Here is a 56,628-nt window from a genome sequence, read left to right as displayed (position 1 = left end):
TCGCTGCTCGGTTCGGCCACGCGTCCAGGATAGGAGCTTGATCGCGGCGCGTCCCGTTCATCCACCACGAGCGCGCCGGTGCGGCGGAAATTCCATGACAGGCAGGGACTTCCGGCGCGCTGTGCCGTTACCGAACTGTGTGCCTCATCCGGCGCGCGCATCGGCGCCCGGCGGAGTTACAGTGAGGGAGCCCGGTGTCCAACCGGGCCGGTTCAGTCCGACCCCCCGGGGCTGAACCCACGGCGGCCCCCGTCCCTCCCCCCTGGCGGGGGCCGCCCTCTTACCTCCCGCTTGCCTGCGCAATTCCCGTTGTCCTGGTGATTTGCGTTTTTGCGACTTGCAGTTCTTGCCGTGCGTTTACTTTTCCCGGGTTTCCGGATGCGGCGATTCGCGCCGGTTTCGGCGCGCGATCCTCCCACAGCCCACCGACAGAACCGGCTCGCGAGCCGTTCCCCGGACCGCGGTTGTCCACAACACCCCAGTTGTCCACAGGCGGGCTCCCGGCCCGTTGTGCCGCCCCGCCGCCGCCCGCGACCGTGGAAGCCGGGCCACCCGGGGCCCGCACCGACGACGGGGAGGACGCATGACGGGGGAACGGCCGCTGGTGATCGCGGCGGACGAGACGGTGCTCGACGAGATACTGCGCGTGGCGGCGGTCGCGGGCTGCGAGCTCGACCGGGCACCGGACCTGACCGCGGCAGGCGACCACTGGGCGGACGCGCCACTGGTGGTCCTCGACGAAGAGACGGCGCGGCTGCCACCGGCGCTGCCACGGCGCAGCGGGATCCTGCTGGTCTGCAAGGGCAGCCCGGGCCCGAAGACGTGGGAGCGCGCGTTCCGCGGCGGCATCGAGCGCGTGATCTCGCTGCCGGACGAGGAGACGCAGCTGGCCGGAGTGTTCGCCGACGTCGTCGAGAAACCGGCGAAGCAGGCGGGCCTGGTGTTCGCGGTGGTCGGCGGCCGCGGCGGCGCGGGAGCATCGGTGTTCGCGGCGGCGCTGGCCCTCGCGGCCGACCACGAGCCGGGCGGCGCCCTGCTGGTCGACTGCGACCCGCTCGGCGGTGGTCTGGACATGTTGCTCGGCTTGGAGAAGGTGCCCGGCCCACGCTGGCCGGAGGTCCAGGCAAGCGGCCGCGTCTCGGCCCAGTCGTTGTCGGCGGCCCTACCCCAGCGAAGACACCCGGGAGGCAGCCTCCCGGTGCTGTCGTGCGGCCCGCAGGGCGAAGGCCCGGACGCGGCATCGCTGTCGGCAATCCTGTCCGCAAGCCGCCGCGCGGGCCGCACGGTGGTGTGCGACCTCCCCCGAACCCTGGGCGAGGCGGCAACGGAAGCAGTCAAGGCAGCCGACACGGTGGCCCTCCTGGTCCCGGTGGAGTTCCGGGCATGCAACGCGGCCAAGCGAGTGCTGCGCGGTCTGTCCCCGCTGACGTCCCGCACGGGAGTGGTCGCATGTGGACCCTGCCGCTCCCCGGAATCGGGACACCACACGGCCAAGCTCCTGAACCTGCCCCTGCTGACATCGATGCCCCCGGACCGAACGGTGCTGAATGCACTGGAAAGGGGCGAGCTGGCAGAAACCCGCCCACGCTACCTGACAGAGGCGGCAGCAGAGGTCCTGGTGGCGACCCACCGCAGAGCCCGCGAGACAGCCCGATGAGGAGCGGCCCGGTCAGGGTCGGAGACCTCTTGCTGCCCACGGTGGTGACGCTGGCGGGCAGGGGAGCGGTGAGCGCGAAGAACTTCCTGACGCTGCTGACGTTTCCAGCGTCCGGCCAACTGGATTCGCCACCCGCAGGCGATGCGTCCACGCTCCAGCCCGGCACCCGAGTCACGGCTGAAGCTGTTCCCGATTCACCCGCCCAGCCCGGCACCCCCACCGATCCCACCCCACCAACCCAGGCGGTGAACCCATGACCATCGACTTCGTGGACCGAGTCCGCAACCGCCTCGCCGGCGACCGCCGCCAGGCCGACCCGGTGGCCGTCGCGACCGCGGTCCGCGCCGAGGCAGGCGGCGCCCTCGGCCACGACGCGGTCCTCGACGCCGCGCGCCGCGCCCGCGACGAGTTCGTCGGCGCCGGCCCGCTCGCCCCGCTCCTCGACGACCCGGCCACCACCGACGTGCTCGTCACCGGCCCCCAAGAGGTCTGGACCGACGGTCCCGAAGGCCTCGCGCGCACCGGCGTCCGCTTCACCGGCGAAGAGTCCGTCCGCCGCCTGGCCCAGCGCCTCGCCCTGGCGGCGGGCCGCCGCCTCGACGACGCACAGCCCTTTGTGGACGGCTGGCTCCCCGGCGCCGGACCCCACGGCCGCGTCCGCATGCACGCGGTCCTGCCCCCGATTGCGGCCGGCGGCACCTGCCTGTCCTTGCGCGTCCTGCGCCCGGCAACCCACGACCTCGGCGCGCTCGGCGACCTCGGTGTCTTCGACGCGGGCGGCGCGAACCTCCTGCGGACCGTCGTGTCACGGCGGATGGCGTTCCTCGTCACCGGCGGCACGGGCGCGGGCAAGACCACGCTTCTGGCCGCCCTGCTCGGCGCGGTCGATCCGGCCGAGCGCATCGTCTGCGTCGAGGACGCCGGCGAACTGCAACCGGCGCACCCGCAGTTCGTCAGCCTCGTCGCCCGTCCGGCCAATGTGGAGGGTGCGGGCGCGGTCGAGCTGCCCGAGCTGGTGCGCCAGGCACTGCGGATGCGCCCTGACCGCCTGGTGGTCGGCGAGGTCCGCGGCGCCGAGGTCTGCGCACTGCTCGCAGCCCTCAACACCGGACACGACGGCGGCGCCTGCACCGTCCACGCCAACTCCCCGGCCGAGGTACCGGCGCGCATCGAGGCACTCGCCGCGCTCGGCGGTCTCGGACGGGACGCGGTGCACAGCCAGCTCGTCGCCGCCGTCCGCGTGGTGCTGCACATGCGCCGCGAACCGGGCGGCCGTCGGCGCCTGGCCGAGGTCGGCGTGCTCCGCGCCGAACACGGCCGCGCCCGCGTCGTGCCGGTGTGGCGCAGTGGCCGCTGGACGATCGATCGCCACCTCTTCGTGACGTCGGGGGCGATCGCGTGCTGAACGTCTTTTCGCGACGGCGAAGGAGAATCCGGTGATCACCCCGTGGTTCCCGCTGTGCCTGGGTGCCGCGCTCGTGTGCTGGCCCCCGGCGCGCACCCGGCTGCAGGCCGCGGCGGAGCGTCCGGCGAGATTCCGGATTCCCCAGGCGTGGCGCGCCGTCCGATGGCTGCTCCCGGCCGCGCTGGCCGGAGCGTTCGCCGGCGCAGGAGGCGCGATCGCCGCCGGCGTCCTGACGCTGGCGTGGCGTCAGGAACGGCGAGCGCACCAACGCGCCACAACCGAACTCGCGATGGCCACGCACACCGCGACCGCGTTGCGGACGATGGTGGCCGAGCTGCGCTCCGGCGCCCATCCGGTCTCCGCGGCGGAAGCGGCGGCGGAAGCGGCCCCGGCCGTGGCGGCGGACCTCCATGCCCTGGCAACGGCGGCCCGCCTCGACACGGACCTGCACGCACCGGCCATTCCGGAGCTGGCTGCGGCCTGGACCCTGGGCAGGCGCCACGGCTTGCCGATGGCCGACGTCCTCGACGCGGTCCGCCGCGACGCCGAAGCCGGTCTCGCGTTCGCCCGCCGGATGCGAGCGAAGCTGGCGGGGCCACGAGCGAGCGCGGCCGTGCTCACCGGACTCCCGGCGCTGTGCGTGCTGCTCGGGCAGGCCATGGGCGCGGCCCCGCTGCGCCTGCTGGCCGGGAGCACGCCGGGCCAGCTGCTGCTGGTGACGGGCAGCGTCCTGCTCTGGGCGGGAACGGCCTGGTGCCGCGCTCTGACCGGACGGGTGCGGATCCGATGACCGCGGTGGCGATCCTGCTGACCGGGGTGGCGCTGTTCGTCTGGCCGGACGAAACAGCGGCGCGTCGCTTCAGGAGCCTGGCCGACGGCCCGCTGCGCGTGCCGGGCCGCCAGTGGTATCGAACGATGCCGTACTTCGCGACGGTCTTGGCCGGCGCTTCGACAGCGGTGCTGGCCGGCGGAGCCGCCGGTGTGGCGGCGGGCGTGATCGTGACGTCGACCGGCTGGTGGGCGATCCGCCGCACCCGGCGCCCGCGCGCACCGGCCGTGGACATCGCCACCAGGCTGCGCCTCGCGGGAACACTCGATCTTCTCGCGGCCTGCCTGCGCGCTGGTCTGCCGGTGCCTTCGGCGCTGGAGGCCGTGGCAGGCACGGCGCCTGCCGAAGCGGGGACGGCGCTGCGCTCGACCGCGGGACTGCTCGCGCTCGGTTCCGGCCCGCACGAGGCCTGGGCGCGGGTACAGGCCATCCCGGGCCTCGGCGAACTGGCGAGCGCGGCGATCCGGACGTCCCGTTCGGGCGCGGCGTTCGCCACGGCGGCGGCCGACCTGGCCGGGCGCTTCCGCGACGAGCTGGCGACCGACGCGGAGGAGCGCGCCGAACGGGCCGGGGTGGCGCTCGCGCTGCCGGTCGGCCTGTGTTTCCTGCCCGCCTTCTTCTGTCTGGGCGTGCTGCCGGTCGTGCTCGGCCTGGCCGGACGTCTCGGCCCGCTCTTCTGAACCCAGCACCCGAAGGGAAATCCCATGCGCGCGTTCCATCGCCGCCGTCCCCGCTCGGACGACGGCTCGACGACCGTCGAGTACGCCATCGTCACCCTCGCGGTGGCGGCGTTCGCGGCGGTCCTCTATTCCTTGCTGACCGGCGACTCGGTGGTTTCGTGGCTGACGAAGCTGGTCATGAAGGCCCTGTCGGTGCCGTCATGAGAGGCCGCGACAGGGGATCGGTGACGGTCGAGGCAGCGCTCGCCATGGCCGGGCTGACGGTGGTGACGGCGCTGGTGCTCGCGGGCCTGGCGGTCGTGACGAGCCAGCTGCGCTGCACGGACGCGGCCCGCGAGGCAGCCCGCCTGGTGGCAAGAGGCCAACCCCAGGCGGCGGAGGCAGCGGTCCGCGCGATCGCGCCACCGGGCGCGGGCCTGAGCGTGCACCACATCGGCGACGCCATAACGGTGAAGGTCACGGCCCAGCCGGTGACCGGCCTCCTCCCGGCGATTCACCTGGACGCCGAGGCCTACGCGGTCGCGGAACCGGGAACGGAGGTCCCGGATGCACCGCACTGAGCCACGGGACACCGGAGCGGCAACGATCTGGACGGCATTGGCGGTAGCGGCACTGACAACGGTGGCAACACTGTCAATCTGGCTGGCGGCGGCAACAATCACCCGCCACCGAGCCGAGGCGGCAGCAGACCTGGCAGCCCTGGCAGCGGCCTCCCACGCAGCGGAAGGCCCCGTCCGGGCATGCGAACACGCAAAGTGGATCGCGGACCGGATGGGAGTGACGCTCCTGACCTGCCGCTGGCAGCAACTCGACGCACTGGTCGAGGTCCGTGCCCCCAGGGAGGGCATGGCGGGCTTGGTGGAAGTCGCCGCCCACGCAAGAGCGGGACCAACCAACCAGCCGCCCTAACCGACGTCGGCGACCACCCGGGCGCGAGCGAAGCCCAGCCAGCCACGGCAACCGGCGGCGGCGTGCCCGGCACTCGCCGAGCCCCGACCAGCTCGCACCCCGTTCATCCACCCGCCGCCGCGTCCACCATGGCGGCATCCGCCCGCGCGACCCGGCCAACGGCAGCCAAGCCCGCCACCCATTCACCGAAACCAGCCGAACCGACCGGTCGCCGGACGCCGACCGGTCGGTATGCGGCGACGACCGGCTGATCCGCCGGGCCGGGCGACGAGCGGCCGGTGGTCACGGGCAGCGGTCGCTGATACACGGCGAGCGGTCGAACCCGCCGCTCACCTGGGCCGAACCGCCGGAACCAGCCCACTTCGCGAGCCGTCGAGGGAACATCTGTCCTGGGCTTTCGCGCGACGAACGGTCCGTTCGCGGGTGCCGTTCACCGTCCGTCGGTGCCGGGGGATTCGGTCGGGCCGTATGGATCACTGGGCGTTCATCGCCTCGTAACCACCGGTTGTCGCGTGGGGGTTCCGGGCAATGTGCAACTTGCCGTTAAGTGAGATGTGCGACACCACGACAGGGTCTAGCGGGTCGCGGAGAACCGGAACGTGAAGGCAGGAAAGACAATGTTGGACGCGAATTGGCCGGACAGCTGGCGGGGCGCCTTCCGCATCGAACTGCGGGCGGAGGCGATCGGTCTCGCCTGGCGCGGCTGGCCGGTGCTCCCGGGCGTCGACCCCGCTCCGCTCACCGACGGCGACGACCTCACCTGGCGCCGTCCCGTCCCGGCCAGTGACACCTGGCGCGAGCAGATCGGCACCCACGCCCACGAGGTCGCCACCTGGTTCTCCGACCGCACCCACAGCCTGCTCGTCGCCACCGGCACCGTCCTCGACGCCATCGAGGTCGACGACGAACTCGGCAAGCGCGCCTGCCGCCTGCTCCGCGCCATCGGCCACCCCGCGCCCATCATCGCGCTGCCGAACGGCCGCTGGCTGTTCCTCACCACCGTCGCCGACCGCATCCCGGCCGAGCTGGCCGAGCGCGCCTCGATCCAGTGGCACGGCAAGGAAAGCTACATCCCGCTGCCGCCGTCGCCGTTCCAGCACGGTGTCGTGCACTGGCGCGTCAAGCCCGAGGTGTGCGGCTGGCAGCTGCCGGACGCCGCCGAGGTGCACGACGTGCTCGTCCGCGCACTGGCCGGTGCCGAAGCTCCGCAGCTGGTCCAGTCCACCGCGGCCTGACCGCACCGGACCACCGCCGCCGACCGGTCCCAGCCCGGCCGAGGCGGAGCACGACACAACTCCATGAACCACCAGTGGCCGTTCTAGCTCCCGTGTTGACGCAACGCCCCGAGCACGGTTTCCAGAACGGCCACCGCCCCCGCCTTGTCCAGCGGATCGTTGCCGTTCCCGCACTTCGGCGACTGGACGCAGGACGGGCATCCCGTCGGGCACTCGCAGGAGACGATCGCCTCCCGCGTTGCGGCCAGCCACGGGACAATCGCGGCATAACCGCGTTCGGCGAATCCCGCACCCCCGGGATGGCCGTCATGCACGAACACCGTCGCCTCCCCGGTGTCTTCGTGCCACGCGGTACTCACCCCGCCGATGTCCCACCGGTCGCACGTAGCGAACAGCGGTAGCAGGCCGATCGCCGCGTGCTCGGCGGCATGCAGGGCACCGGGGACACGCGCCGGAACCAGTCCGGCGCTCCCCGGTGCCCTGCCACCCTCGTGAACGGGCCCCCGACCGTTCGCCAGGGATTCCTCCCCGGTCCCCACCGGCCCCGCAGATTCGGTCCCCACCCGATGGCCCCCGGTCCCCACCTCGCCATCGGCCGCGGAACCACGGACGACGGCCGAGCGAGCCCCCACCGGCTCGCCGGCCGAGCGGGTCGGAGTGCTCTGGTCGGTCGCTGCCGGGTCCTCGCCAGTCGAGCGGGCTGCCGTGGCAGGGCTGCCCGCCAATTTCTCGCCAGCCGAGTGAGGCCCGGCGTTCGAGCCGGTTGCCGCCGGTTTCTCGTCGGCCGAGTGGGGCCCGGCGTTCGAGCCGGTTGCCGCCGGTTCCTCGCCAACCGAGCGAGCCGCCGTGGCCGAGCGATTACTCGCCCGCCGCCGCGGTTCCTCGAGGCCGAGCAGCTCCGCCGAGATCGTGTACCAGACCGCGCGCGTGTGCAGGCTCTGCTCCGGCAGGTCGAGCGGCGTGTGGTCCAGCACCTCCCCGGACGGCCGACGGCGCAGATAACCCACCACCTGCGACGTCACCGCCACCTCGCCCAGGCAGACGCTCACCCCGCCGAAGTCCTGCTTCTCCTGCGTGCTCAACACCGAAATGTCCACGACCTCGCGCGGCGTCGTCGTCCAGTCCGGGTTCTCTGCGTGCACCAGCGCCAGCCCGGTCTCCAGGTCCAGCTCGTCGACCACGTACGACGAACCCTGGTGCAGATAAACCGCGCCCGGGTGCACGGCGAAGCAGGCCGAGCCCGGGTCGACCGTTCCGAGCATCCGCCCGGAGTCCGCCTCGACCACCGCGATCTGCTCGCCGCCCGTCCCGCGGATGCCGACCTCGGCATGCGGGCGCTCGCGCGAAGTCCAGTACCAGCCGCTCGACCGGCGGCGCAGCATCTTCCGCTCCGCCAGTTCGGCGAGCACCTCCGTGGCCGCCGCGCCGCCGAACATCTCCAGCTCCGGCACGGTCAGCGGCAGCTCGGCCACGGCGCACGCCAGCTGCGGCGCCAGCACATAGGGATTCGCCGGGTCGAGGACCGCCGTCTCCACCGGCCGCTCGAGCAGGGCCGCCGGGTGGTGCACCAGGTACGTGTCGAGCGGGTCGTCCCGCGCGACGAACACCACCAGCGCCGAGTCGCCGGACCGCCCGGCCCGCCCGGCCTGCTGCCAGAACGACGCGAGCGTGCCCGGGTAGCCGGCGAGCACCACCGCGTCCAGCCCCGCGATGTCGACGCCCAGCTCCAGCGCGTTGGTCGTCGCGACACCCAGCAGCCGCCCCGACAGCAACGCCGCTTCCAGCGCGCGACGCTCCTCCGGCAGATACCCGGACCTATACGCCGCAACGGTTTCGGCCAGCGCAGGGTCCACTTCGGACAGGATGCGACGCGCTCCCAGCGCGGCCAGCTCCGCGCCCCGCCGCGACCGGATGAACGCCAGCGACCGCGCACCTTCCAGCACCAGGTCGGCCAGGATCCGCGACGCCTCCGTGCCCGCCGGGCGCCGGACCGGCGCGCCGTTCTCCCCGGTCAGCTCCTCCAACAGCGGTGGCTCCCACAACGCGACCGTCCGCGCGCCGCGCGGCGACGCATCTTCGGTCACGGCAACACATGGCAACCCCGTCAACCGCGAAGCGAACGAAGCAGGCGAAGCCGTCGTCGCCGACGCGAGCACGAACACCGGCGAAGCACCGTAGTGCTCGGCGACGCGCCGAAGTCGGCGAAGCAGCAACGCGACGTGCGAGCCGAAGACGCCGCGATAGCTGTGGCACTCGTCGACCACCACGCAGCTGAGCCGCCGGAAGAACGTCGCCCACCGGCCGTGCGCCGAGAGGATCCCGCGGTGCAGCATGTCCGGGTTCGTGAACACCCAGTTCGCGTGCGCGCGCACCCAGTCGCGCTCGGCCATCGGCGTGTCCCCGTCGAACGCCGCCGCCCGCACCCCCGGAATGTCCAAAGAGGACACCGAACGCAGCTGGTCCGCCCCCAGCGCCTTCGTCGGCGACAGGTACAACGCTGTGACAACCGGGGCTTCGCCCCGGGCCCCCCGACCTGAAGCTTTCGCCTTCCCGCTCGCGGCCAGCCGGGACAGCACCGGCAGCTGGTAGGCCAGCGACTTGCCCGACGCCGTGCCGGTCGAGATCACGACGTGACGGCCTTCGTACGCGTGCGAAGCCGCTTCGGCCTGATGAGCCCAGGGCGCCGCCACGCCGCGGTCACGCAGCGCAGCGACCACCGCCGGATCCGCCCACGACGGCCACTCTGCGTAGCGCGCGGCTCGGCCCGGCAGGTCCGCGACGTGCGTGACCGGGTTCTCGCGCGACGGGATGCCGGCGGTCACCCGCCCCAGCAGCCGCCGCCCACGTGAGTCGTCCACCCGCCGAGCTTGGCACAGGGGTACGACAGTTCCGGCATCCCAGCTGCGCCAACGCATCGGCGAGAGGGTGATCGATCAAGTGAGGAGGCTCACAAGGTAACGGAATGTACCGTCACCGGGACGGCGTGAAGACGCAGGTTGCGATACCAATACACTCCCGCAATCCACACCCTCTGTGGTGAGCGTCATGTGAGACGTGCATTGCTGCCCGGCTAGCGTGTCGCTCGGTACAGGGTCCATGCCAGCGCCGGCCGTGTCGAACCCTCGGCTTGGTGTCGACGCTGGCGCACGGCGACGTCTCCTGGAGGACGAATGTCACGGCAGTTCCTCGCGGAGGGCGGAAAGCTTCCGTTCTCCGGAGGTGACTACACGATTGTCGGTGTAGTCGCCGTGGTCGCGCTTGCCGCACTCGTCATCGGCTACGTCCTGCTCAAGGAGGTGCTGGCCGCAGGCCAGGGCACCGCCAAGATGCAGGACATCGCCAAGGCGGTGCAGGAAGGTGCGGCCGCGTACCTCAAGCGGCAGCGGAACACCCTCGCCATCTTCGGCGTGATCGTGTTCCTCCTGCTCTTCATCCTTCCCGCGGACGACTGGAACGAGAAGATCGGCCGCTCGATCTTCTTCCTGGTCGGTGCGGGTTTCTCGTTCGCGATCGGCTACCTCGGCATGTGGCTGGCGACGCAGGCGAACCTGCGCGTCGCGGCCGCGTCGCGGGAGGAGGGCGGCCGCGAGAAGGCGATGCGCGTCGCGTTCCGCACCGGTGGCGTGGTCGGCATGATCACCGTCGGCCTCGGCCTCTTCGGTGCCGCGGTCGTCGTGCTGGCCTACACCGGCCAGGCGCCCAAGGTGCTGGAGGGCTTCGGCTTCGGCGCCGCGCTGATCGCGATGTTCATGCGTGTCGGCGGCGGCATCTTCACCAAGGCCGCGGACGTCGGCGCGGACCTGGTCGGCAAGGTCGAGCAGGGCATCCCGGAGGACGACCCGCGCAACGCCGCGACCATCGCCGACAACGTCGGTGACAACGTCGGCGACTGCGCCGGCATGGCCGCGGACCTGTTCGAGTCCTACGCCGTCATGCTGGTCGCCGCGCTGATCCTGGGCAGCACCGCCTTCGGCGTGCACGGCCTGCTCTTCCCGCTGATCGTGCCGGCCATCGGCGTGATCACCGCGGTCATCGGCGTCTACATCACCAAGGCCCGCGCGAACGAGGGCGGCCTGGTCACGATCAACCGCTCCTTCTACATCTCCGCGGTGATTTCCGCGGTGCTGTCGGCGATCGCGGCGTTCGTGTACCTGCCGAGCAGCTTCGCCGACTTCGGTGGCGACTTCGCGGGCAACACCGGCAACCCGGCGGTCATCGCGACCGTCGCGGTGATCATCGGCATCGTGCTCGCGGCGGTCATCCTGAAGCTGACCGGGTACTACACCGGCACCGAGTACAAGCCGGTCAAGGACGTCGGCAAGACGTCGGAGACGGGCCCGGCGACGGTCATCCTGTCCGGCATCTCGGTCGGTTTCGAGTCCGCGGTGTACACGGCTCTCGTGATCGGCGCCGCGGTGTTCGGTGCCTACCTGCTGGGCGGCGGCGTCGCGCTGTTCGCCGTGGCGCTGGCCGGCACCGGCCTGCTGACCACCGTCGGCGTCATCGTCGCGATGGACACCTTCGGCCCGGTTTCGGACAACGCGCAGGGCATCGCCGAGATGTCCGGTGACGTCGACGAGAAGGCCGCGCAGATCCTCACCGAGCTCGACGCGGTCGGCAACACCACCAAGGCGATCACCAAGGGCATCGCGATCGCCACGGCGGTCCTCGCGGCGACGGCGCTGTTCGGCTCCTACTCGGACGCGATCCGCAAGGCCGTCGGCGGCACCGGCGAGTTCATCGCCAACATCGTCAGCCCCGCCACGCTGGTCGGCGTGGTCGTCGGCGCGGCCGTGGTGTTCCTCTTCGCCGGTCTCGCGGTGAACGCGGTTTCCCGTGCCGCCGGCGCGGTGGTGTACGAGGTGCGCCGCCAGTTCCGCGACATCCCGGGGATCATGGAGGGCACGACCCGTCCCGAGTACGGCAAGGTCGTCGACATCGTCACGCGTGACTCGCTGCGTGAGCTGGCGACGCCGGGTCTGCTGGCGGTCTTCGCGCCGATCGCGGTCGGTTTCGGCCTGGGCACCGGCGCGCTCGCGGGCTACCTCGCCGGCGCGATCGCCTGCGGCACCCTGATGGCGATCTTCCTCGCCAACTCCGGTGGCGCGTGGGACAACGCGAAGAAGCTGGTCGAGGACGGCAACCACGGCGGCAAGGGCTCCGACGCCCACTCCGCGACCGTCATCGGCGACACCGTCGGCGACCCGTTCAAGGACACCGCGGGCCCGGCGATCAACCCGCTGATCAAGGTGATGAACCTGGTCTCCGTGCTGATCGCGCCCGCCGTCGTCCAGCTGACGGTCGGGGACAGCCAGAACACGGCCGTCCGCATCATCATCTCGCTGGTCGCGGTCGCGGTGATCGTGGCGGCGATCGTGGTGTCGAAGCGGCGGGGGACCGTCATTTCCGACACCCCGGCCGAGATCAAGGCCTGAGTCCCGGCTCCAGGCAGCACCCCGGGCCCGGTACGCGGCGACGCGTGCCGGGCCTGGGCCTTGCCGGTGGACGGCGAGGCCATCCCAGAAAGGCCAGGCGACTTGCGAAGCAGCACCGAATCGGTACCGTCGGGGCTGCCGGGACGTCGTCGGGCAGGAGGTATGCGGGTGCGGCAGCGGTCGACCGTCTTCGCCGCGCTGACCACGACGATCGCCATCGGCCTCGCCGGGTGCGGCCAGCCCGCGGCGCAGTCCCCGGCGCGGGACGAGGGCCTGTCGGTGACGACCGTGGTTCCCCAGGCCGATCCCGCGGCGAGGTGGGCGGACGGCTACTGCGGCGCGGTGACGCACCTGGTGCGCGCGCTCGCGGCGCTCCCGGTCGTCGACCCGAGCACGCCGCAGCAGGCGTCCCGGACCTCCAGTGACCTGCTTTCCTCGGTGGTCGACGGCCTCGACCAGAGCCTGGCCGGGCTGACCGCGCTCGGCGCGCCGCCGGTCCCGTCCGCCGACGCCGGCCGCAAGGACGTCATCGGTCAGTTCACCGAAATCCGCAGCCAGGCGCAGAACGCGCGGGAGCGCATCGACGCCGTCCGCGGCGACGCGTCGGCGACGAAGGACGCCCTCGGCGACGCGAAGGCCACGCTCGACCGGCTCGACGCGGTCGACTACCTCAAGGGCCTCAAGGACGTGCCCGCGCTGGCCGCGGCCGAGCAGCGGGCGCCCGCCTGCCGTCAGCTCGATCAGTCTCCTGGCTGAAGATCTCCGCGAGACCTGCCGCGAATCGAACTTGTGTTCTAGTATGGCGCGGTGGATCGGACGATCTCGCTCTTCTCCGCCGAGGCCAGCGGGCCGGGTCTGGGCGACCTGGCCGGCCTGCTGTGCTGCCACGGCCAGATCACCGGTTTCGGGCGCACCGCCGCCCGGCTGTCGGTGGTCGTCGAGGAGCCGTGGCGGGCGCACGTCCTGGCACGCGAATTCCGCTGCCGGGGCGCCGACGCCCAGGTGTCGAAGGCCGACTGCGGCCGTCCCCAGGTGCGCACGTCGTTCCGCGTCGACCTGCTGCCGCTGGCGCTGCGGTGGCTGCGGGAAGGCTGTTCGGGTCCGGCGGAGGACGACTCGGGCAAGGCGGTGCCGGAGGGCTTCCGCCTGAGCGGCGCGATGCTGCGGATGTGGGCGCTGGCCGGCGGCCGTCCCGGTACGCAGGGTTACCTGCTTGGCGTCGACCCGCTCGCGCCCGGCATGCACGAACGGCTGGTCGAAGCGCTGACACCGCTGGGTGTCCAGGCGAAGCTGACCGGCCCGAAAGCCGAGGTCCCGGCCGTCAAGGTCACCGGGAAACGCCGGTTGGAGGCGCTGCTGGAACTCATCGGGGAGCCGCCGCCCGGCGCCGAAGCGGCGTGGCCGGGCGCGGAACCGCAACCGCACCCGGAGGCCGCGACGAGCACGGCCTGACCGGGTGCGGGTGCCGCGTCAGGGCCGGGGCAGCGTGCAGCCGGCCTGGGTGAGCGCGATTTCGTTGGCCGGGGTCAGGCAGGCGGGAATGCCGTAGGTCTCCTGGCCGTAGTTCGTCTTGTAGTGCACGGTGACGTTGCCGGCCTGGTCGACCTCGCACGGGTTGTTGTCCGTGCAGCGCTCGCCGTCCTCGTTGCCGGTGTTGTTCACGCCGACGACCTTGCCGCCGGAGATGATCGGCGAACCGGACGTCCCGCCGATGGTCTGGCAGGCGGAGGTGTACCGGATCGAGTCCTTCCAGGTCCAGCTGCCCTCCTTCAGCCGGTAGACGAACCCGTCGATGTTGCAGGAGTAGATGCGCTTCCAGTAGCCGGAGACGACGTCGATCGCCGCGCCTGCCGTCGGGTGCACGTTCGACAGCTCCAGCGGCGAGATCCCGTAGCTGGCCTTGATCTGCGCGTAGGTGGTGGTGAGCTGGTAGAGCGACACGTCGGTGTCGGTCATCGTCCCGTAGACGATCTTCCGGGCCCGCAGCGTGCCCGCGTTGCTGCCGCTCGCGTTGAGCAGCGTGAACGTCCGGCTGGACGACCGGTTGGTGATCACCTGGCCCGGCGCGGGGAAGCCGGTCTCGAGGCAGTGGCCGTTGGACATGACGAGCGCGGGTGCGGTGTCGGGCGTGGCGGCCGGCTTGACCACCGAGCCGGAGCAGTTGGAGAGGGCCACCGTGCCGGCGAAGTTCGCCGCGGCCGCGCTCGCCGGAGTGGTCCCCAGTAATACTGTGGCGGTCGCGGCGGTGAGCAGGGCGCCGAGGAGGCGTCGGGTCATGGCGGTTCCTTTCGGCTGGACGGGGAAACCAGTGAAGCGGTGACGTCCCCGCGCCCACCACCGTCGAACGGAGGGTATCCGGACGGTCACGCGCTAGGCTGCGCTGGACGTGTCCGAAATCACGTGGCCGGTAACTTGAGGAAACATCGTCGAGGTCAGCGGCGATGCGCTGGACACAGGACCGGCGGCGTGTTGGGCGACCTCCGCGCCGTGCGGGCCGGGAGAGCGTGCACACTGGCAGGTCGAGACACGGCCCCTCGCGGGGACGTGGTGCAGTCCCGCGGCGGCGGGACGAGATGAGCGGAGAGCAGGACAGCGTGGCAGGAGCACGGACCAAGAAGAACGGAGCCGCGGCGGACAACGGCGCCGGGCACCGGCGGCTGGTGATCGTCGAGTCCCCGACGAAGGCCCGGAAGATCGCCCCCTACCTGGGCGGCGGATACGTCGTCGAGTCCTCCGTCGGGCACATCCGCGACCTGCCGCGCGGCGCTGCCGACGTGCCCGCCCAGTACAAGGGCGAGGCCTGGGCCCGCCTCGGCGTCGACGTCGACAACGGCTTCAAGGCCCTCTACGTGGTCACCCCGGACAAGAAGTCCAAGGTCACCGAGCTGAAGGGCCTGCTGAAGGACGTCGACGAGCTCTACCTCGCCACGGACCCCGACCGCGAGGGCGAAGCCATCGCGTGGCACCTGCTCGAAACGCTGAAGCCGAAGATCCCGGTCCGCCGGATGGTCTTCCACGAGGTCACCGAGCAGGCCATCCGCGCGGCCGCCGACTCGACCCGCGAGCTCGACGCCGACCTCGTCGACGCCCAGGAAACCCGCCGCATCCTCGACCGCCTCTACGGCTACGAGGTCTCGCCGGTGCTGTGGAAGAAGGTCATGCCGAAGCTGTCGGCCGGCCGTGTGCAGTCGGTGGCGACCCGGATCGTCGTCGAGCGCGAGCGCGAGCGGATGCGCTTCAAATCGGCCTCGTACTGGGACATCTCGGCGACGATGGACGCCGGGGAAGAGGCTTCGCCGCGGAACTTCCCCGCGCGCCTGGTCGCCGTCGACGGCGCGCGCCTGGCCACCGGCCGCGACTTCGGCTCGGACGGGCAGCTCAAGGCGTCGAACACCGAGGTCCGCGTGCTGGCCGAGGCCGACGCGCGGCGGCTGGCCGAGGCGCTGAAGCAGCGTGACTTCAAGGTCGCGAGCGTCGAGGAGAAGCCGTACACGCGCAAGCCGTACGCGCCGTTCATGACCTCGACGCTGCAGCAGGAGGCGGGCCGCAAGATGCGGTTCACCTCCGAGCGCACCATGCGGATCGCGCAGAAGCTGTACGAGAACGGCTACATCACCTATATGCGTACCGACTCCACGACGCTGTCGGAGTCGGCGATCGCGGCCGCGCGCAGCCAGGCCACGCAGCTGTACGGCAAGGAGTACGTCTCGCCGACGCCGCGCCAGTACACGCGCAAGGTCAAGAACGCGCAGGAGGCCCACGAGGCGATCCGGCCGTCGGGCGAGGTCTTCCGCACGCCCGGCCAGGTCGCGGGCGAGCTGGACACCGACGAGTTCCGGCTCTACGAGATGATCTGGCAGCGCACGATCGCGTCGCAGATGGCGGACGCCAAGGGCACCACGATGTCCGTGCGCATCGTCGGCAACGCGACTTCGGGCGAGGAGTGCACCTTCGCCGCTTCGGGCCGCACGATCACCTTCGCGGGCTTCCTGAAAGCGTACGTCGAAGCGGTCGACACCGAGACCGGTGGCGAGGCCGACGACAAGCAGAGCCGCCTGCCGGTGCTGGAGAAGGACCAGGCGCTGACCGCGTCCGAGCTGAACCCGGACGGCCACACCACGTCGCCGCCTGCCCGGTACTCCGAGCCGAGCCTGGTCAGCAAGCTGGAAGAGCTGGGCATCGGCCGCCCGTCGACGTACGCGTCGATCATCAAGACCATCCAGGACCGCGGCTACGTCTGGAAGAAGGGCTCCGCGCTGGTTCCGTCGTGGGTCGCGTTCGCCGTGATCGGCCTGATGGAACGGCACTTCGAGCGGCTGGTCGACTACGACTTCACCGCCGGCATGGAGGACGAGCTCGACCGCATCGCGGCCGGTGACGAGCAGCGTGCGCAGTGGCTGTCGAAGTTCTACTTCGGCGGCGACATGGGCGTCGACGGCTCGATCGGCCGCCTGGGCGGGCTGAAGAAGCTGGTCGAGGGCAGCGTCGAGGACATCGACGCGCGCGAGATCAACTCGATCCCGCTGTTCAGCGACGAGAACGGGCACACCGTCGTCGTCCGCGTCGGGCGCTACGGGCCGTACCTGGAGCGCGAGGTCGACGGGAACTCGCAGCGCGCGAACCTGCCCGAGGACCTGCCGCCGGACGAGCTGACGCAGGAGATCGCGGAGAAGCTGTTCGCGACCCCGCAGGAGGGCCGCGTGCTGGGCACCGACCCGGTGAGCGGACACGAGATCGTCGCGAAGGAAGGCCGTTTCGGGCCGTACGTCACCGAGGTGCTGCCGGAGATCGAGATCCCCGAGGACGCCACGGCCGCGCAGAAGAAGGCGTTGAAGGCGAAGGCGCCGAAGCCGCGTACGGGCTCGCTGTTCAAGTCGATGGACATCGAGACGATCACGCTGGACGACGCGCTGAAGCTGCTTTCGCTGCCGCGCGTGGTCGGCAAGGACCCGGAGTCCGGCGACGAGATCACGGCGCAGAACGGGCGCTACGGGCCGTACCTGAAGAAGGGCACGGACTCGCGGTCGCTCTCGACCGAGGACCAGCTGTTCTCGATCACCCTCGAAGAGGCGCTGAAGATCTACTCGGAGCCGAAGCAGCGCGGCCGGTCCGCGACGGCGAAGCCGCCGCTCAAGGAACTCGGCGACGACCCGGTGTCGGGCAAGCCGATGGTGGTCAAGGACGGCCGGTTCGGCCCGTACGTGACCGACGGCGAGTACAACGCGACCCTGCGGAAGGGCGACGACATCGAGACGCTGACCGCGGAACGGGCAGCGGAACTGCTGGCCGAGAAGCGGGCGAAGGGCCCGGCGCCGAAGCGCAAGGCCCCGGCGCGCAAGCCGGCTTCGACGACGGCGAAGACCGTCAAGGCGGGCACGAGCAAGAAGGCCACGGCAGCCAAGGCCACAACGGCCAAGCGCTCCAGCTCCACGGCGACGAAGGCGAAGTAAGTCCTGCTCGAAGGCCTCCCCGTCCGTCGGCGGGGAGGCCTTCGGCGTAACACCTTCGGGTGACACCTCGAACGGATGTTCGGGAAATTGTCGGTGGTCCCGGGTTTCATGAACGCGTGACCACAACACCACGCACCGTGCACACGGTGACCACCAAGATCCTGAAGCCGGTCCGGGCGGCGGCCGCCGGCAGTTCCACCGCCATGGACCTGATGGAGTCGCTGCCCGGCTTCCTCGGCAGCGGCGGCGTCTGCGGCGTCGCCGTCGCGATGGGCGACGAGCCGTGGACGTCGGCGTTCTTCGACGACCGGACGCGGTTCGGCATCGCCGGGGACGGCGTGCGCCTGTCCGGCGAGTCCCCGGGCTCCGTCGTGGAGCTGCTCCGGTCGGCGCTTCCACGCCTTGCTCCGCTCCCGCCGGTGCCCGGCGAGGGGATGTACCTCGACGCCGACGAACGCGGGGTGTTCGAGCCCGAACAGGAGTGCCTCCTCCTCTATCTGATGGAGGACCTGCGAAGACCCCGGCTCGGCACGGTCCAGATCGACTTCGCCCGCGACGGCGAGCGGCGGCCGTGGGAGATGCTGGCGTTCGTCGACGACGAGCGCGGCCGTCACCTGGCGGCACTGGGCAGGCGCCGGGGCGGCGGGCGCCGGTTCTGGTGGCTGCCGGGCAGTGTGGAGCGGCTCGCGGACTTCGTCGAAGGGCGGGTGCCGGAGCATGTCTGAGGCGTTCGCCGACCGCTTGCCGACCGATGTCACTCACTCGAACACATGTGCGAGAAATTGTCGGTGCCAGGGTGTTCAATCAAGGGGTGAGCAACTCAGTCGCCGTCTTCGACGTCATCGACGAGGTCATCGCCCCGCTGTCCGCCGAGGTGCCGGAGCGGCCCTCGGTGATGGAGTTCTACGACCCGGAGTTCGAGATCCCGCCGGTGCTGGCGGACACCTCGCCGCTGCCGGGCCGCCGGTCGTCCCCGCCGTCGACCCTGGCGGACGAGGTCGAGCAGTACACCCGGTTCGTCGCCGGCATGGCCGCGATCGGCCTCGCGCCCGGCGGCGAGGTCACGGCCGAGGCCGTCGGCCTGTACCGGGCACTGCGCGGCGGGTTCATCCGCGGCGTGGTGACCGGGGTCTTCCCGGCCCGTGACGAGCCGTGGGAGGTCCGGTTCTTCGGCGACGAGGACTACACCACGGTGCTGCACAAGCTGGGCAACCGCGCACGGCTGCGGTCGGGCTTCCTCAGCGAGCTGCCGGGCTGGGTGTTCGACGGCCTCCCCGACCGCCCGCCGGGCCCGGGAACCCACCTGCGCATCGAGACCGACGAACGCGGCCTCATCCCGAGCGGCTGTGAGTGGGCGGTCGAGCAGATCCGCGAGTGCGCGGCCCGCCCCCGGCTGGGCACGGTGCTGGTGGACCTGGCGGTGCGCGACGCAATCCTGGCGGAGTACCCGCACGGAGCATTCGGCCTCCTGGACAACGACCTGGGCCGCTACCAGTTCAGCGCGGCGGTGGCCCGCACGGGCCGCTGGACGGTGACGTGGGGCCCAGCCTCCCGAAGGACGGCGGAGCAGTGGATCGTCGAGGCGGTGCAGAGCCATGCCTGAGCGCGAAAGCCACGGGCAGGTCCAGGACCAAGAGGCCGAACCGGCACCGATGGCCCTGACGGTGGGCGAAGCAATCCTCGAGGCAGCGGAGTCGAACAGCGGAGTGCCCGCACAGCGGGCAACCGATGGCAGTCAAGCCGAGCCGGTCTGCCGGGCCGACCACGTCAGCCCGGCGTCGGGCCGGAGCGGAACAGCGGGGGAGGTACAAGGCGATGGCTGAGCGGGTAGCGGCGCGGGAGTTGTTGGTGCTGGCGGCGGTGCCGGGCTGCGTGCTGGTTGAGCGGGTGGGCTTGGTGGAGGGTTCGGTGCGGGCGCCGGATCGTGGGCTGGTCGGCCATGTCGGCTCGGCGTCTGGCCGGAGCGGAACGGTGGGGGAGGTGCAGGGCGATGGCTGAGTGGGTAGCGGCGCGGGAGTTGCTGGAGTTGGCGGCGGTGCCGGGCCGTGTGCTGGTCGAGCGGGTTGGCTTGGTGGAGGGTTCGGTGCGGGCGCCGGATCGTGGGCTGGTCGGCCATGTCGGCTCGGCGTCTGGCCGGAGCGGAACGGTGGGGGAGGTGCAGGGCGATGGCTGAGTGGGTAGCGGCGCGGGAGTTGCTGGAGTTGGCGGCGGTGCCGGGCCGTGTGCTGGTCGAGCGGGTTGGCTTGGTGGAGGGTTCGGTGCGGGCGCCGGATCGTGGGCTGGTCGGCCATGTCGGCTCGGCGTCTGGCCGGAGCGGAACGGTGGGGGAGGTGCAGGGCGATGGCTGAGTGGGTAGCGGCGCGGGAGTTGCGGGTGCTGGCGGTGATGCCGGGCCGTGTGCTGGTCGAGCGGGTCGGCTTGGTGGAGGGTTCGGTGCGGGCGCCGGATCGTGGGCCGGTCGGCTATGTCGGCTCGGCATCCGGCCGGAGCGGAACAGCGGGGGAGGTGCAAGGCGATGGCTGAGCGGACGGCAGCCCGGGAGTTGCTGGAGCTGGCGGCGGGCCCGGTGCTGGCGGCGATGCCGGACCGCGAGCCGGTCGACCGGCTGTACAACCCGGACCTCAGCGACCACGACATCCTGGTCCACGGCCCGGTCTCGGACGACCCGGCGGACCTGGTCGCCGAGGTCGAGCGGCATATGGCGTGGGCGGCCTGGATCGAGGGCACGCCGTTCGGCGAGGAAGGCGAGCTCAACGAGATCGGCTTCGAGGTGGTGTCGCTGATGCTGCGCGGCTCGGTCCGGGCGGCACTGTGCGGCGTCTTCGACGAGGGCCCGCGCACGGCGGACATCCGCTGCTACGCGGACGGCGAGCGGGCGTTCATGATGGGCTCCTTGCCCGGCCGCACGGCGATCCACCTCGCCGACTTCGAACAGCTGCCGGAGATGCTGGTGGCCGAGCTGCCGGAGGTCCCGTTCGGCGCCTCGCCCCGGGCGATCTGGCTGTCGGTCGACGACGACGGCCTCGTCCGCGACGGCCAGGAAGACGACGTGGGAGCCATGCGCGAGCTGCTGGCCCGCCCCCGTTCGGGAACGGCGGTCCTGGACATGCTGGCCTTCGGCGGCCTGTGCGCGGAGTTCCCCGACCACGGCTTCGTCCTGGTCGACACGGACCTGGGCCGCTTCGCGCTGGCCTCCCTCGACCGCGGCAACGGGCACCGCCAGCTGGTCCTGAGCCCCTTCAGCCGCGGCATGCTCCGCGACTGGTGCCGGAAGATGATCGACCTGGGACAGGAGGAGACGCCCTGACACCGAAGACCTGACCCGCAAGGCTGCCGCCCCGGCATCAACCGCCAGGGCGTCTGCCCAGGGGGCCGGTCGCTGGTGCGGCGGGTCCGGTGAGGCGCCCCTGCGGCGGTCAGTCGCTGGGGCGACCCACCGGCAGCCCAGCCAGCGGGCGCCGCCCCGCCCGGCAGCACGCCTATCCGCGGCCGCCGCTGCACCGCCGCAGACGCCTGTCCGCAAGCGGCGACACCGCACCGTCGGTCGCCCACGGCCCACCTGCCCTGCGGTCAGCCCCCACAAGACCGACACGCAGCCAGACCCTCCACCCAGCCCCATCCACACCCCGAGCATCACCCGCCAAACTGGCCACCCCCAGGCCAGGCGCTGGCCATAACCCACCCACCGCCACTGTGACCGGACTCACTACGATCCGTCACCATCGGCGGTCGACCGGGCCACCGGCAGACTGGACACTGCAGGGGGTTCGGGCACGGGCTCGCGCTGCGTGACCGACCCTCCACTGGAGACAGAGCCATTGGGCGGATGCGTTATCCGCCATCGTCGCTACCCTGGAAAGGCGAGGACATTCAGTAGTGAGGTGGTCACCATGAGCGCGAACGGTGAGGCTCCCTTCTTCAATGCCTCCGAGCTCACGCAGCGCGACGGCACTCTGTCCGAAGCACCAGGCGAGATGTTCGCGGACCCGGTCTCCGGGCTGGTCACCGCGGCACCCGAGCCACGCACCGCGATTCCCGTCGGCCAGGAGCCGCCGGCGATTCCGGTGGCTGGGCCCGTGCAGCCCGATCCCGAAGTCGTGCGGCGGATGGTCGAGGAAACCCTCCGGGAGGAGGAGGCCAAGACCCCCGAAGCGATTCCGCCCGCCGGTACCACCGGTGAGGCGCCGCCGCTCGGGCTTCTTCCTCGGCAGCGCAACCGGCAGCGCACCTGGCCGCTGCGGCCCGTGCGACAGGAACTGGCGGACGATGTCGACGACCTCGATGTCGTGCCCGTCAAACGGCGGCGGCTGCCGAAGCTTCCGTCAGTCTCGATGCCTGCCTTCAACCGGCCGTCGTCGAGCATGGCCGGGGTCATGCTGGCCGTGGCACTGCTCGTCGTGTTCGGTTTTGTGGCCATCGAGATGGTGTCGAGCCTGGTCAGCAGCGTCACCGGACTGTTCGACTAGCGTCCCTCCGCTGTTCGGCGCCCACCCCGCAGCACGGGGCCGTGCCGCGCGCCAGGGGCCGATCGGGCTACCCTGGCTTGACGGTCGGGCTCTCCCACGAGGGCGTCCCGGCACCGCGGTGACTAGTGGGGTGGGCGTATCAGCGAGGGCGTGCGTTCGGTACCCGGGACCGGCCCGGGTACGTCGTCGGGCGCCGAGGCGTCCACGATCAACCGGGTCCGGCGGGTGCTGGCGATCAAACCGTTCCGGCGGCTCTGGGGCGTCACCTACCTGTGCAGCGTCGCCGACTGGCTGAACATCCTCGCCCTCACCGGCCTGGCCACGAAGCTCACCGACAACTACTTCGCGCAGAACTTCGCCTTCGTCGGCGTCGTCCTGACCGGCCTCGCGCCGGGCCTGCTGTTCGCGCCCGTCGGCGGGCTGCTCGCCGACCGGTTCGACCGCCGGAAGGTGATGGTCGTCGCCGACCTGCTGCGGTGCGGCTTCCTGCTGTCCATCGCGATCGTCAGCGCGCCGTGGTGGCTGCTCGTCGGCAACTTCCTCGTCGGCAGCGCCGCGAGCATGTGGATCCCCTCGAAAGAGGCCGCGGTCCCCAACCTGCTCCGCCGCCCCGACCAGGTCGAGACGGCCAACCAGCTCGGCATGGTGATGACCTACGGCCTCGCCGTCGTCACCGCGGCCGGTGCGAACGCCATCCTCACCGGCGTCAACACGACCTTCCACTTCTTCCCCAACGACGACGCGAGCCTCAGCATCGCCAAGCTGGTCGTCGTCATCACCGGCCTGCTCTACCTGGCCAGCGCCATCCTCATCGCCACCCGGATTCCCGAGCTGTCCCTGCGCAACGTCCACGCGCTGCCGGAGCAGAAGGTCAAGCAGGCCGTCGAGGAGAAGCTCGGCGTCGGCGCGATGATCGCCGACGGCTTCCGGTTCATCCGCAGCACGCCGCTCGTGCGCGGCCTGCTGGTCGGCGCGTTCGGCGCGTTCGCCGCGGGCGGCGCCGTGATCGGCTCGGCCAAGCCGTACTCCTCGAGCCTGCTGGCCGGTGACTCGGCGTTCAGCCTGCTCGTCCTGGCCGTCTTCGTCGGCCTGGCCACCGGCATGGTGTTCGCGCCCAAGCTCGCCCGGCGGCTGCCGCACGACCGGCTGTTCGGCCTCTCGATCGTCGCGGCCGCGGTCTCGCTGCTGGTGGTGGCGCTGTCACCGCACCTGTCGATCTCGCTGGTCGCCGTGTTCTTCGTCGGCATCTGGGCAGGCACGGCGTTCCTCACCGGCGTCACGATCATCGGCTCGCGGGTCGAAGACGCCATCCGCGGCCGGATCAACGCGATCTACCAGCTGATGATGAAGCTGGTGCTGTTCGGCACCACGGTCACCGTGCCGCTGATCGTCGGCGCGGTGCAACGGCACACGATCACCGTCTGGGGCAACCCGCTCACCATCGACGGCACGCGCCCGGTGATGCTCGGCGGCGCCGCGATCGCGCTGGTCGCGGGCCTGTTCGCCTACCGGCAGATGGACGACAAGCGCACCGAGCCGATCCTGTCCGACCTGCGCAACGCGCTGCGTCGCAGCCCGCGGCGGGTCAACGGCTTCCTCATCGCCGTCGAGGGCACCACCGCGATCAACACCGCGATCCAGGCCGTCAACCTGGCCGACTGGCTGCGTGGCGGCACCCGGCCGGTCGTCGTCGCCGCCGATCCCGCGCTCGACGACCAGCGGCTGACCGCGCTGGTCTCCGGTGCCTCGCTGACCGGCGCGCGTGCCCAGGCGCTGGCCGCCGCCGCGGTGCGGGCCGACATCGTGGAGCGGCACGTCCAGCCGGCGCTCGACGCCGGTTCGATCGTGGTGATGGAACGCTTTGTCGACTCGCCGCTCGCGCACCTGTCCGCTGTCGCCGGGCTCGACAGCGACGAGCTGGAAGGCCTCGCCGACTGGGCGACCGGGCGGCTGCGGCCCGACCTGACCGTCCTGCTGGACGCCGCGCCGAACGGGGCACCGCGGGACAGGTCGGCCGCGATGAACGACCAGTGGCGGGTCCAGCACCTGCTCACCGAGATGGCCGAGGCGGACCCGGACCGGTACGTCGTGGTCGACGCCGACGGTACCGACGCCGAGGTCGCCGAGCGCATCCGCACCGCGTTGCGCGCCGTGTTCGTCGGACGGCTGGCCGGCCTGGCGCCGTCGACGGAGAAGCCGGTCACGCTGCCGCTGGACGTCGACCTCGACGAAACCCTGCCCGTGGAAACCGCCGGCGCCCCGGAGGAGCCTCGCGTGGAGGCGAAGTGACGACGACCGAACGCATCGGTGTCTGGAACCAGCTGGTCGGCCAGGACGCCGCGGTCGAAACGCTGAGCGCGGCCGCGTCGGCCGCCGCGAAGATCGTTGCCGGCGAGCCCGCCCCGGCCGGGGCGATGACGCACGCCTGGCTGCTCACCGGGCCGCCAGGGTCGGGTCGCTCGGTGGCCGCGCGGACGTTCGCCGCGGCCCTGCAGTGCAGCACCGGCACCGGCTGCGACGCCTGCCCGGGCTGCCACACGACGATGGCGGGCACCCACGCCGACGTCCGGCTGGTGGTGCCGGAAGGCCTGTCGATCTCGGTCGCCGAGATGCGGGCGCTGGTCCAGGCGGCCGCGCGCCGCCCGACCACCGGCCACTGGCGGATCGTGATCATCGAGGACGCCGACCGGCTCACCGAAGGCGCGTCGAACGCGCTGCTGAAGGCCGTCGAGGAGCCGCCGGACCGCACGGTCTTCCTGCTCTGCGCGCCCTCGGACCACCCCGAGGACGTCTCCGTGACGATCCGCTCGCGCTGCCGTCTGGTGGCGCTGCGGACGCCGCCGCCGGAGGCGATCGCGGACGTGCTCGTGCGCCGCGACCACGTCGACCCGGAACGTGCCCAGTGGGCCGCTTCGGTGTGCGGCGGCCACGTCGGGCGCGCGCGCCGGCTGGCCACCGACGAGGCCGCGCGGCAGCGCCGTGCCACCGTGCTGCGGATTCCGCTCGGCCTGCGCCGGGCGAGTGACGTCTTCACCTGCGCCGACCAGCTGATCAGCGCCGCCGAGGCGGACGCGGGCGAGGCGAGCAAGGCCCGCGACGAGGACGAGCGCAACGAGCTGCGGACCGCGATGGGCGGGGACGGCACCGGCAAGGGCGTCGCGGGCGCCAAGAGGGCCGCCGAAGCCGCGGTCAAGCAGCTGGAGAAGAAGCAGAAGTCCCGCGCGACCCGGACCCAGCGCGACACGCTCGACCTGGCGCTGGTCGACCTCGCCGGGTTCTACCGCGACGTCCTGGTGACGGCGACGCGGTCCGGCGCGACGCTCAACCACCCCGACCATGCCGACCAGATCCGCGAAGCGGCCTCGGCGTGGACGCCGGAATCGACGCTGCGCCGCCTCGAAGCGGTCCTGGAGTGCCGCGAGGCGATCGACCTGAACGTCAAGCCGCGCATCGCCGTCGAAGCGATGGTCACGACACTTCGCCAGGGCTGAACGCGGGAAACCCGCCGGGAGCCGCAAGCTCCCGGCGGGTTCCTTCACCGCCCCCGGGGCGCTTCACTCACGCGGACGGGGTGACGGCTTGAACGGCTTCTCCTCGACGGCGACGGCCAGCGGGCGCCGCCGTCCCGGGATCGCCGCGACCATGACCACGCCGAGCAGCAGCATCGCGGTCCCGGTCCAGAACATCGGCACGGTGTCGTACGCGCCGCTGGTGTAGGCGAGGTTCTTCACCGGCCCCTTCGGCGCCTGGCCGCCCGCGGGCGGCGGCGTCGACGCGGTCCCGCAGATCACGCCGCCGGTCGGCGCGTACGCCCGCGCGATCTGCTCGCCGAGCGACAGCTGGGCCAGCGACGACGGCAGGTTCTTCGCCTGGTCGTCCGGCAGCAGGCTCTTGAGCTTGGTCGTCGGCAGCAGCTGCAGGTCGAACATCCGCGCCGAGGCACCCAGCTGGTAGCCCTTGAACGGCGTGGTCATGTTCGCGGACTTCTGGTCCAGCCCGGCGATGCTCAGCCGCAGCACGCCGAGGTCGAGCACGGTGCCCGCGGTGTTGCCGACCTGCTGGACGCCCTTGGTGAGCGTCGAGACCAGCCCGCCGACCACGGGAATGTCGTCGACCTGCCCGAACTGGTCGCTCAGCCCCTTCAGCGGCAGCCCGATCGGGATGTCCTTCGTCGGGTGCGCGGCGTCGAGCGTGTACAGCGTCTTCCCGCCCGCCGCGATGGTCACCACGGGCGCGGTGTAGTCCACTTTGGACGTCTTGGCGTCACCGGTGGACGTCACCGTGAGCGTCGGCTGGCTGACCACCTTGAGGCTCAGCGCCAGCGGCGTGCCCTTGAGGATCTCGATGTCCGCGGCCTGCAGCGTCGAGGTCGACTGCACGGCCTTGTTCTTCGAGCCGGGAATGTCGACCAGCTTCACCTGCGACCGCGACGACAGCGTGTTCGGCAGGCTCAGCAGCGAGCCGGTGCCGTTCGCCGCGGTCTGCCCGCCGCCCTGCAGCAGGCCGCCGAGGCTCTGCAGGCCCTTGGTCAGGTCGAAGCCGCTGGCCAGCGAATTGGGGTCCAGCTTCGGCTTCAGCGCGTCCAAGCCGAGGTTCGGCATCGACGGGACGACGTTCAGCAGCGACAGGCTGGCGACGGAAGTACTGGCGTCGGCGATGGTGTCGACGCACGGACCGAGCGTCGGGCTCCACCGCGCGTGCGCGCTCCCGTTGAGCAAACCGATGTTGAGCAGCGGATTCGGCGGCGCGTTGAGCCCGCCGCTGATCGGCTGCGGGTTGTCGGGCAAGGCGGTCTGGACGACGCTGCCCGGTGTCTGCGGCGCGTTCCCGCCGATGGACAGCCCGAACGGCGACGCCTGCGCGATCGCCTTCTCGTAGCTCAGGTAGGCATCCGAGTTCGCCGACGCGCTCGACAGGCCCATCCCGGCTTCGAGCGCCGACTGCTTCGGCAGCGTCTGCCCGAACCCGGGAAGGATCGTGTTCGTCGGCACGGCGTTGGGCAGCAGCCGGATGATCCCGAGCGCGGTCCCGGCATCCCCGACGGCCTGCCCCAGCGGCTGCGGCCCGATCGGCGCGGAGATCGGCGCCTGCCCCGGATGCGCCGGCTGCGGAATCGGCGTCGTCGGGTAGGTGGGGTCGCCGTACGCCGGCGCGGCGCTGAACAGCACCAACGCCGCAGCCGCGGGCAGGGCCACCGAACGGGGCAGTCTTCGCCGCATGTGCCAGAGCCTCCAGACAGGTCGACCGGGGAGTGAGACCGACGTCATAGGGCCCTAACGACGGTCCCCCCGGAAAGTGACGCAGACGGCGTCCGCTACACTGGGACCCGTCGTCGACGCGAGTCGGAGACACGCCGCCTTAGCTCAGTCGGCCAGAGCGATTCACTCGTAATGAATAGGTCGGGGGTTCGATTCCCCCAGGCGGCTCCACAAGTCAGGCCCCATCCGAGACACCTCGGATGGGGCCTGACTCGTCTGGTGGGTGACCCAACCGAGGGTGCACCCAGGTTCACCATGAGACCGGGTACAGGTGTCCTGGCACCGTTTTCCCGCGGTGCCCTAGCGTCGTGCCATGAGGATTCCGGCCGGGCTGGGCCGCACGGTTCTGCGGGTTCGGCGCGACATCGGCTTTCTTGCCGCCGGGGTGCTGCCGCACCTGGCGCTGGTGCCCGTGTGGTCCTGGGCGGCCACGACCGTCGACAGGACGGGGAACTGGCTCCTCGCCGTTTCCGTGTCGGCCGTCCTGGTCCTGTCCGCCACCCCGGTGCTGACGGCTGTTCAGCGGGTTCGGTACCGGGTGCTCATCGGGATGGACGTCCCCCGGCTCGCCTCCGCCGTGCCGGAACGAGGGACCGTCCGGTGGCTTGCGGCGACGCGGCCGTGGCGCAAGATCGGCTACCACCTCCTGCTGGGCCCGCCGCTCGCGCTGCTGGAACTGCTGGTGCTCGCGGTCGCAGCGGCGGGCCTGGCGGGCGTCACCGGCTACGCCTGGTCATGGGCGCTGCCCACCGGAATCCGCCAGGAGTGCCTGACCCAGCTGCCGGTCTACACCGCGGCCGGACTCCTTCTCCTGCTTGCTCTGCCCTGGACCGCGCGGGCGGCAGCCCAGGCCGAGACGCGGCTGGCGCTGGGCCTTCTCGGACCCAGCCGGGCGCAGCGGCTTCAGGAGCGGGTCGATCAGCTGGCCGTGAGCCGGACCGGCCTGATCGAGGCCGTCGACGCCGAACGTCGCCGGATCGAGCGTGATCTGCACGACGGCACCCAGCAGCGGTTGGTGTCTCTCGCCGTCAACCTCGGGCTGGCCATGGCCACCCGCCCGGACCTGCCGGACGACGCCCGCGAGGTGATCGCGAAAGCGCATCTGGAGGCGAAGGAGGCGATCGCCGAACTCGACGACCTGGTGCGGGGGCTGCACCCGGCCGTGCTCGAAGACCGGGGCCTGGACGCGGCGTTGTCCGGGCTGGCGGCCCGCACGCCCCTGCCGGTGCGGCTGCGGGTCGACCTGGCGGAGCGGGCGGCGCCCGACGTGGAGTCGGTCGCCTACTTCGTGATCTCCGAGGCGCTGACCAACGCCACGAAGCACGCCGACGCGCTGCGGGCCGAGGTGATCGTCCGCCGGGTCGGTGACGTGCTGCGAGTCCGCGTCACCGACGACGGGCTGGGCGGTGCCGATGCCGGCGGCACGGGACTGACCGGGCTGGCCAAGCGGGTCGGCTCGCTCGACGGGACCTTCCACGTCAGCAGCCCCGCCGGCGGGCCCACCACCATCACCGCGGAGCTGCCGTGCGTGCGGTGATCGCCGAGGATTCGGTGCTGTTGCGGGTCGGCCTGATCCGGGTGCTGGAGATGGGCGGATTCCAGGTCGCCGCGGAAGCCGGCGACGCGGAGGGGCTGCTGGCGGCCGTGGCCGAGCACCGGCCGGACCTCGCCTTGATCGACGTCCGGATGCCGCCCGGCTTCACCGACGAGGGAGTGCGGGCGGCGCTGGAGATCCGCCGTCGCTGGCCCGGGACGCCGGTGGTGCTCCTTTCGCAGTACGTGGAGGAGCGGTACGCGGCCGACCTGCTGTCCGCGAACACCAGCGGCGTGGGCTACCTGCTCAAGCAGCGGGTTGCCGACGTCGCCGACTTCGTGGCGGCGGTCCGGCGCGTGGCGGACGGCGGCACGGCACTGGACCCGCAGGTCGTCGCCCAGCTGCTGCTGCGGCGCGACAGCGACCCGCTCGCGCGGCTGACTCCCCGCGAACGGGAGGTCCTCGGCCTGATGGCCGAGGGACGCTCCAACGCCGGCATCGCGCAGGCGCTGGTGGTCGGCGAGAGCGCCGTGGCGAAGCACATCAACAACATCTTCACCAAGCTCGACCTGCCCGTTGCCGACGCGGACCACCGCCGCGTCCTGGCCGTGCTGCGGTTCCTCGGAGCGTCCGGCGCCTGACGCGCAAGGTGTACCCACCACCACCATCGATTCGGATCGGAGCGCTACTGCTTCGGGCGCGCGTGGACGACAGGCTGAGGTGGTGCCCGAGGGGCGGGCACGAGAGGGGGATCAGGTGACTCAGCCGACCTGCGTTCACGCGGCCGCTTCGACGTTTCGCCGGGCAGCAACGGTCCTCACCGTGCTCGGGCTGGCGATGATTCCCTGGCTGGTCTTCCTGCACGCCGAGCTGCCTGCCACCGCCGTCGCCTCGCACTGGTCCTTGGCGTGGACGGGGCTGGACGGCTTCGAGGCGCTCGGCCTGCTGTCGACTGGACTGCTTCTGAGGCGCGACGACCGCCGGGCCTGCCTGACCGCCGCCGCGACCTCGGCCCTGCTGCTGGTCGACGCCTGGTTCGACACCATGACGGCCGCCCCGGGCCCGGACTGCCGGCTGGCGGTGCTGATGGCGGCTTTCGCCGAGCTGCCGCTGGCGGTGGCCTGCGCGGTGCTCGCGACCCGCACCGTGGCTCGGCGCTGATTCCACCCGTCCGGGTCAATTTCCGGTCGCGAAAAGGCCCCCTGCCTTGTGAGCGGGGGGCCTTTCGACGTCTTCGCGCGGCGCGGGTTACTTCGGCGGGGTCAGCTTGACCACCGTGGCCTTGGCGTCGCCGCGGGGCGTCCGGTACGTGATCTCGTCGCCCGCCTTCGCGCCGACCAGTGCCAGGCCCAGCGGGCTGTCCGAGGTGATCGCGTCCGCGTCCTCGCCGGGGACCGTCACCACCTGGAAGGTCTCCTCGTCTCCGTCGGGGAAGCGGAGTGACACCACCGTACCGTCCGGGAGCTGGGCGTTGCCGTAGCCGCCGTGTTCCATCTTGGCCGCCAGGTCGGCGATCTGGCGGTCCAGCCGGGCTGCCGTCTCCGCCCGGTCGATCACGTCCGCCTGGTCCGCCGCGTCACCGGTGCGTTCCTGCTCGCCCGGCTTCGGCGCCAGGGCGTCCCGCTGCGCGCGCAAGTTCGCGATTTCCTTCTCCAGCTGGCTGCGCGCAGCCGGGCTGAGCCCCTTGTCCCCTGAGATCACCATGCCGGGCATTGTCCGCTGCCTGGACCGGGGTGGCCAATCCGGTTTTTCACCCGAAGGCCGTCCATCGGACGTCTACCCTAGGATTCAGGGCTGCCGTCCCGGAAGAAGGTAACGAGAATCACCGTGAGCGCAGTCCCCGGTCGCAGCGATCAGCTGTCTCCCAACCAGCTGGCCAAGCAGGAACAGATCGTCGAGGCCGCCCGCGCCGTCCTCGCCCGCCACGGGCTCGCCGGCTGCACCGTCCGGGCCATCGCCGACGCCGGACCGCTCACCAAGAGCGCGATCCACTACTACTTCGCCGACCTCGACGTCCTCATCGACCGGGCCATGGCCGCGCACATCACCGCCTTCGCCGCCGGCCTGCGCGAGGTCGCCGCGAAGCACGACGAACCCCGTGAGCGGCTCTTCGCCGTCCTCGAGGAGTACCTGCGGGTCTTCGCCGCGAACCCCAACGCCGCGTTCCTGTGGTTCGAGTACTGGATCGCCGCCGGGCGGGCACAGCACCCGCAGGCCATCGACGTCATGCTCACCTCGCTCACCGAACTGCTCGCCGAGCTGCTCGCCCCGCTCGACGTCGACGACCCGCGGGCGCGGGCCAGGGCGCTGCTGTCGTACCTGCTGGGCACGGTCGTCCAGCAGCGGGTGCGGCCGCGGCCGTTCGCCACGCTGCGTGCCGACATCGAGGCGCTCTGTTTCGCCAACTACGGCTAGAAACCACCCAATAGATCCGTACTGATACGGATTGTGCGGTACGTCCGGCTCCCGCCAAGGTCGAAGCACCCCCGAGAGCAGGAGACGTCATGCGCCCACGAACGTGCCTGGCGGCAGCCGCGGCCGCCCTCTTGATGCTCACCACCGGCGGTCAGGCCGTCGCCGCCCAGCCCGCCGACGGCCCGCAGGTGTACGAGGTGACCGGCGCCGCCACCGCCCAGCAGCGGACGGCGATCGCCCGGTCCGGCGCCGACATCCTCGACGCCGAGGGCGCGACGACCACCGTCATCGCCAACCCCGGCGAAGCGGCCCAGCTGCGCGCGCAGGGCTTCGGCGTCAAGGCGCTCGGCAAGGTCGACCGGCCCCAGGGCACCGCGACGGTCGAGGACTTCCCGGCCGGCTACACCGGCTACCACACCTACGCGGAGACGCAGACCGAACTGCAGAAGACCGTCGCGAACTATCCGTCGCTCGCGAAGCTCGGCAGTGCCGGCACTTCCTACGAAGGCCGCGCGTTGTCGCTGATCAAGATCAGCGACAACGCCGGGACCGACGAGAACGAGCCCGAGGTCCTCTTCACCTGCAACCAGCACGCCCGCGAGCACCTCACCACCGAGATGTGCCTGCACATCGTGCAGCGGCTGACCAGCGAATACGCCACCAACAGCGCGATCAAGCGGCTCGTCGACAGCACCGAGATCTGGGTGATCCCCAGCGTCAACCCCGACGGCTCCGAGTACGACATCTCCGGCGGCACCTTCCACAGCTGGCGCAAGAACCGCCAGGGCAGCGGCACCGACCCCAACCGCAACTGGGGCTACAAGTGGGGCTGCTGCGGCGGTTCGTCGAGCTCGCCCTCCAGCGAGACCTACCGCGGCACGGCGGCGTTCTCCGCGCCCGAGACCCGCGCCGTCTCGAACTGGGTGAACTCGCGCGTGATCGGCGGTGTCCAGCAGATCAGGACGCACATCGACTTCCACACCTACTCCGAGCTGGTGCTCTGGCCGTTCGGCTACACCTACGCCGACACCGCGCCCGGCATGACCGCGGCCGAGGCGCAGAAGTTCCAGACGCTGGGCAGGCAGATGGCCGCGACCAACGGCTACACGCCGGAGCAGTCCAGCGACCTCTACATCACCGACGGCAGCGTCAACGACTGGATGTGGGCGACGCACAAGATCTGGAGCTTCACCTTCGAGATGTACCCGAAGGGCAGCAGCCCCGGCTTCTACCCCCGTGACACGCAGATCGTGCCGCAGACGACCCGAAACGACCAGGCCGTCGACATCCTGATCAACGCCGCGATCACGGGCTGACACCCCCGGCAGCCGTCGCGGCTCGCGAACGGCCCCCTTCCCCGCCGGCCGGGGAAGGGGGCCGCTGCGGTCTAGGGTGCGGGCATGCCTCTGTTCTCCTTCGAAGGGCTCAGCCCGCAGGTCCACCCGGACGCGTGGATCGCGCCCACCGCCACCCTCATCGGCGACGTCGTCGTCGAGAAGGACGCCTCGGTCTGGTTCGGCGCGGTGATCCGGGCCGACTTCGGCCGGATCGTCATCCGCGAGGGCGCCAACATCCAGGACAACTCGGTGATCCACGTCAACGACGGTGTCTGCGAGGTCGGCAAGAACGTCACCGTCGGCCACCAGTGCCTGGTGCACGACTGCACGATCGGGGAGCAGGCGCTGATCGGGAACGGCTCGACGGTGCTCGACAAGGCGAAGATCGGCGCGCGGGCGCTGGTCGCGGCCGGTGCGACGGTCACGCCGGCGACGGAGGTGCCCGAGGAGGTCATCGCGATGGGCAGCCCGGCCAAGAAGTTCGTCCCGCTGACCGACTCGGCGCGGATGTGGGTCGAGCACAACGCGGCGATCTACCAGGAGCTGGCGCGACGGCACCGCGCGGGCACCAAACCGGTTTGACCCTCCAGTAGCTGGAGACTCTAGCTTCGGGGCATGGCTCCGAAGACGAAGAAGCAAACCCACCAGGTCACCCTGGAACTCACCGCGGGCAACGCCCCGGTCGTCGACCTCGGCAAGATGCTGGGCCAGACCGGGGTCAACCTCGTCGAGGTCAAGAAGGCCTACGACGCGGCGACGGCGGCCCAGCGCGGCGACATCGTGCCGGTGGTCGTCTCGGTGTTCGAGGACCGCTCGTTCGCGCTCCGGCTCAAGACGCCCCCGACGTCGTTCCTCATCAAGAAGGCCTTGGGGGACAAGGGTTCCGCGCGCCCGGGGCACGAGGTCGCGGGCAAGCTGACCCAGGAGCAGCTGCGCGAGATCGCCGAGCGGAAGCTGCCGGACCTGAACACCTCCGACGTCGAGGCGGCGATGCGCACGATCGCGGGCACGGCCCGCTCGATGGGCGTCGTGGTCGTGCCCTGAAACGCGCGTACACCGGGGCTTGAGCGTTGTGGACTAGGCTTTGTTCCCGCACCAGCGACTGGCGCCATCGAGGTGGAGCACCACCGGGAAGCGACGACGAGGCCGGCACCGCGCGCCTGGGTGAAGGCCACTCCAGAGCCGGAGTACGCCATGACACACCAGCCGAAACTGAACGCGCTCGCCACCGGCGACCCGGCCATCGCCGGCCTGGTCGAGGACGAGGCGAAGCGCCAGCACGACAAGATCCGCCTGATCGCCTCGGAGAACTACGTCTCGCAGGCCGTGCTCGAAGCGACCGGCAGCGTGCTCACCAACAAGTACTCCGAGGGCTACGCGGGCAAGCGGTACTACGAGGGCCAGCAGTTCATCGACCAGGTCGAGCAGCTGGCCATCGAGCGCGCGAAGGCCGTGTTCGGCGCCGACCACGCGAACGTCCAGCCGTACTCCGGGTCGCCCGCGAACCTGGCCGTCTACCTCGCCTTCGCCCAGCCCGGCGACACCGTGCTGGGCATGGCGCTGCCGGACGGCGGGCACCTCACCCACGGCTGGAGCGTGTCGGCGACCGGCAAGTGGTTCACGCCGGTGCGCTACGGCGTCGCGAAGGAGACCGGCCGCGTCGACCTCGACCAGGTGCGCGACCTGGCCCGCCAGCACCGGCCGAAGCTGATCTTCGCCGGTGGCACGGCGATCCCGCGCACGATCGACTTCCCGGCGTTCGCCGAGATCGCCCGCGAGGTGGACGCGGTGCTCGTCGCCGACATCGCGCACATCGCCGGGCTCGTCGCGGGTGGCGCGCACCCGTCGCCGGTCGGGCACGCGCAGGTGATCACGACGACGACGCACAAGACCCTGCGCGGTCCGCGTGGCGCGATGATCCTTTCGGACGCCGAGCACGCCAAGGCCGTCGACAAGGCGGTGTTCCCCGGCCTGCAGGGCGGGCCGCACAACCACACGACCGCGGCGATCGCCGTTGCCCTGCACGAGGCCCAGCAGCCGTCCTTCGGCGAGTACGCGCACACGATCGTCGCGAACGCCCGCGCGCTGGCCGACGCCCTGCTCGCCCGCGGCTACGACCTGGTGTCCGGCGGCACGGACAACCACCTGCTGCTGATCGACCTGACGAACAAGGCGGTCGCGGGCAAGCCGGCGGCGCAGGCGCTGGACCGCGCGGGCATCGAGCTGAACTACAACACGGTGCCGTTCGACCCGCGCAAGCCGTTCGACCCCTCCGGCATCCGGCTGGGCACGGCCGCGATCACCACCCGCGGCCTGCGTCCCGAACACCAGCCGCAGGTGGCCGAGTGGATCGACCGGACCGTCACCGCGGCCGCGGCGGCCGACGAGTCCTCTTTGGACACGATCGCCGCGGAGATCCGCGAGTTCCTGGCGCCGTTCCCCATCCCCGGCTACTCCGCCTGACCCCTCGTTCGAAGGGCGGCACTTTCCCGTGAAAGTGCCGCCCTTCGGCGTGCCGGGGGTCACAGGAAAATTTGGTTGCACGATACAAGCTCATCGGGGAATACTTGGCTGAAGCAAGTAGTTGAGAGGTACAAGCAACTACGCGGAGCCTGAGGGAGATCACCATGAGCGAAACCACCACGGCGGAAGGAGCAGCCGCTACGCAGGGCAAGCTGACCCACCGCCAGATCCTGACCGTCCTGTCCGGGCTGATGCTCGGCATGTTCCTGGCCGCGCTCGACCAGACCATCGTGTCGGCGTCGATGCGCACCATCGCCGACGAGCTGCACGGCCTGTCCCTGCAGGCCTGGGCCACCACGGCGTACCTCATCACTGCGACGCTCTCGACGCCGCTGTACGGCAAGCTGTCCGACCTCTACGGCCGCAAGCCCATGTACCTGACGGCGATTTCGCTGTTCCTGGCCGGCTCGCTGGCCAGCGGCATGGCGACGTCGATGTACGAGCTGGCCGCGTTCCGCGCCTTCCAGGGGCTCGGTGCCGGTGGCCTGATGTCACTCGCGCTGGCGATCATCACCGACATCACCGCGCCGCGTGAGCGCAGCAAGTACCAGGGCTACTTCATGGCGGTGTTCGGCATCTCGAGCGTCGCGGGCCCGGTCGTCGGCGGCTTCTTCGCGGGCATCGACTCCTTCGCGGGCATCACCGGCTGGCGCTGGGTGTTCCTGGTCAACGTCCCGATCGCGCTGGCCGCGCTGGTCGTCGTCACGAAGGTGCTGAACCTGCCGCACCGCCGCGTCGAGCAGAAGGTCGACTACTGGGGTGCGGTGGCGCTGGCCGTCGGCCTGGTGCCGCTGCTGATCGTCGCCGAGCAGGGCCGCGAATGGGGCTGGGGCTCCGCCGCGTCGGTCGCGATGTACGTCGTCGGCGGGCTGGGCGTGGCCGCCTTCGTGGCGATCGAACGCCGGATGGGCGACGCCGCCCTGCTGCCGCTGCGGCTGTTCCGCCGCCCGGTGTTCCGGATGTCGACGCTGGTCACGGTCGTGCAGGGCGCCGGGATGTTCGGCGCGATGATGTCGCTGCCGCTGTACCTGCAGATCGTCAAGGGCGCGACGCCGACCCAGGCGGGCCTGCAGATGCTCCCGCTGACGCTGGGCATCATGGCCGCCAGCATGGGCAGCGGCGCGGTGATCTCGCGGACCGGCCGGTACAAGATGTTCGCGGTGGCCGGGCTCGGCCTGATGGCCGCGGCGCTGTTCGCCCTGTCGACGATCACCGTCGACACCTCACTGGCCCTGGTCATGGTGATCGCGTTCGTGATCGGCCTCGGCCTCGGCGCGTCGATGCAGACGCTGGTGCTGGCCGCGACCAACGACGTCCGCCCGCAGGACATCGGCGTCGCCACCTCGGCGGCGACGTTCTTCCGCCAGATCGGCGGCACGGCGGGCACCGCGGTGTTCCTGTCGATCCTGTTCGGCACGGTCGGCGACCGGATCGCGAACGCCATCCGCTCGGCGATGACCACGCCGGCCTACACGGCGGCGCTGGCGCAGCACCCGGAGTTCGCCAAGCAGCTGCAGGGCGGGCTGGACGTCAACGACACGTCGTTCCTGTCGACGCTCGACCCGACGCTGGCCCGGCCGATCCTGCAGGGCTTCGCCGAGTCGATGAGCACGGTGTTCCTGGTCGGCGGGCTCGTGCTGACCGTCGGCTTCGCGCTGGTGTGGTTCCTCAAGGAGAAGCCGCTGTCGGACAAGTCGGCGATGGAGCAGCGCGCGGAGGCCGAAGAGGCTCCCGCCCTCGCCTTGGCGCACTGACCCGCTGAAAACCTCTGAAGGCCACCATCAGGGCGTGATGGTGGCCTTCGGAGGTATGGGGCTCAGTGGCCGCCGTTGGCCTCTTCCTTGGCAAGGCGGTCGACCTCGCGCTCCAGCGAGCGGGCGATCTCGGCCTCGGCCTCGGCGCGGCCGACCCAGGTCGAGCCTTCGACGCTCTTGCCGGGCTCGAGGTCCTTGTAGACCTCGAAGAAGTGCTGGATCTCCAGCTTGTGGAACTCGTTCAGGTGATGGATGTCGCGCAGGTGCTCCAGGCGCGGGTCGTTCGTCGGGACCGCGAGGACCTTGTCGTCCGGGCCCTTCTCGTCGGTCATCCGGAACATGCCGATCGCGCGGCAGCGGATCAGGCAGCCCGGGAACGTCGGCTCCTGGACGAGGACGAGCACGTCGAGCGGGTCGCCGTCCTGGCCGAGGGTGTCGTCGATGAACCCGTAGTCGGCCGGGTACTGCGTGGCCGTGAACAGGGTCCGGTCCAGCTTGATGCGGCCGGTCTTGTGGTCGACCTCGTACTTGTTGCGCTCCCCTTTGGGGATTTCGATCGTGACGTCGAACTCCACGCCGTCCTCGCTGCTTCTTCGTTAGGTGCCGGCACGCCGCACATCGAGGGCGGCAACCTTCATGACTGTCTTGACGTCTCCTAGTGTGGACTACGCCCTGCCGGGGGGCCGCATCGATGTCGGCCACGCGGCATGTGAGCTTGGCCCCTTCCGGGGCAGGTGAGAAGGAGTGGTGGGTGCCGGAAAACGACCAGCCGATGTGGCCTTCGTCGGACGAAGACGGCTCGTCGTCCGGGGCGCGGAAGACCACTCCGATGTCGCTGCCGGAACCGGCGAAGGACACTTCCGGGCGACCAGGCGTGCCGAAGGTCACAGGCAGTGAGGCCCCCAAGGGGTCCTGGTTCGCGCCGAACGTCCCGCCCGAGCCGATCCCGGGCCTCAACGCGCCGGCGGAGGAGCCGCCCCCACCGCCAACCCCGGCAAAGCAGGACCTCGCCGACCGGCTCGGCAGCCGCGAGCCGAAGCAGGCGGAAGAGGGCACCCAGTACATCAAGGTCGAGAAGCAGCCCGCGGCGGACGTGGGCGCCGGGTGGCCGGGTGAGCGGGAGGAGCAGGAGCAGCCGTGGCGTGAGGAGCTGCGGCTGTGGCGGGAGGAGCAGCAGCGTCGCGAGGAGCAGCTGAAGCCGCAGGGCGGGCGGCCGGAAGCCGAGCAGACCGCTTGGTTGGCGGGGCCGCAGCAGGGCGGGGAAGCGCAGCGCGCCGAGCAGGCCCAACGCGGCGGGGATCCGCAGCAGCGGCCGCAGGAACCTCAGCGGTCCCAGGAGTCTCAGCAGGGCCAGCAGGAACCTCCGCGCCGCGAGGAAACTCAGCGCTGGGAGGCTCCGCAGCGTCCCGCCGCGGAACCCCAAGAGGTCCAGCAGCGTCCCGCGGAACCCCAGCGACCCCAAGACCCCCACCAACCCCAAGAACCCCACCGGCCCCAGGAACCCCAGCAGGCTCCCTGGACCCAGCACATCGAGCTGCGCGAAAACCGTTCCGGCGACCGCCCAGCCGACCCGAACGACCCGAACGACCGCCGTCCCGCGTTGCCGGAGCCGCCGCGGGGCGTTGTCCCCTCCGCTTCCGCCGGGTCGCTGGCGCGGCCGCAGCGGATCGAGCCGGATGGGCAGCGGTTCGATGCCGAGGCGACCGTCGGGATCGAACGGCCCACCCAGTTCCCCGGGGCCTTCCAGCAGCAGCCCCAGCCCCGCACCGAACAACCACCCCCTGCCGCCGCAGCGCCGGAGGAACCGGAAAAGCCGAAGAAGCGGCGCAAGGGCAAGGTGATCGCGCTCGTCGCCGTAGTGCTGCTCCTGCTGGCCGGAGCCGGTGCTGCCGCCGCGACGCCGAAGGTCTCCAACCGCCTGGGCCTGCCGTGGGCGCCGAACGCGCCGAAGGGCGACATGCCCGAGCCCGCCGCCGCCACGCGGCAGCTGCAGGGGCCCAACACCGCAGGCCAGGCGCCGACCGCCGACGGCGTCAAGGCCACCCTCGCCGCCGCGGCCGGGAACGGCGCTCTCGGGCAGCTCACCGGCAGCGTCGTCGACCCGGTGACCGGAACCCTCTTGTGGGACCACAACTCCGCGTCGCCGGTGACGCCCGCGTCGACGACGAAGGTGCTGACCAGCGCCGCCGCCCTGCTCTCGCTGGACCACAACCTGCGCCTGTCCACCAAGATCGTGCAGGGCGCCGATCCCGGCACGGTGATCCTGGTCGGCGGCGGCGACACGACGCTCACCAACCTGCCGCTGGGCACCGACTCGCCGCTGTACCCGGGCGCCGCGCACGTCGACGACCTCGTCGCGCAGGTCAAGAAGGCCGCGCCCGGCGTCAAGAAGGTGCAGGTCGACCTCAGCCTGTTCAAGGGCCCGACGACCGCTCCGGGCTGGGAGGCGGGCGACGCGCCGTCGACGTACGCGACGCAGATGGCGCCCGTCATGGCCGACGGTGGCCGGCTCAGCCCCAAGGACAACAACTCGCAGCGCACGGCGAACGCGGGCAGCGCGCTGGCCCAGTCGATCGCCTCGAAGCTGGGGGCCTCCGCGGGCGGCCAGGCGACCGCGCCGAAGGACGCGAAGGTGCTCGGCGAGGTCAAGTCCGCTCCGCTGACCGAGCTGGTGTCCGACCTGATGGAGCTGTCCGACGACGTCCTCGCCGAGGCGGTCGCCCGCCAGGTCGCGCTCGCCAACGGCGAAGAGGCCAGCTACGCCGGCGGCGCCCGCGCGACCATCAAGGTCCTGAAGGACCACGGCTTCGACGTCACCGGTGTCGCACTTTCCGACGGCAGCGGGATCTCGTCGCTGAACCGGATCCCGGCGCGGCTGCTGACCCAGCTCCTGGCGGCTGCGGCGGCGCCGGAGGGCAAGAACCCGGCCACCGCGAAGCTGCGTCCGGTGCTGGCCGGCCTGCCGGTCGCCGGGGCGTCCGGCACCCTCGCCGACAAGCGGTTCGACACCCCGGCGTCCCAGGCGGGCCGCGGCTGGGTGCGGGCGAAGACCGGCACGCTGACCGGCGTGAACACCCTCGCCGGCCTGGTGCTCGACCAGGACGGGCGGGTGCTCGTGTTCGCGTTCATGTCCAACGGCTCGGACACCGAATCCGGCCGCGACGCCATCGACGCGCTCGCGACGAGCCTCCGGAAATGCGGCTGCTCGTAACGGCGGATGCCGAACCGTGCGGAGATCGTCGCCGGAAACCCGCCGGGGCCGGGTAGCGTCGGAAGGGTGAGTCAGGAAACGCAGACCCGCTCCGTGGTCGACTGGGCGATCGCCGCGCAGACCGGCGCGCTGCTGGTGCGCGGTGGTCCGCAGGTTCCGCGTGCACAGGCCGAGGAGGCCGTCAGCGACCTGCGCGAACTGACCGTCGAGGCCGAAGGGCACGTGCGGCGGCTGACGAACCTGGGGCTCGACCTGCCGCTGCTGCCCGGCGAGGTGGTCGACCGTCCCGGCTGGGTGCGCTCGGCCGCGGCCGGGCTCGACGCGCTCACCGGGCGGGCGCTGCCGCAGCAGGGCGGGCCGCTCGGGCCGATCCTCGCCGGTGGCGCCGGTGTCCAGACCGGGCTGGTGCTCGCCTTCCTCGCCAGCCGCGTGCTCGGCCAGTACGACCCCTTCGGCGGTCCGGAAAAGGAAGGGCAGCTGCTGCTGGTCGCGCCGAACGTCGTCGCCGCCGAGCAGGCGATGGACGTGCCCGGCCACGACTTCCGGCTGTGGGTCTGCCTGCACGAGTGCACCCACCGGCTGCAGTTCACCGCGGTCCGGTGGCTGCGCGACTACTTCGCCGACGAGGTCGAGCGCCTCGTCGCCGGGCTCACCAGTGGCGGCATCGGCGGCAACGACAGCCTGGCCGACCTGTTCGGCAGGCTGCCCGAAGCGATCAAGCAGGGGCCGAAGCTCAACCTCGCCGAGCTGATCCAGTCGCCGAAGGAACGCGCGGTGTTCGACCGGCTGCTCGCGCTCTCGACGCTGCTGGAGGGGCACGCCGACTACGTGATGGACGCCGTCGGCCCGCAGGTCGTGCCGAGCGTCGACACGATCCGCGCGCGCTTCACCCAGCGGCGCAAGGGCGGCGGCGTCTTCGACCGGCTGCTGCGTGCGCTGCTCGGCGTGGACGCGAAGATCCGCCAGTACGAAGAAGGCGCGAAGTTCACCAGGCACGTCGTCGACGCCGTCGGCATGGACGGCTTCAACGCCGTCTGGCGGTCGCCGAACACCCTGCCGTCGCGCGCCGAGATCTCCGATCCGGCCGCGTGGGTCCGGCGCCTGCACGGATGACCGGGCAGGCGGTCGCGGCCGTCCGCCGGGCCGTCCGCGCCTTCCTCGACACCGTCGAGCCGCCGCCCGAGGTGTGCGTCGCGGTGTCCGGCGGCGCGGACTCGCTCGCGCTGGCCGAGGCCGCCGCGTACGCCGGGCACCGCCGCGGGCTGCGTGTCCGCGCGCTGGTCGTCGACCACGGCCTGCAGGAGGGCTCGGCGAAGATCGCGCGGGACGCGGCGGCCGCGGCGAAGGCGCTCGGCGTCGACGAAGCCGAGGTGCGCCGCGCCGACGTGACCGGCCCGGGCGGTCCCGAAGCGGCCGCGCGCAAGGCGCGGTATCGCGCGCTGGCCGGGCACCCGCTCGTCCTGCTCGGCCACACCCTCGACGACCAGGCCGAGACGGTCCTGCTCGGCCTCGGCCGCGGCTCCGGGCCGCGCAGCGTCGCCGGGATGCGGCCGCACGACCCGCCGTGGGGACGGCCGCTGCTGGCCGTCCCGCGCGCGACCACGCGGGCGGCGTGCGCCGAACTCGGCGTCGAACCGTGGGAGGACCCGCACAACGCCGAGCCGCGCTTCACCCGCGTCCGGCTGCGCACGGAAGTTTTGCCGCTCCTGGAAGACGTCCTCAACGGCGGAGTCGCCGCCGCACTCGCCCGCACGGCCGCGCAGCTTCGTGAGGACAGCGAGGCGTTGGACACACTGGCGAATTCGATCTTCACCCGCGCGGGCGGCCCCGAAGGGCTGGACGTGGCCACGCTCACGGCCGAGCCCGCGGCGGTCCGGCGGCGGGTTCTCCGCAGGTGGCTGCTGGCGTCGGGCGTGCGGGAACTCACCGACGCGCACCTGCGTGCGGTCGACGACCTGGTCGCCCGGTGGCGTGGTCAGGGCGGCGTGTGGTTGCCGGGCAACTTGGAGGCGCGCCGGGCACATGGCAGGCTCTGCCTCACCTCCCAACCCACCACACGAGGAGAATGACCCGTGTACGAGGGCGAAATCGCCTCCGTGCTCGTCACCGAGCAGCAGATCAAGGACAAGATCGCGGAACTGTCGGAGCAGATCGCCGCCGACTATCCGGCCAACGGGCAGGGCGAACTCCTGCTGGTGGGCGTCCTGAAGGGCGCGGTCATGTTCATGACCGACTTCGCCCGCGCGCTGCCGCTGCCGACGCAGCTGGAATTCATGGCCGTCTCTTCGTACGGGTCGGCGACGTCGTCGTCCGGCGTCGTGCGCATCCTCAAGGACCTCGACCGCGACATCGCCGGCCGGGACGTGCTGATCGTCGAGGACATCGTCGACTCCGGCCTGACGCTGTCGTGGCTGCTGAAGAACCTCGCCAGCCGCAACCCCGCGTCGCTCGAGGTCGTTTCGCTGCTGCGCAAGCCGGAAGCGGTGAAGGTGGACGTGCCGGTGAAGTACATCGGCTTCGACATCCCCAACGAGTTCGTCGTCGGCTACGGCCTCGACTACGCCGAGCGCTACCGGGACCTGCCCTACATCGGGACCCTCGACCCGAAGGTCTACACGGCGTAGGTCACCGACCGTTCACCGCAACTACCTGATTCGCGGAACCCCGGCTTCGCGGAATGCGTCATAGGCTCTGATCACGTGCGTTAACCTATGCGAAGACCAATCGTGCCCGCGGTGACCGGGTCGGGGGAACGGGAGAGAGTGCAGATGGGGAACAGCAGCGCTGCCGACGCGAACGCCTTCAAGGCCGCGGCCGCGGCGGGTCAGGTCGGGATCGATCCGGACGCCGCGCAGGCCGTGCTGAACAAGATCCGCACCGGCAAGGACGCGGTCGAGGCACTGCTCGCGGGCGCGGGCACCCTCGCCCAGCCGCCGCGGCTCGGCGACAACCCGGTCGGCAACGCGATGGCCGCGAAGTTCGTCCAGCGCGCGGACGGCGGGGGCGACTCCTACTCCGCCGCGCTGCAGAACCTGCTCGACCAGTACTCCGCCGCCGAGGAGGGCATCGTCACGGCGATGGCCCGCTACCACGAAATCGACCAGGCCGCGGCCGACCCGTTCCGTAACGCCTGAGTCCAGAGGGGGATTTCGAAGTCATGGCTCCGAACCACAGCGACCAGCCCTCGACCGGCGACCCGGGCTCGCTCGTCCCGCTGGGCGACAACTCGGCGTCGCACGACATCGTCGCCAACGCCCGCGGCCGGTCCGACGGCTTCGACATGGGCAGCGACCGGGCGATCGCCAACCCGCCGAACTGGAACTCGCAGGACAGCCAGACGCTGTACAACGGCGCGGTCCAGAACAACGACCCCGGCACGGCCACCGCGACCGGGCAGGCGTGGGCGCACCACGGCAACGAGCTGAAGCAGGCGTCCGACCACCTGTACAACGCGATCGCCGAGCTGGGCAACGCGTGGGTCGGCAAGGGTGCCGCGGGTGCGCAGGGCGCGCTGGTGGCCATCGCCAACTCCGGTTCGCAGGCGTCCGAGGCCGCGCACACGATGTCCGACCGGCTCGCCCGGCAGGCCGCGGCGGCCGAGCAGGTCAAGAAGATGCCGCCGCCCAAGGACTACGACCCGAAGCGCGCCATGGCGGCCGCGCTGGCCGGCGGCCCGCAGGCGCTGCTCGACGACCAGAAGGCCCAGTTCGACGCGGCCAACGAGGTCAAGGCGCAGCAGGTCGCGTTCTTCAACGCCTACACGCAGGCGATGAAGGAGGTCGACAACTCGACCCCGAGCTTCGGCCCGGAGTCGCTCGGCATGAAGCCGACCGCGACGCACAACTCCGTCTCGTTCAGCGCGGTCAACGCCGTCGGCAGCACCGGCCCGGTGCAGGGGCTGTCCGGTGCCGACGGGGTGTTCGCCGCGAGCGGCGCGGGCTTCGGCGGCTTCGGCGGCGCGTTCGACGCCCACCACGCGGCCGCCGGTGCCGGTGCGGGGCACGGCGCGCTCGGCCACGACGGGGTGCTGGGCAGCGACGCGCCCGGCGGTCCGGGCACGGCGACGGGCACCGGCACGAGCACCGGCCAGGCCGTTCCGGGCAGCGCGCAGCACACCGGCGGCGGCAGCCCGCTCGGCAAGATCGGCATGGGGCTCGGCCTCGGCGGCGTGGCAGGCGGCCTCGGCGCGCTGGCGTCGCGGGCGCTGGGCTCGGGCAGCAAGTCCGGTGCCAAGGAGCAGAACGACACCTCGCTGGCGGCGGCCGACGGGCAGGGCCAGAGCGCCGCTTCGGCACAGGCGCCGCAGCAGGGTCTCGTCTCGTCGGCGGGCACCATCGGCGGGCAGACCCCGCCGCCGGCCCCCGGCATGGGCGGGATGGGTGGCATGGCGCCGCACGGCGCCCAGCCGGAGCAGGACGAAGAGCACACGCACGCGTCCTTCCTCATCGAGGCGGACCCGGACGAGGCCTTCGGCGCGAACCAGGCGACCCCGCCGCCGGTCATCGGCGCGTGGTCCGGGGACGACGAAGACCGCTGATCCGCAGGCCGGGCGCGCACCGCGCGCCCGGCTCGCCTTCCGTTGGGGGTGGCTCGATGCCGACCGCTGAGCTGCTCACCCCGGTCGAGGTGGACTTCCTGTGGGAGTCCGCCGGGCTGGGCGAGCTGCCGTACCCGTTCCGCATCCGTTCGCACGGCGCGACCGTCGACGAGCGCGAGCTGCTGCGCCGCCGCACGCTGGAAGGCCTGGCGGCGCGCGGTCTCGCCGACGGCCGTGGCCGTCCCGAGCCGCACATCGAGGACTACTTCGGCGTGCTGGCCTCGCCGGAGCTGAGCCTGGACGCCGTCCAGCTGATCGCCCCGGAAGCAGAGCCGCTGCTCGCGGTCGCCGGCGTGCTGGGCGGGCAGGGCCTGCTGGCGGTCCAGGACCTGCGCGGACTGCACCTGCAGCCGTGCCCGCCGGACGGGCTGGCGAGCGCGATCGTCTCGCTGCTGCCGGGCGCCCCGCGCGGCACCGAGAAGTCGATCACGGTCCCGCTGGAGCAGCTGGTCGGCGCGCACGGCGTCGACTTCATGCAGCGCCGCGGCAACGGCGACGAGCGCGCCTCGGCCGACGAGGACCGCAAGGCACTGGCCCGGCTGCACGCCCAGCCCCGGCTGCGCGGCGGCCAGATCGGCGCGAACGCCCGCAACCGCATGGGCGGCCGCACCCGCACCCCGGTCCTGAGCTGGTTCGACACGGAGACGGGCCGCTACTTCACCCAGGGCAGCCGCGGCCACGACGGCCGCGACTGGATCACGATCGCCCCGGCGGACGCGGCAACGCTGCGCCATCGCCTCGGCGAGATGCTCGCGAACGCGGCCAACTCGACCGCGACGGTCTGACCCCGCGGTTTCCGACCCGGGGTCCGGTGCCGGGGTTCGCCGGACGTCATGAACGAGTCGTTCATGTCGTCGCACCGCCGCGGCCGGGCCCGTCCGCGTTCTGCGAAAATCGGCGCACCGGTTTTGTCGGTGGTGCGGGCTACGCTGAGCAAGAGTCCGATCCGGGAGAGTGATGATGCAAGAGTTCTTCTCGCCACTCGCGTTCGACTTCCTGTGGGAGTCGGCGCAGATGGGCGAGCTGCCGTACCCGCTGATCGTGCGGTCGCACGGCGCCACCGAGGATGAACGCGTTTCGCTGCGCCACCGCGTCGACGTCGAGCTGAAGGCCCGTGGCATCCGCGATCCGCGGGGCAGGCTGTCGCCGCCGATCGAGGATGCGCTGCACCTGCTCGCCTTCGCCCCGGTGACCATCGACGCGCTGCACATCCCGCAGTTCGAGGCGCCCACCGTCGGCGTGCTCGCGGCGGCCGACGACACCCAGGGCATCCTGGCGATCCAGGACGCCGACGGCATCTGGCTGCGGGACGTCCCGCCGGACGGCCTGGTCTCCGCGGTCGTCGGCGTGCTACCCACCGGGCCGCGCGGCACCGAGGCGTCGGTCACACTTCCGCTGGACGACGCCGTCCGCACACCGCCGATCCGGGTGCCGGTGTCACTGCCTGCGGACCCACGTGAGGAAGAAGACAAACGCCGGGGCCGGGCCCGCCGGACCCCGCTCAGCGAGCGCGTCACGGCCGATCCGCGGGAGGTGTACGGCCGCATCTGCGGGCAGCCCCGGCAGCGGGGCGGTCAGCTGGCAGCGAACAGCCGTTCGCAGGTCGGGACCAAGCAGCGGTCCCGGGTCCTGGCCTGGTTCGACACCGCGACCGGCCGCTACCTGAGCCTTTCCCGCGCAGGTACGGACGGCCGCGAGTGGGTCACCGTGGCCCCCGCGGACCAGAAGACACTGCGGTCCCGGCTGGCGGAGATGGTGAGCAGTGTGTCGGACGGCACGCGCTAGCGTTACCGCTGCACACACGGCCCGGGAACCCGGGGGCGGTATCGCCCGTTGACCTGCGAGAGGCTCACAGGGGATGAACGCGGCGGCGGACGGTACCCTGATGGGCAGGTGTCCAGGCACCACGGGTTGTCAAGATCGTGATGGCGGGTATCACAGGAGCCGCCCAACCAGGGAGGGTCGAGGCCACCAGGGCCGAGTCGTATGAACCGGAAGAGCGTGCTCAGGAACCCACTGCTGTGGATCGTCGCGGGGTTGCTGGCGTTGTTCGCGTACAACACGATCTTCGACAGTGATCGTGGGTACACCCAGGCACCCATCTCGGTGGCGAACTCCCAGATCACGGCGAACAACGTCAAGGAAGCCAGCCTCGAGGACAAGGAGCAGCAGCTCAAGCTGCTGCTGAACAAGCCGGTCGACATCGACGGGCAGCAGGTCACCCAGATCATTTCGCAGTACCCGGCGGACGCCACCCGCCCGATCTACGACTCGTTGATCGCGGCGAAGAACGGCGGCCAGCCGATCAAGTTCACCACCAAGGTGACCCAGCAGGGCGTGCTGACGCAGATCCTCATCTTCGCCATCCCGCTGGCCCTGGTCCTGGGCCTGCTGATGTGGATGATGAACAACGCCCAGGGCGGCGGCAACCGCGTCCTCAACTTCGGCAAGTCCAAGGCCAAGCAGCTGAACAAGGACATGCCCAAGACGACCTTCGGGGACGTCGCGGGTGCCGACGAGGCCGTCGAAGAGCTGTACGAGATCAAGGACTTCCTGCAGAACCCGGCGCGCTACCAGGCGCTCGGCGCGAAGATCCCGAAGGGCGTGCTGCTCTACGGGCCGCCCGGTACCGGCAAGACGCTGCTCGCGCGCGCCGTCGCCGGCGAGGCGGGCGTGCCGTTCTACACGATCTCCGGCTCGGACTTCGTCGAGATGTTCGTCGGTGTCGGTGCCTCCCGCGTCCGTGACCTGTTCGAACAGGCCAAGCAGAACGCGCCGTGCATCATCTTCGTCGACGAGATCGACGCGGTCGGCCGCCAGCGCGGCGCCGGCCTCGGCGGCGGCCACGACGAGCGCGAGCAGACCCTGAACCAGCTGCTCGTCGAGATGGACGGCTTCGACGCCCGCGGCGGCATCATCCTGATCGCGGCCACCAACCGGCCCGACATCCTCGACCCGGCGCTGCTGCGCCCCGGCCGGTTCGACCGGCAGATCCCGGTGTCCGCGCCCGACCTGCGCGGCCGCAAGGCGATCCTCGAGGTGCACGCCAAGGGCAAGCCGATCGCGCAGGGCACCGACCTGGGCAGCCTGGCCAAGCGGACCGTCGGCATGTCCGGCGCGGACCTGGCGAACGTGCTGAACGAGGCCGCGCTGCTCACCGCCCGCCAGAACGGGCACGTGATCACCGACGCGGCGCTGGAGGAGTCGGTCGACCGCGTCGTCGGCGGCCCGGCCCGCAAGAGCCGGATCATCTCCGAGAAGGAGAAGAAGATCACGGCCTACCACGAGGGCGGGCACGCGCTCGCCGCGTGGGCGATGCCGGACATCGAACCGGTCTACAAGCTGACCATCCTCCCGCGCGGCCGCACAGGCGGGCACGCCTTGATCGTCCCCGAGGACGACAAGGAGTTGATGACCCGCTCGGAGATGATCGGACGGCTGGTCTTCGCGATGGGTGGCCGCACGGCCGAGGAGCTCGTCTTCCACGAGCCCACCACCGGCGCGTCCGCGGACATCGAGCAGGCGACGAAGATCGCCCGCGCGATGGTCATGGAGTACGGCATGAGCGCCCGTCTCGGCGCGGTCAAGTACGGCCAGGAGCAGGGTGACCCGTTCCTCGGCCGGTCGGCCGGGCGGCAGGCGGACTACTCGCTCGAGGTGGCGCACGAGATCGACGAGGAGGTGCGCAAGCTCATCGAGACGGCGCACACCGAGGCGTGGCACGTGCTGAACACCTACCGCGACGTCCTCGACGAGCTGGTCATCGAGCTGCTGGAGAAGGAGACGCTGCAGCGCAAGGACCTCGAGCGGATCTTCGCGACCGTCGAGAAGCGCCCGCACATCACCGTCTTCAACGAGTTCGGCGAGCGCACGCCGTCGGACAAGCCGCCGATCAAGACCCCGGGCGAGCTGGCGATGGAGCGCGGCGAGCCGTGGCCGCCGCCGGAGAAGGAGAAGAAGCCCGCCCTCAAGCCGGAGCCGACCCCGGTCGGTACGGCGCAGGGCGCGGGCGACCTGCCGGGCGGCCCGCCGTACCCGTCGCCGTCCCCGGTCGACCCGAACGCCAACCCGTACGCACCGCCCCAGCCGGGCGCCTACCCGAACGGCGGCCGTCCCTACGGCGGCCCGAACGGTGGCCCCAACGGCACGGCACACTGGCCGCAGGCCTACGGCGGCCAGCAGCCGGGCAGCTACCCGGGCGCCCCGGCAGGCCAGAGCGGCCCGCCGAACTACGGTGCCCCTCCGGGCTGGACGCCCGCGACCTCGCCGGGCGGGCAGCCGGGCCAGTCGTGGCGGCCCGGTGGTGAAGAACGCCCTCGTGAGCACGGCTGGTTCGCCGACCAGGCGGGCAACCAGCAGAACGAGGGAGAACGACGTGACGTGGATGGACCGGACAAGCCTCAGTGACGCCGACCGCCCGGTCTTCGACCAGGACCGGGCGGAAAAGGCGATCCGCGAGCTTCTCCTGGCCTGCGGCGAAGACCCGGAGCGGGACGGTCTCAAGGAGACCCCCGCCCGGGTCGCCCGCGCGTACCGAGAGATGTTCGCGGGGCTCTACACCGAGCCGGACACGGTCCTGGACCGCACCTTCGACGAGTCCCACGAAGAACTCGTGCTGGTCACGGACATCCCGATGTTCAGCCAGTGTGAACACCACCTCGTCCCCTTCCACGGCGTCGCGCACGTCGGGTACATCCCGAACGCCGCCGGCAAGGTCACCGGGCTGTCCAAACTGGCCCGGCTCGTCGACCTCTACGCCAAGCGCCCGCAGGTCCAGGAGCGGCTGACCTCGCAGGTCGCCGACGCGCTGGTCCGGAAGCTCGAACCGCGGGGCGTGATCGTCGTGATCGAGGCCGAGCATCTCTGCATGGCCATGCGCGGCATCCGCAAGCCGGGCGCCCGCACCACCACTTCCGCCGTGCGGGGGCTGCTGAAGACCTCGCCGTCGTCGCGGGCCGAGGCGCTCGATCTCATCAAGGCACGCCGGTGAGTGCTGGGCTGCCCGCGCCCGGGCGGTGTGTCGTGATGGGCGTGCTGAACGTGACGCCGGATTCCTTTTCGGACGGTGGCCGGTACCTCGGGCTCGACCAGGCGCTGGAGCACGCCCGCGAAATGTGGGCGCGCGGCGCCGACCTGATCGACGTCGGCGGTGAGTCGACGCGGCCGGGAGCGTCCAGAGTGGACGCCGAGACCGAGCTGGCGCGTGTCCTGCCCGTCGTCCGCGCCCTTGCCGGCGAGGGCATCGAGCTTTCCGTGGACACCACCCGCGCGGCCGTCGCCGCCGCCGCGCTCGAGGCCGGGGCGAAGGTGATCAACGACGTCTCCGGCGGGCTGGCCGATCCGGACATGGCGCGGGTCGCGGCCGAAAGCGGGGTGCCGTGGGTGCTGATGCACTGGCGTGGGCACAGCAAGGACATGAACGCGCTCGCGAAGTACCAGGACGTCGTGGCCGACGTCCGGGCCGAGTTGCTGTCCAGAGTGGACGAAGCGCTCGCGGCGGGTGTCGCCGAGAGCGCGATCGTGCTGGATCCCGGGCTCGGGTTCGCCAAGAACGCCGAGCACGACTGGGCGTTGCTGCGCGGGCTGGATTCCTTGCTGGAACTCGGTTTCCCTGTCCTCGTCGGCGCGTCACGCAAGAGGTTCCTCGGCCGCCTGCTGTCCGATGAGGACGGTACGCCGCGGCCACCGGACGGCCGGGAGGACGCCACGGCCGCGGTTTCCGCACTGGCCGCGGCGGCCGGCGCGTGGGGCGTGCGGGTGCACGAGGTCGGGGCTTCACTGGACGCGGTCACGGTGGCCGCCGCTTGGAGAAACAAGAATGTCTGACCGGATCACGCTGACCGGCCTGCGCGTGTTCGGCCGCCACGGCGTGTTCGAGCACGAAAAGCGCGACGGCCAGGAGTTCGTCGTCGATATCACCGTGTGGCTGGACCTCGGGCCGGCCGCCGCGTCGGACGACCTGACGAAGACCCTGCACTACGGGGAGCTGGCCGAGCTGGCGGCGGGCATCGTCGCGGGCGAGCCGTACGACCTCATCGAGAGCGTCGCGGGCAGGATCGCCGACGAGGTGCTGCGCGACGAGCGCCTGAGCGCGGTCGAGGTGACGGTGCACAAGCCGTCGGCGCCGATCCCGCTGACCTTCGACGACGTCGCGGTCACCGTCCGGCGCGACCGATGAGCCGGGCGGTCCTCTCGCTCGGGTCCAACCTCGGAGACCGGCTCGGGTACCTGAAGCTGGCCCTGGACGCAGTGCGCCCCGCGCTGGTCGCGGTGTCGGGCGTGTACGAGACGAAGGCGTGGGGCGTGGAGGACCAGCCGGACTTCCTGAACGCCGTCTGCGTCGTCGACGACCCGGCGCGCGACCACTGGGCGTGGCTGCGCACCGGGCAGGCGGCCGAGCAGGCGGCAGGCCGGGTCCGCGAGCTGCGCTGGGGCCCCCGGACGCTGGACGTCGACGTCGTGACGGTCGACGGCGTGACGTCGGATGACCCGGAGCTGCTGCTGCCGCACCCGGGAACGCCGGACCGGGCGAGCGTGCTGGTGCCGTGGGTGGAGATCGAGCCGGACGCGGTGCTGCCGGGCCACGGCCCGATCGCGACGCTGCTGGCGGCCCGCCCGGCGGACGAGGTGGCCACGGTCCGCCGGACGGATCTCGTCCTGGCCTGACGCGCCGCGCGGTGAAGTTCCGGTGAGCTGCTGCCGCATCCGGCCGGACAAGTCAACCCCCGCAAGCCCGCGAATCGCCGAGTTGTCCGGCTCGGTCGCCGACAGGAGCCGCCCCGGGGTGCCTTGAATGACTCATTCAGGACCTCCGAGGACCTGAATGAGTCATTCAAGACATCAGCCGCGCAGCCGCGATCATGAATTGCACCGCGGGCTGGGCTTTCGGGGACCGGGGCGGGCCGTTTCCGGCGGGGACGTCAGGCGCGCAGTGCTGCGGTCATGAAGCTGACGGTGGGCTGCGTGGTCGGACCGGCGGCCAGCCGTTTCCGGCCGGACGTCAGCCGCGCAGTGCCGCGATCATGAACTGCACCGCCGGCTGGGCCGTCGGGACCGGAGGCCAGCCGTTGATGGTCGCCAGCAGCTGCCAGTAGCGCTCCGCGCGGGGGTCGCCGCTCATCGCGAACCGGTCCGCCATCTCCGTGCGGAACTCCGGCGAAGCCGGGTCCTGGTCCGGGCGGGCCGTCGCTGCCGCGATCTCTGCCGCAAGCGTTTGCCCTGCCTCCGACGTCGGCGATTGCCCGGCCTCCACCGCCTCCTGCGCCCGGGCGATCCACCCCGGCCAGTTCTGCTGCCAGGCGTCCGCCGGCTGCTGGAACGTGCCGTCCTTGATCTGCTGGGACTGGGTTTCGCTCATCCGGCGGATCAGCGCGCGGAAGTCCGGGTCCTGGACCATCTCGGCGAACTCGATCCAGGCCTCGAGCTGCTCCGGCGTCGGGTCGTCGGGCAGGTCCGGCTTCCCTGCGCGCATCCGGCGGTAGAACTCCTCGTCCACCTCGAGCCCGGCGACCATCTCGTCCCAGAACTCGTCGACCAGCCGCTTGCGCTCCTCGTCGGACATCGACGCGAGACGGTTCATCAGCTTCACTTCCTCCGGTTCGGAATCGCGTTTGGCCACCGCGCGCAGCACCGCCCGGCGCAGCCGCAGGCGCCGGATCTGCTCGTCGAGCGCCTCGACGTGCCGGTTCGCCAGCTCGCCGACCGTCGACGAGCGCGACAGCACCGCCGAGACGTCGGCCAGGCCGAGGCCCAGCTCGCGCAGCGTGCGGACCAGCTCCAGCCGGGCCATCGCGCGGGCGTCGTAGAGGCGGTAGCCGGCGTCCGTCCGCTCGGTCGGGGGCAGCAGGCCCTCGTCCGAGTAGAACCGGATGGTCTTGACCGGCAGACCGGTCCGCCGGGCCAGCTCGCCGATGGTGAAGGTCGCGGTGGTGCCTGCAAGACGCATGATGAACTCTCCAGTCAGTGGAGAGTCAAGCTAAGCACGGTACGGTTGAAGCATGCACTTCACCCGGCCCCGTGACCTGGTCGTGGCCGGTCTGCTCGGCCTCGGCCTCGGCTACCTGCTCTTCCAGGCGGCCTACGGCTCGCTGCCGCCGCTGCCCCTGCTCGCCGGCGTCACGTTCGCCGTGCTGGCCGTGATCGAGGTCGTCCTCGCCTTCTCCATCCGCTCGCGGATCCGGAACGGCCGCGTCGTCGCCGCGATCGGGATCGCCCGGTCGGTGGCGCTGGCCAAGGCGTCGTCACTCGCCGGCGCCTTCATGGCCGGTGCCTGGCTGGCGGCGCTCGCCTATCTTTTTCCCCGACGTGACGAACTCGTCGCCGCGGTGCTCGACACGCGGTCCGCGATCGTCGGCGTGGCGTCCGCCGCAACGCTGGTAGCTGCGGCTTTGTGGCTCGAACACTGCTGCCGGACCCCGCGGGACCAGGATCGGGAGCACACCCGCGGGACGACCGGTTAGCGCTGGAATCCCACCGCTCGCGGGACCGAGCAGGTCTCGTTCGGGTTACGAGCAGGTACGGTGTCAGTCATGACCGGCGTGGGTGACGACTCGCGCGGCCGCCTCTTGGGCAGGCCGTGGCTTGTCGTCGGCTTTGTCCTCGCCATCGGAGCCACCCTCGCACTGGTGCTCAGCGACGATCTCCGCTATCTCCGGCTCGGGATCGTCGCCGCCCTCTGGGCTGCCCTGATCGGCGCTTTTCTCGCCGTGAAGTACCGCAAGCACGCGGCACAGAGCGAGGACGCGGTCGCCGAGGCGCAGGCTGTGTACGAGCTGGAGCTGGAACGCGAGATCGCGGCCCGGCGTGAGTACGAGCTGGAGATGGAGGCGGAGAAGAGTTCCGTCGCCGACTCCAAGGGCCGCGAGGAGCTGGAGGCGCTGCGCGCCGAGGTCTCCGCGCTGCGCGACAGCCTCCAGTCGCTGTTCGGCGGCGAGGTGCTGCTCGAACGCGTCGCGCTGACCGCGCAGGCGACCCGGATGCGGAAGCTCTCCGACGAGAACCGCCTGGTCACCGACGGCGCGCCGAAGAAGAAGCCGGCCCAGCTGATGGCCGGGAAGAAGCCCGCCGAGCCGGGCGAGCGCCCGACCGAGCTGATCGACCGGGTCCTCGACGAGCGCCGCCGCAAGGCGTCGAACGGCAAGCCCGCGAACGGCAAGGGCCTCGGCAAGGGCAAGAGCTTCGGCGGCGGCAAGCCCGGCCCGAAGGCCCCGGCGAACGTCGCCGCGCAGAGCACCCAGCAGATCGCCCGGCCGAAGCCGCTGAGCGAACGCCGTCCGCCGGTCCCGCCGGTCGACCCGGCGCTGAACGCCGCGCAGCGCGAGCTGAAGGCCGCCGAACTGCGCGCCGAGGCGGCCCGCCGCCAGGCCGAGTCCCAGCCGATGCGGCTGCCGAAGCCCGAAGAAGCCGCGAAGCAGCCTGAGCGTCGTCCGGAGGCCGCCGCGGAGCCGACGCGCCGGGACGTGCCGCGCGTCGAACCCAAGACCGAGATCCGCCGCCCCGCGCCGGTGGAGCCGAAGACGGAGATCCGCCGTCCCGAGCCGCCGCCCGCGCGCCGCGCGGAGATGTCGCGGCCCGCGATCCCGCCCGTCGAGGTGTCGCGGCCGGACATTCCGCGGGTCGAGATGTCGCGTCCCGACATCCCGCGCGTGGAGGTTCCGCGGGCGGATGTTCCGGGGGTGTCGCGTCCAGGGATCCCGCGCGTGGAGATGTCGCGCCCGGATATTCCGCGGGTGGAGATGTCCCGGCCGGACATTCCCCGGGTGGAAATGTCGAGGCCCGACATTCCGCGTGTCGAGATGTCCCGGCCCGACATTCCTCGGGTCGAGATGTCGCGGCCGGACATCCCCCGCGTCGAGATGTCGCGTCCGGACATTCCGCGCGTCGGCGGCCAGCCGAACGGCGTGCCGCGGAAGGCGCCCGAGCCGCCGCGGCCGGTGCCCGGCCGTCCGGCGGCCAGTGTTCCGCCGCCGAAGCCGTCGGAGGTCTCGCGGTCGGACATCCGGCCGGTCAAGGACCTCAGCGCGGCCTTCCAGAACCGCGACGACTTCGCCGAGCGCCAGCGCCCGAACCGCCCGAAGCCGCCGGAGCCGAAGCCGGTCCAGCCGCCGATGCCGCGGGACGCCGCGGCTTCGCGCACCGACATCCCGGTCGTCCCGCCGACGACGCCGGTGCCGGGCAAGAGCCCGGCGCCGCGGCAGCCGTCGCGCACCGACCTGCCTGCCGTGGTCCCGCCGACCACCCCGGTCCCGGCCGCCGACGGCCGCCGTCCGTCGCGGCTGGAGCAGTTCTCGCGGGCCGACATGTCGCCGATCCTGGACGAGCCGTCGTCCCGGCACGGCGGTTCGCACCGTGCGCCCAAGGAGGCCGCCGAGGCCGAGGCGCCGCTGGCGAACCCGACGCTGCCGGAGTCGGTCCGCAACTTCCAGGGCCGGTCCGGCGGCCGCCGCCGCAAGCCGGACGACTCGCAGCAGCTGCCGGCAGTCCCGTCGACGCCGGAGCCTGCCGGCGGCGGCCGCCGCCGTCGTCCGGACGGCGAGCCCCCGGCCTGGGAGGGCATGGTCGCCGAGCGGGCATCGATGTCCCGTCGCGGCATGGCCCCGGTCGACCCGGCGGACATCGAGCAGAACGGCACCCGCAACGGCCGCCGCGCGGCGGAACCCGCCCCAGGCAGCGGCTCCCACGCGGCCGGACGTTCGGTGAGCGAGCTGCTGGCGGCCAACGGCGGAACGGCATCGACCCCGCGCCGCCGCCGTCGCGCCGAGGACTGAATCCGCGGCCCGGTACCCCAAGCGCCCCAAGGCCACATTGGGTGCGTTGAACGCACCGAAGGCCACATTGGGGTTGTTTCATCTTGGTTTGTGCTGGTCAGGCTGTGTTGGCTGGGTGTGGTAGTGGTCAGGCCGGGCTTGGTTGGGCAGTGTCGCGGGCGTGTTGTTCGTGCTGGGTGAGCACGAGCAGGGCGCGCAGCAGGGTGGTGGCGTGGCGGGGGTGCAGGCGGAGAGTGTCGAGGATGTGCCAGTGTTTGAGGGCAGCGAAGCCGCCCTCAACCGCGCACCGCATCGCCGAGAACACCGCGTTGGCCTGCTTCTGCGCTTTCGTCAGCGGCCGGCGGGCTTCGGCCTTGTAAGGCGTGAGCACAACCTGCTCACACGCTCCGCCGCAGCGGCGGCAGTCACGGGTGGTGCGGATGTCTTTGTGCCAGCCGTGGAACCCTTTGTCTGCGGCCGGGGTCAGGCCGTGGACGTGGAGCCGTTCGCGGATGCGTAGCCGGCGGGCGGCGGTGATGTCGGCGGTGCGGCCCGGCAGGGCCGGGGAGATCCATAACAGCCGGCCGTGTTCGTCGGTCAGGGCGAGCACAACCAGGCCGTGGTGTTTGTGTTTGCCGTTGTAGTGGGCCCGGTTGTGCGTGCCGGTGCGGCGACGGGTCCGGATCAGGGTGCCATCCACCAGCACCACCTGCCCGCCCGCGCGGGCGTGGCGGCGCAGGACCCGGTGCAGGTGGGTGGCGCGGGCGGCGAGCAGGGCGATCGCTTCCAGCACCCAGCGGCGCACCGTGGCGGCGGAGACTCCCATACCGGCTCCGAGGTGGGCCAGGCGCGGGTCGTGGCGCAGCACAGCCAGCACGACCAGTGCCTGCCCGGCGGGAGTGGCCTTACGCCAGCGGGACCGCAACCGGCGGCGGTGGGCACCGATCAGCTCGGCCAGCATCCGCAGGGTCGACCGCGAGAGCGGAAGAACCACCTGGTAGGAAAGGGCCTCGAAGCCCTCGGCGGGTTGTTGACTCACATCTCGATCTTGCCGAGGGCTTCACCCATCCCCAGCACCACCCACACCGGTCCCAACACCCCTCCTTGCCACCACAGGCAAACCACCACCCACCCAACACCCCTCACCAGCACAAACCACGATGAAACAACCCCATTGGGGCGCTCGGG

54 protein-coding genes and 1 tRNA gene (1 of these 55 only partly in view) are annotated in these 56,628 nt (G+C 71.6%); 47 read left to right on the top strand and 8 right to left on the bottom strand.

Annotated elements, in window-relative coordinates:
• A protein-coding gene (locus ABJI51_RS08085; RefSeq protein WP_348948814.1) for an HAD family hydrolase crosses the window boundary here: on the bottom strand, positions 1-20 show its 5' portion. Its footprint begins 811 nt before the window's first position; 20 of the gene's 831 nt are visible here — the first part of the coding sequence; it begins with the start codon at positions 18-20; its stop codon lies beyond the left edge, outside the window.
• Positions 21-583: 563 nt separating this feature from the next.
• Between ABJI51_RS08085 and ssd the strand changes: the two genes are divergently transcribed.
• The 8 genes from ssd to ABJI51_RS08045 all read left to right on the top strand — a co-directional run bounded on the left by ssd (position 584) and on the right by ABJI51_RS08045 (position 6,715).
• On the top strand, positions 584-1,657 hold the full coding sequence (gene ssd / locus ABJI51_RS08080; RefSeq protein ID WP_348948812.1) for a septum site-determining protein Ssd: 1,074 nt from the start codon (positions 584-586) through the stop codon (positions 1,655-1,657).
• A gap of 253 nt (positions 1,658-1,910) precedes the next feature.
• Positions 1,911-3,062 (top strand): TadA family conjugal transfer-associated ATPase, encoded by a 1,152-nt coding sequence (locus ABJI51_RS08075; RefSeq protein ID WP_348948810.1) that lies wholly within the window; start codon positions 1,911-1,913, stop codon positions 3,060-3,062.
• Between the two features lie 31 nt (positions 3,063-3,093).
• Positions 3,094-3,852 (top strand): type II secretion system F family protein, encoded by a 759-nt coding sequence (locus tag ABJI51_RS08070; RefSeq protein ID WP_348948808.1) that lies wholly within the window; start codon positions 3,094-3,096, stop codon positions 3,850-3,852.
• A complete protein-coding gene (locus ABJI51_RS08065; protein WP_348948806.1) occupies positions 3,849-4,571 on the top strand; it encodes a type II secretion system F family protein in 723 nt (240 codons plus the stop codon). The genes ABJI51_RS08070 and ABJI51_RS08065 overlap by 4 nt, the downstream gene beginning before the upstream one ends.
• 24 nt (positions 4,572-4,595) lie before the next feature.
• Complete coding sequence (locus ABJI51_RS08060) at positions 4,596-4,775, top strand: DUF4244 domain-containing protein (RefSeq protein WP_348948804.1); 180 nt, start codon at positions 4,596-4,598, stop codon at positions 4,773-4,775.
• Complete coding sequence (locus ABJI51_RS08055) at positions 4,772-5,131, top strand: TadE family type IV pilus minor pilin (protein ID WP_348948803.1); 360 nt, start codon at positions 4,772-4,774, stop codon at positions 5,129-5,131. Before ABJI51_RS08060 ends, ABJI51_RS08055 begins: the two co-directional genes overlap by 4 nt.
• Positions 5,118-5,480 (top strand): Rv3654c family TadE-like protein, encoded by a 363-nt coding sequence (locus ABJI51_RS08050; RefSeq protein WP_348948801.1) that lies wholly within the window; start codon positions 5,118-5,120, stop codon positions 5,478-5,480. Before ABJI51_RS08055 ends, ABJI51_RS08050 begins: the two co-directional genes overlap by 14 nt.
• Positions 5,481-6,097: 617 nt before the next feature.
• The gene (locus ABJI51_RS08045; RefSeq protein WP_348948800.1) at positions 6,098-6,715 is read left to right on the top strand and encodes a bifunctional DNA primase/polymerase; all 618 of its coding nucleotides are present in this window, start codon (positions 6,098-6,100) and stop codon (positions 6,713-6,715) included.
• Positions 6,716-6,798: 83 nt separating this feature from the next.
• Here the strand turns inward: ABJI51_RS08045 and ABJI51_RS08040 are convergent, their stop codons facing one another.
• On the bottom strand, positions 6,799-9,537 hold the full coding sequence (locus tag ABJI51_RS08040; RefSeq protein ID WP_348949777.1) for a DEAD/DEAH box helicase: 2,739 nt from the start codon (positions 9,535-9,537) through the stop codon (positions 6,799-6,801).
• Positions 9,538-9,885: 348 nt separating this feature from the next.
• On the opposite strand from ABJI51_RS08040, the gene ABJI51_RS08035 reads away from it, so the two are divergent.
• The 3 genes from ABJI51_RS08035 (at position 9,886) to ABJI51_RS08025 (ending at position 13,602) form a co-directional block, all read left to right on the top strand.
• Positions 9,886-12,150 (top strand): sodium-translocating pyrophosphatase, encoded by a 2,265-nt coding sequence (locus tag ABJI51_RS08035; protein WP_348948799.1) that lies wholly within the window; start codon positions 9,886-9,888, stop codon positions 12,148-12,150.
• 168 nt (positions 12,151-12,318) lie between these two features.
• On the top strand, positions 12,319-12,906 hold the full coding sequence (locus ABJI51_RS08030; protein WP_348948797.1) for a hypothetical protein: 588 nt from the start codon (positions 12,319-12,321) through the stop codon (positions 12,904-12,906).
• A 51-nt stretch (positions 12,907-12,957) separates the two neighbouring features.
• The gene (locus ABJI51_RS08025) at positions 12,958-13,602 is read left to right on the top strand and encodes a hypothetical protein (protein WP_348948796.1); all 645 of its coding nucleotides are present in this window, start codon (positions 12,958-12,960) and stop codon (positions 13,600-13,602) included.
• 18 nt (positions 13,603-13,620) lie between these two features.
• Here ABJI51_RS08025 and ABJI51_RS08020 read toward each other — a convergent pair whose 3' ends face one another.
• Complete coding sequence (locus ABJI51_RS08020) at positions 13,621-14,427, bottom strand: S1 family peptidase (protein WP_348948795.1); 807 nt, start codon at positions 14,425-14,427, stop codon at positions 13,621-13,623.
• Between the two features lie 296 nt (positions 14,428-14,723).
• Here ABJI51_RS08020 and topA point away from each other — a divergent pair, with 296 nt between their 5' ends.
• The 11 genes from topA (at position 14,724) to ABJI51_RS07965 (ending at position 25,557) form a co-directional block, all read left to right on the top strand.
• Positions 14,724-17,600, top strand: coding sequence for a type I DNA topoisomerase (gene topA / locus ABJI51_RS08015; protein ID WP_348948794.1), 2,877 nt, complete (start codon positions 14,724-14,726; stop codon positions 17,598-17,600).
• Between the two features lie 146 nt (positions 17,601-17,746).
• Positions 17,747-18,325 (top strand): hypothetical protein, encoded by a 579-nt coding sequence (locus ABJI51_RS08010; protein WP_348948793.1) that lies wholly within the window; start codon positions 17,747-17,749, stop codon positions 18,323-18,325.
• An 86-nt stretch (positions 18,326-18,411) separates the two neighbouring features.
• Positions 18,412-19,203, top strand: coding sequence for an ESX secretion-associated protein EspG (locus ABJI51_RS08005; RefSeq protein ID WP_348948791.1), 792 nt, complete (start codon positions 18,412-18,414; stop codon positions 19,201-19,203).
• A 212-nt stretch (positions 19,204-19,415) separates the two neighbouring features.
• A complete protein-coding gene (locus ABJI51_RS08000) occupies positions 19,416-19,598 on the top strand; it encodes a hypothetical protein (protein ID WP_348948789.1) in 183 nt (60 codons plus the stop codon).
• Positions 19,591-19,773 (top strand): hypothetical protein, encoded by a 183-nt coding sequence (locus tag ABJI51_RS07995; RefSeq protein WP_348948787.1) that lies wholly within the window; start codon positions 19,591-19,593, stop codon positions 19,771-19,773. Before ABJI51_RS08000 ends, ABJI51_RS07995 begins: the two co-directional genes overlap by 8 nt.
• Positions 19,766-19,948 carry a hypothetical protein gene (locus ABJI51_RS07990; protein ID WP_348948787.1) on the top strand — a complete coding sequence of 61 codons (183 nt, stop codon included), beginning with the start codon at positions 19,766-19,768 and terminating at the stop codon, positions 19,946-19,948. Before ABJI51_RS07995 ends, ABJI51_RS07990 begins: the two co-directional genes overlap by 8 nt.
• Complete coding sequence (locus ABJI51_RS07985; RefSeq protein ID WP_348948785.1) at positions 19,941-20,123, top strand: hypothetical protein; 183 nt, start codon at positions 19,941-19,943, stop codon at positions 20,121-20,123. The genes ABJI51_RS07990 and ABJI51_RS07985 overlap by 8 nt, the downstream gene beginning before the upstream one ends.
• A complete protein-coding gene (locus tag ABJI51_RS07980; protein WP_348948783.1) occupies positions 20,116-20,907 on the top strand; it encodes a hypothetical protein in 792 nt (263 codons plus the stop codon). The genes ABJI51_RS07985 and ABJI51_RS07980 overlap by 8 nt, the downstream gene beginning before the upstream one ends.
• 583 nt (positions 20,908-21,490) lie before the next feature.
• Positions 21,491-22,066 (top strand): hypothetical protein, encoded by a 576-nt coding sequence (locus ABJI51_RS07975; protein WP_348948782.1) that lies wholly within the window; start codon positions 21,491-21,493, stop codon positions 22,064-22,066.
• 150 nt (positions 22,067-22,216) lie between these two features.
• Positions 22,217-24,355, top strand: a complete 2,139-nt coding sequence (locus ABJI51_RS07970) for a bifunctional MFS transporter/dTMP kinase (RefSeq protein WP_348948781.1) — start codon at positions 22,217-22,219, stop codon at positions 24,353-24,355.
• Entirely contained in the window at positions 24,352-25,557 is a 1,206-nt protein-coding gene (locus tag ABJI51_RS07965; protein ID WP_348948779.1) for a DNA polymerase III subunit delta', read from the top strand. Before ABJI51_RS07970 ends, ABJI51_RS07965 begins: the two co-directional genes overlap by 4 nt.
• 63 nt (positions 25,558-25,620) lie before the next feature.
• On the opposite strand, the gene ABJI51_RS07960 is transcribed toward ABJI51_RS07965, so the two are convergent.
• The gene (locus ABJI51_RS07960; protein ID WP_348948777.1) at positions 25,621-27,285 is read right to left on the bottom strand and encodes a hypothetical protein; all 1,665 of its coding nucleotides are present in this window, start codon (positions 27,283-27,285) and stop codon (positions 25,621-25,623) included.
• A 133-nt stretch (positions 27,286-27,418) separates the two neighbouring features.
• On the opposite strand from ABJI51_RS07960, the gene ABJI51_RS07955 reads away from it, so the two are divergent.
• The 4 genes from ABJI51_RS07955 to ABJI51_RS07940 all read left to right on the top strand — a co-directional run bounded on the left by ABJI51_RS07955 (position 27,419) and on the right by ABJI51_RS07940 (position 30,019).
• Positions 27,419-27,495: transfer RNA gene (locus ABJI51_RS07955), tRNA-Thr, on the top strand.
• 142 nt (positions 27,496-27,637) lie between these two features.
• On the top strand, positions 27,638-28,861 hold the full coding sequence (locus tag ABJI51_RS07950; RefSeq protein ID WP_348948776.1) for a sensor histidine kinase: 1,224 nt from the start codon (positions 27,638-27,640) through the stop codon (positions 28,859-28,861).
• Positions 28,849-29,499, top strand: a complete 651-nt coding sequence (locus tag ABJI51_RS07945) for a response regulator (protein ID WP_348948775.1) — start codon at positions 28,849-28,851, stop codon at positions 29,497-29,499. Before ABJI51_RS07950 ends, ABJI51_RS07945 begins: the two co-directional genes overlap by 13 nt.
• Before the next feature lie 115 nt (positions 29,500-29,614).
• On the top strand, positions 29,615-30,019 hold the full coding sequence (locus tag ABJI51_RS07940; RefSeq protein ID WP_348948774.1) for a hypothetical protein: 405 nt from the start codon (positions 29,615-29,617) through the stop codon (positions 30,017-30,019).
• Between the two features lie 87 nt (positions 30,020-30,106).
• Here ABJI51_RS07940 and ABJI51_RS07935 read toward each other — a convergent pair whose 3' ends face one another.
• Positions 30,107-30,562: a GreA/GreB family elongation factor gene (locus tag ABJI51_RS07935; protein WP_348948772.1), complete on the bottom strand. Its 456-nt coding sequence runs from the start codon at positions 30,560-30,562 to the stop codon at positions 30,107-30,109.
• Positions 30,563-30,685: 123 nt separating this feature from the next.
• On the opposite strand from ABJI51_RS07935, the gene ABJI51_RS07930 reads away from it, so the two are divergent.
• The 6 genes from ABJI51_RS07930 to ABJI51_RS07905 all read left to right on the top strand — a co-directional run bounded on the left by ABJI51_RS07930 (position 30,686) and on the right by ABJI51_RS07905 (position 36,887).
• Entirely contained in the window at positions 30,686-31,273 is a 588-nt protein-coding gene (locus ABJI51_RS07930) for a TetR/AcrR family transcriptional regulator (protein ID WP_348948771.1), read from the top strand.
• A gap of 107 nt (positions 31,274-31,380) precedes the next feature.
• The gene (locus ABJI51_RS07925; RefSeq protein WP_348949775.1) at positions 31,381-32,589 is read left to right on the top strand and encodes a M14 family metallopeptidase; all 1,209 of its coding nucleotides are present in this window, start codon (positions 31,381-31,383) and stop codon (positions 32,587-32,589) included.
• A gap of 84 nt (positions 32,590-32,673) precedes the next feature.
• Positions 32,674-33,192 carry a gamma carbonic anhydrase family protein gene (locus ABJI51_RS07920; RefSeq protein WP_004559890.1) on the top strand — a complete coding sequence of 173 codons (519 nt, stop codon included), beginning with the start codon at positions 32,674-32,676 and terminating at the stop codon, positions 33,190-33,192.
• A 33-nt stretch (positions 33,193-33,225) separates the two neighbouring features.
• Complete coding sequence (gene rplK, locus ABJI51_RS07915; protein WP_348948769.1) at positions 33,226-33,654, top strand: 50S ribosomal protein L11; 429 nt, start codon at positions 33,226-33,228, stop codon at positions 33,652-33,654.
• Positions 33,655-33,804: 150 nt separating this feature from the next.
• Positions 33,805-35,073, top strand: a complete 1,269-nt coding sequence (gene glyA, locus ABJI51_RS07910; protein ID WP_348948767.1) for a serine hydroxymethyltransferase — start codon at positions 33,805-33,807, stop codon at positions 35,071-35,073.
• Between the two features lie 164 nt (positions 35,074-35,237).
• Positions 35,238-36,887, top strand: a complete 1,650-nt coding sequence (locus ABJI51_RS07905; RefSeq protein WP_348948765.1) for an MDR family MFS transporter — start codon at positions 35,238-35,240, stop codon at positions 36,885-36,887.
• Between the two features lie 62 nt (positions 36,888-36,949).
• Here ABJI51_RS07905 and ABJI51_RS07900 read toward each other — a convergent pair whose 3' ends face one another.
• Positions 36,950-37,462 (bottom strand): inorganic diphosphatase, encoded by a 513-nt coding sequence (locus tag ABJI51_RS07900; RefSeq protein WP_348948763.1) that lies wholly within the window; start codon positions 37,460-37,462, stop codon positions 36,950-36,952.
• A gap of 176 nt (positions 37,463-37,638) precedes the next feature.
• Between ABJI51_RS07900 and dacB the strand changes: the two genes are divergently transcribed.
• From dacB to folK, 13 genes are all read left to right on the top strand, one after another.
• Positions 37,639-40,098, top strand: coding sequence for a D-alanyl-D-alanine carboxypeptidase/D-alanyl-D-alanine endopeptidase (gene dacB / locus ABJI51_RS07895; RefSeq protein ID WP_348948761.1), 2,460 nt, complete (start codon positions 37,639-37,641; stop codon positions 40,096-40,098).
• 93 nt (positions 40,099-40,191) lie between these two features.
• Positions 40,192-41,211, top strand: coding sequence for a zinc-dependent metalloprotease (locus ABJI51_RS07890; protein WP_348949774.1), 1,020 nt, complete (start codon positions 40,192-40,194; stop codon positions 41,209-41,211).
• Complete coding sequence (tilS, locus tag ABJI51_RS07885; RefSeq protein WP_348948759.1) at positions 41,208-42,167, top strand: tRNA lysidine(34) synthetase TilS; 960 nt, start codon at positions 41,208-41,210, stop codon at positions 42,165-42,167. Before ABJI51_RS07890 ends, tilS begins: the two co-directional genes overlap by 4 nt.
• A 3-nt stretch (positions 42,168-42,170) precedes the next feature.
• On the top strand, positions 42,171-42,722 hold the full coding sequence (gene hpt, locus ABJI51_RS07880; protein WP_033261644.1) for a hypoxanthine phosphoribosyltransferase: 552 nt from the start codon (positions 42,171-42,173) through the stop codon (positions 42,720-42,722).
• A gap of 144 nt (positions 42,723-42,866) precedes the next feature.
• Positions 42,867-43,232 carry a hypothetical protein gene (locus ABJI51_RS07875; protein ID WP_348948757.1) on the top strand — a complete coding sequence of 122 codons (366 nt, stop codon included), beginning with the start codon at positions 42,867-42,869 and terminating at the stop codon, positions 43,230-43,232.
• A gap of 23 nt (positions 43,233-43,255) precedes the next feature.
• Complete coding sequence (locus ABJI51_RS07870; RefSeq protein WP_348948755.1) at positions 43,256-44,635, top strand: hypothetical protein; 1,380 nt, start codon at positions 43,256-43,258, stop codon at positions 44,633-44,635.
• A 56-nt stretch (positions 44,636-44,691) separates the two neighbouring features.
• Positions 44,692-45,480: an ESX secretion-associated protein EspG gene (locus ABJI51_RS07865; RefSeq protein ID WP_348948753.1), complete on the top strand. Its 789-nt coding sequence runs from the start codon at positions 44,692-44,694 to the stop codon at positions 45,478-45,480.
• Between the two features lie 172 nt (positions 45,481-45,652).
• A complete protein-coding gene (locus ABJI51_RS07860; protein WP_348948751.1) occupies positions 45,653-46,480 on the top strand; it encodes an ESX secretion-associated protein EspG in 828 nt (275 codons plus the stop codon).
• Between the two features lie 201 nt (positions 46,481-46,681).
• A complete protein-coding gene (gene ftsH / locus ABJI51_RS07855; protein ID WP_348948749.1) occupies positions 46,682-49,102 on the top strand; it encodes an ATP-dependent zinc metalloprotease FtsH in 2,421 nt (806 codons plus the stop codon).
• Complete coding sequence (gene folE, locus ABJI51_RS07850; protein ID WP_348949772.1) at positions 49,080-49,685, top strand: GTP cyclohydrolase I FolE; 606 nt, start codon at positions 49,080-49,082, stop codon at positions 49,683-49,685. The genes ftsH and folE overlap by 23 nt, the downstream gene beginning before the upstream one ends.
• Positions 49,686-49,720: 35 nt before the next feature.
• On the top strand, positions 49,721-50,521 hold the full coding sequence (folP, locus tag ABJI51_RS07845; RefSeq protein WP_348948747.1) for a dihydropteroate synthase: 801 nt from the start codon (positions 49,721-49,723) through the stop codon (positions 50,519-50,521).
• Positions 50,514-50,873, top strand: coding sequence for a dihydroneopterin aldolase (folB, locus tag ABJI51_RS07840; protein ID WP_348948745.1), 360 nt, complete (start codon positions 50,514-50,516; stop codon positions 50,871-50,873). The genes folP and folB overlap by 8 nt, the downstream gene beginning before the upstream one ends.
• Positions 50,870-51,361, top strand: a complete 492-nt coding sequence (folK, locus tag ABJI51_RS07835; protein ID WP_348948743.1) for a 2-amino-4-hydroxy-6-hydroxymethyldihydropteridine diphosphokinase — start codon at positions 50,870-50,872, stop codon at positions 51,359-51,361. Before folB ends, folK begins: the two co-directional genes overlap by 4 nt.
• Positions 51,362-51,695: 334 nt before the next feature.
• Here folK and ABJI51_RS07830 read toward each other — a convergent pair whose 3' ends face one another.
• Positions 51,696-52,640: a helix-turn-helix domain-containing protein gene (locus ABJI51_RS07830; RefSeq protein ID WP_348948742.1), complete on the bottom strand. Its 945-nt coding sequence runs from the start codon at positions 52,638-52,640 to the stop codon at positions 51,696-51,698.
• Positions 52,641-52,692: 52 nt separating this feature from the next.
• Between ABJI51_RS07830 and ABJI51_RS07825 the strand changes: the two genes are divergently transcribed.
• Entirely contained in the window at positions 52,693-53,154 is a 462-nt protein-coding gene (locus tag ABJI51_RS07825; RefSeq protein WP_348948740.1) for a DUF3180 domain-containing protein, read from the top strand.
• Between the two features lie 69 nt (positions 53,155-53,223).
• The gene (locus ABJI51_RS07820) at positions 53,224-55,461 is read left to right on the top strand and encodes a DUF6779 domain-containing protein (protein ID WP_348948738.1); all 2,238 of its coding nucleotides are present in this window, start codon (positions 53,224-53,226) and stop codon (positions 55,459-55,461) included.
• Positions 55,462-55,588: 127 nt separating this feature from the next.
• Here the strand turns inward: ABJI51_RS07820 and ABJI51_RS07815 are convergent, their stop codons facing one another.
• Complete coding sequence (locus tag ABJI51_RS07815) at positions 55,589-56,479, bottom strand: transposase family protein (protein WP_348948736.1); 891 nt, start codon at positions 56,477-56,479, stop codon at positions 55,589-55,591.
• Between the last annotated feature and the right edge of the window lie 149 nt (positions 56,480-56,628).

Source organism: Amycolatopsis melonis (assembly GCF_040064235.1).
GTDB lineage: Bacteria > Actinomycetota > Actinomycetes > Mycobacteriales > Pseudonocardiaceae > Amycolatopsis > Amycolatopsis melonis.
Note: the sequence above shows the minus strand (reverse complement) of the source record. Positions and strands in the feature narration are given on the sequence as shown.

Coding starts and splice junctions, on each gene's coding strand:
- topA (WP_348948794.1), top strand. CDS start 14,724: ATGAGCGGAGAGCAGGACAGCGTGGCAGGAGCACGGACCAAGAAGAAC.
- ABJI51_RS08055 (WP_348948803.1), top strand. CDS start 4,772: ATGAGAGGCCGCGACAGGGGATCGGTGACGGTCGAGGCAGCGCTCGCC.
- ABJI51_RS08035 (WP_348948799.1), top strand. CDS start 9,886: ATGTCACGGCAGTTCCTCGCGGAGGGCGGAAAGCTTCCGTTCTCCGGA.
- ABJI51_RS07865 (WP_348948753.1), top strand. CDS start 44,692: ATGCCGACCGCTGAGCTGCTCACCCCGGTCGAGGTGGACTTCCTGTGG.
- ABJI51_RS07990 (WP_348948787.1), top strand. CDS start 19,766: ATGGCTGAGTGGGTAGCGGCGCGGGAGTTGCTGGAGTTGGCGGCGGTG.
- ABJI51_RS08020 (WP_348948795.1), bottom strand. CDS start 14,427: ATGACCCGACGCCTCCTCGGCGCCCTGCTCACCGCCGCGACCGCCACA.
- ABJI51_RS07950 (WP_348948776.1), top strand. CDS start 27,638: ATGAGGATTCCGGCCGGGCTGGGCCGCACGGTTCTGCGGGTTCGGCGC.
- folP (WP_348948747.1), top strand. CDS start 49,721: ATGGGCGTGCTGAACGTGACGCCGGATTCCTTTTCGGACGGTGGCCGG.
- ssd (WP_348948812.1), top strand. CDS start 584: ATGACGGGGGAACGGCCGCTGGTGATCGCGGCGGACGAGACGGTGCTC.
- ABJI51_RS07920 (WP_004559890.1), top strand. CDS start 32,674: ATGCCTCTGTTCTCCTTCGAAGGGCTCAGCCCGCAGGTCCACCCGGAC.
- tilS (WP_348948759.1), top strand. CDS start 41,208: ATGACCGGGCAGGCGGTCGCGGCCGTCCGCCGGGCCGTCCGCGCCTTC.
- ABJI51_RS07935 (WP_348948772.1), bottom strand. CDS start 30,562: ATGGTGATCTCAGGGGACAAGGGGCTCAGCCCGGCTGCGCGCAGCCAG.
- folE (WP_348949772.1), top strand. CDS start 49,080: ATGGACCGGACAAGCCTCAGTGACGCCGACCGCCCGGTCTTCGACCAG.
- ABJI51_RS07905 (WP_348948765.1), top strand. CDS start 35,238: ATGAGCGAAACCACCACGGCGGAAGGAGCAGCCGCTACGCAGGGCAAG.
- ftsH (WP_348948749.1), top strand. CDS start 46,682: ATGAACCGGAAGAGCGTGCTCAGGAACCCACTGCTGTGGATCGTCGCG.
- rplK (WP_348948769.1), top strand. CDS start 33,226: ATGGCTCCGAAGACGAAGAAGCAAACCCACCAGGTCACCCTGGAACTC.
- folK (WP_348948743.1), top strand. CDS start 50,870: ATGAGCCGGGCGGTCCTCTCGCTCGGGTCCAACCTCGGAGACCGGCTC.
- ABJI51_RS08065 (WP_348948806.1), top strand. CDS start 3,849: ATGACCGCGGTGGCGATCCTGCTGACCGGGGTGGCGCTGTTCGTCTGG.
- folB (WP_348948745.1), top strand. CDS start 50,514: ATGTCTGACCGGATCACGCTGACCGGCCTGCGCGTGTTCGGCCGCCAC.
- ABJI51_RS07985 (WP_348948785.1), top strand. CDS start 19,941: ATGGCTGAGTGGGTAGCGGCGCGGGAGTTGCGGGTGCTGGCGGTGATG.
- ABJI51_RS07975 (WP_348948782.1), top strand. CDS start 21,491: ATGAGCGCGAACGGTGAGGCTCCCTTCTTCAATGCCTCCGAGCTCACG.
- ABJI51_RS07860 (WP_348948751.1), top strand. CDS start 45,653: ATGATGCAAGAGTTCTTCTCGCCACTCGCGTTCGACTTCCTGTGGGAG.
- ABJI51_RS07980 (WP_348948783.1), top strand. CDS start 20,116: ATGGCTGAGCGGACGGCAGCCCGGGAGTTGCTGGAGCTGGCGGCGGGC.
- ABJI51_RS08060 (WP_348948804.1), top strand. CDS start 4,596: ATGCGCGCGTTCCATCGCCGCCGTCCCCGCTCGGACGACGGCTCGACG.
- ABJI51_RS07995 (WP_348948787.1), top strand. CDS start 19,591: ATGGCTGAGTGGGTAGCGGCGCGGGAGTTGCTGGAGTTGGCGGCGGTG.
- ABJI51_RS07875 (WP_348948757.1), top strand. CDS start 42,867: ATGGGGAACAGCAGCGCTGCCGACGCGAACGCCTTCAAGGCCGCGGCC.
- ABJI51_RS07820 (WP_348948738.1), top strand. CDS start 53,224: ATGACCGGCGTGGGTGACGACTCGCGCGGCCGCCTCTTGGGCAGGCCG.
- ABJI51_RS07960 (WP_348948777.1), bottom strand. CDS start 27,285: ATGCGGCGAAGACTGCCCCGTTCGGTGGCCCTGCCCGCGGCTGCGGCG.
- ABJI51_RS08000 (WP_348948789.1), top strand. CDS start 19,416: ATGGCTGAGCGGGTAGCGGCGCGGGAGTTGTTGGTGCTGGCGGCGGTG.
- ABJI51_RS08075 (WP_348948810.1), top strand. CDS start 1,911: ATGACCATCGACTTCGTGGACCGAGTCCGCAACCGCCTCGCCGGCGAC.
- ABJI51_RS08050 (WP_348948801.1), top strand. CDS start 5,118: ATGCACCGCACTGAGCCACGGGACACCGGAGCGGCAACGATCTGGACG.
- glyA (WP_348948767.1), top strand. CDS start 33,805: ATGACACACCAGCCGAAACTGAACGCGCTCGCCACCGGCGACCCGGCC.
- ABJI51_RS07825 (WP_348948740.1), top strand. CDS start 52,693: ATGCACTTCACCCGGCCCCGTGACCTGGTCGTGGCCGGTCTGCTCGGC.
- ABJI51_RS08045 (WP_348948800.1), top strand. CDS start 6,098: ATGTTGGACGCGAATTGGCCGGACAGCTGGCGGGGCGCCTTCCGCATC.
- ABJI51_RS07830 (WP_348948742.1), bottom strand. CDS start 52,640: ATGCGTCTTGCAGGCACCACCGCGACCTTCACCATCGGCGAGCTGGCC.
- ABJI51_RS07870 (WP_348948755.1), top strand. CDS start 43,256: ATGGCTCCGAACCACAGCGACCAGCCCTCGACCGGCGACCCGGGCTCG.